The following is a 55,617-nucleotide window of genomic DNA, read 5'->3' as shown; positions in this document are numbered from 1 at the left end:
GCGCGGGGCGGCGTGCAGAAACTCGGCGAAGCGCCCCTGCGGCAGCACCACGCACTGGGTGAAGAAGCGATATTCGAGCCCGGTCACGCGTTGCACCTCGGCGGTGACGTTCTCGCCCTCGGCGAGCGGCTTGACCACGGCCTCCCACGCCTCGCCCAGCGGCACCCCGGCGGCCAGCTCGTCGATACGGGCCTCTTTGGTGCGGACCGTGCCCTTGCCGTCGCGGACCAGCGCGCGGACCACCCCGTAGCGGCGGCCGTCGCTCTCGAACAGCAGCGCCACCTTCCCCGCCGCCACCGACGGGGCCAGCGCGTGGGCGATGACGTTCTCCCTGCCCCAGCGCGGAACGGTGCCGTAGAGCGCGAAGCAGATCGCGTCGATGATCGTGCTCTTGCCGGCCCCGGTCGGCCCGGTCAGCGCGAAGTAGTCGACGTCGGAGAAGTCGACCTCGACCGGGTCGCGGAAGCTGCCGAAGTGGTCGAGTCGCAGCAGCAGCGGGCGCATCAGCCGGTCACCTCGTCGTAGAGCCGGTCGAACAGCGTGGCCACCTGCTCGTCGGCGCGGCCGGTCGCGGTCAGGTATTCGCGGAACAGCTCGCGCGGGCTGCGGGCGGGCGAGCGCGACTCCCGTACGGCGGAGACGGGACGGAAGCGTTCGTCCAGCGACACGTCGATCGCGCCGGGAAGCAGCTCGCGCACCTGGTCGGCGAGGCCGACGCGGGGTTTCTCCTCGACGACCACCCGGAGCCAGTCGTCGCCCTGCAGCTGGGACTCCAGCTGCTCCAGGGTGCCGCGCACGGTGCGCAGCCGGCGCGGCGAGCGGAACACGACCTCCTCCACCGCGGCCGGGCGGCCGGGCGCGACGTCCACCAGCAGCGCGCCGGGCAGGTTGCCCTCCTCGCCGAAGTCGACGGCGATGGGCGACCCGCTGTACCAGATCGGGCACGGGCCGGGCAGCTGCTGGCGGCGGTGCAGGTGACCGAGCGCGGCGTACTGGGTGGACGGCGGGAAGGCGGTGGGCTCGAAGTAGTAGGAGAAGATCGACTGGGCCTCGCGCTCGCCGCCGCCGAACCGGCCGCCGGGGAGGGTGCCGTGGGTGGTGATCAGGTTGACCGTGTCGTTCGCGAACCCCGCGGTGAGCGCGCCGATCAGCTCGGCGATGCGGGCGGCGTAGTCGCGGTTGTGCTCCGCGGCGGTGCCGGTCAGCACCTCCGCGGCGCGCACCACGTACCGGTGTGACAGGAAGGGCAGCACGGCGAGCCGGACGGGCTCGCCGGTGCGGGCGGTGAAGGCGAGCGTGCCGCCCTGGTCGGGGCGCCGGAACGAGCCCACCACGTGCAGGCCGAGCTTGCCGAGGAGCGGCCGGTAGACCTCGAAGAGCTGGGGGTTGTCGTGGTTGCCCGCCAGCACGACCACGTCGCGGCCGCCCTCGCGCAGCGCCATCAGCGCGGGCAGCACGAGCTGCTGCGCCTCGGGGGTGGGCGCCGAGGTGTCGAACAGGTCGCCGGCCACGATCACCAGGTCGACGTCCCGCTCGCGGGCGGTGGCCACCAGCTCGCGCAGCACCGCGCGGTGCTCGTCGAGGCGGGAGCGCCCTTTGAGCACCTTGCCCACGTGCCAGTCGGCGGTGTGCAGGATCTTCACGAGTCGACCTCTCAGAAGGGCGGGATGTCGTCTTCGACGCCGGGCAGCCCCTGGAACGGATCGGCCGACGCCTCGGCCGGCGCGAGCGCCTCCGACGGGCGGGTGGCCCAGGCGGGGAACGGGAAGGCGACGGCCAGCGGCACCGGGATCTCGGGCTGGGCCACGAACATCGTGCCGGGCCTGGCGATGGTGGCCCGGTCGCGGACGGCTGGGGGCAGCCAGCCGTACTCGGACCTGGCGGCCTCGGCCGTGTCGAGCCGGCCCGCGACGCGCACGGCGCTGTTGGCGACGATGCGGCGCTCGACCTCGGACGCGGTCTGCTGGGCGCCGATCAGGATCACGCCGAGGCTGCGGCCGCGCTCGGCCACGTCGAGCAGGATCTCCTTGATCGGCGAGTCGCCCTCGCGCGGCGCGTATTTGTTGAGCTCGTCGAGCACCACGAACAGCAGCGGCTTGGCGGTGCCGGAGGACTCCTTGCGGTGGAACTCGCCGCGCAGCACCACGCCGACCACGAACCGCTGCGCCCGCTCGGGCAGGTTGTGCAGGTCGACGATCGTCACCTGGGCGCTGGAGGTGCTGACCGAGTGGTTGCGGTAGAACGGCAGGTCGCCGCGGATGATCGGCGACAGCGCGCGGACCGCGCTCCTGAGCCGGCGCAGGAAGGCGTTGACGGTGCCGAGCGGGGTCTGCGCGCCGGTCCACTGCGGGCGGCTGCCCTCGTCCTGGAGCTGGTCGGACAGCAGCTCGACCAGGTCGGAGAAGGTGCGGCAGGACGTGCCCTGGATCATCACCGCGCCGCCGTCGCCGACCGGCTCGGCCCACGCCTTGAGCCGGGCCGCCACCTGGCCGACCAGCAGCGAGTAGCCGGCCCGCTCGTCGTCGGCGTCGGCGAACGCGAAGCGCAGCAGCTCGTCCTGGCAGAACTCGACGAGGGTCCAGTAGAAAGAGCTGACGCCGTGGGTGCGGGCCGAGACGTGCGGGACGCCGTTGGGGTCGCCGGGCCGGGGCGGGGCGAACACGTGGACGCTGCCGAACGGCCTGGCCGGCAGCCCGAGCCGGGCGTAGACGCCCTTGGCCGCCTCGTCGACGCGGACGTTTTCCTGGTCGAGGAAGAGGAGGTCCTCGCCCTTGACCGAGAAGATCAGCGCCTTGGTGTTGGCCGCCTCGCCGCCCAGCACCCCCGAGTTGAAGATCGAGTAGAGCAGGAAGGTGGCGAACGAGGTCTTGGTGGCCACGCCGGACACGCCGGAGATCGACACGTGGGCGCCGCGGGTGCCGTCGAGGAAGTCGAAGTTGACGTAGAGCGGCTGGCCGTCGCGGCCCACCCCGAGCGGCACCCGGCGCTCCATCACGTCGAAGTAGAGGGCCTGGTCGCGGTCGCCGGCGTGGGCGAGGTAGACCCTGGCCCCCGGCAGCGGCGGCACGAACACCTCGGGCTCGACCCGGGTGACCCGCACCTCGGCCACCTCGACCACGGCCGCGGGCAGCGCGCCCTCGGCGATCAGGAACACGTCGGAATCGTAGGCGGCGCCCTCGTGACGGGCCTCCACGGTCGTCACGACCCCGGCCACCACCAGCGGCCCGTGGCCGGGCACCTCGCGCCTGGTCACCACCACGTCGTCGAGCTGCACCACCTTGCCCGGCTCCAGCCCGATCCAGAACGACAGCGGCGAGGCGGCCTGGGTGCCCAGCACCCGGCCGACCGCCTCGGCGGCCACGGAGGTCACATCGACGCTCGTCATCCCGTTGACCGTCACGAAGCCCTCCACCCCCATCAACGCCTCCAAGCAGGGTAATGGGCCGCGGTGACAGAAGTCCCCCGGTCGGACCGGCTCGCCCGCCCGCGCCGGGGCACACTGGGCGGGTGACGTCGATCGATCATCAGCCGGTCACGCCGTTCGAGGAGCGGCTGTGGGCGGCTCATCACGACGGCCGGACGGACGTGTGCCTGAGCCTGCTCCGCGACGCCGACCTGGCGCTGCCGATCACCGCGGGCGCGGCGGCCGGGACCGAGGCCCCCGCCTGGGCGACCGCGGCCGACGCCGAGCGGACGTGGGTGCTCGCGTACACCTCCGTGGCGGCCATGACGGCGGCCACCGGCGGCGTCGCGGCGCACTGCCGGGTGGTGTCGCCGGTCGAGCTGGCGGCCGGCTGGCCGGACCCGCGCTGGGGCCTGGCGATCAACCCAGGGCTGCCCGCCGCGTTCCTGCTGGAGTCGGGCACGCTCGCCCGGCTGGCGGTGCCCACGCTGGCCCAGGACCTGCTGCTCGCCCCCGGGTCGGGCGTCCCCGCGGTGCAGAAGCTGCTCTCCCCCGAGACCGTCCACGAGCTGCTCACCGGGGCCGAGCCGCGGATCTCCGGCTACTGCCATCACGCGCTGGACGTCTCGCACATCGCGACGCCCGCCGTGCTCGCCGACGCCCTGGGTCAGCCGGACATGCTGACCGACGACGGCTCGCTCAACATCCTGCGCTGGCGTCCGGCCGGCCTCGGCCTCTATCGCACCCCGTACGGCGGGACCGACGAGGAACGCAGGGCGGCGGTGGCCGGGTGGGTGGTCGAGGAGCCGCCGTTCGTCGGGCTGGGCATGGTGCCCAACGTGGACCATGTCATCCGCGAGTACAAGGTGTACGGGGTGGTCCTGCCGCACGGCGCGGAGATCTGGGAGCTCACGCCGGGCGGCACGGAGCACCGGCGCGCGCTGTACCACGGCGACCTGCGCCGGTGGCTGCTGATCGGGACGCGGACATGACGGGCCGGGCGTACTACCGGGCCCGCTGGCGGGGCGCCGACTACGTCGCGAGCCCCGAGCCGCACCCCCTGGAGCTGTGGGTGCGGCTGCGCTCCGCCGGGCCCGCGGACGGTTTCGAGGAGGTGGAGCCGGGCTGCCACGTGCGCGCGGTGCCCGCGGCGGAGTGCGAGGCCCTGCATTTCGTGACGGTGGTGTGCCGCTGGCGGGGCGAGCCGTGCCACGTGCACGACGAGCGCGACGGGCTGGTGCTGCTCGAATATCTGGGCGGATCCGCGCTCACCGCGCGCGAGCTGGGGATGGAGCGGATCGAACGAGGCGTGTACCGCCTCTGGGTGCCCCGCGCCGAAGTGGACGACCTGCGGGAACACGCGGCGCCACTGGATGAGGTGAATCATCCGCTTTGATGCTGCTCTTGCCTTCTGATGTTCATGTGACGGAAACTGATCCGTAATGCGGTAGTGGAACCGGATTCCAGTGAGGCATAGGGGGGTTGTCGGTGGAGTCCCTCGGTCCTCCTGACGCGGCGGCGATGCGGGCGTACGCCGACGAGCTGCGCGACATGTTCCGCCGGATCCAGGACGACGGGATGGAGCTGCACGCCCGGGCGCGCGAGGTCCAGGTCACCGAGAAGTCGCGTGACGGCCTGGTCTCGGTGACGGTCGGGGCGCGCGGGGAGCTCGTCAGGCTCGATCTCGACCCGCGCATCTACCGGCGTCCCGACGCGCGCCACCTGGCCGACTCGATCACCGAGACGACGCGGCGCGCGACGGCCCGGGCGCGGGAGCGGGTCACGGAGATCTTCGAGCCGGTGATCCCCAGGGCCGAGTTCGAGGCGCACCTCGACGGCGACGTCGAGGCCGCCATGGCGCGGCTCGCCGACCGGATGGAGGGCAGGGCGTGAGGCTCTGGGACGGTACGGAGATCACGAAACCGGTCGTGGACCGCGGCCTGTCCCAGTGGGACACGATGGCCGGCGATCTGGAGGAGAAGCTCGCGGACCGGGTCGCCAAGGTCAAGGCGGCCCTGGCCACCTCCCCGTGGGGCTCCGGCGTCGAGGGCCTGGCGTTCTGGAAGGCCCACTTCCGCGGCAACGGTCCGAACCTCCTGCTCGACCAGTGCGCCCTGCTGACCGAGGAGATCTCCGGCGAGCCCGGCCGGGTCCGCGCCGCCGTCGACAACACCCTGCGGGTCGACACCGCGATGAAGGAGGACCTGGCCGCGGGAATGACGTGGCGGGTCTGAGGCCGACGACGTGACCGGCTACAACGGCAGCCCGAACCCCACCAGCTCGGCCGGCGGTGGGCAGCCGACCACGTCCGCCCTGGTCGGCATCGACACCGACGTCCAGCCGGTGTGGGAGACCGAGGCGCTGCCCGACTGGGTGGTCCACTGGCTGATCCCCATGCTGTCGGCCGGGCAGAAATGGCCGGAGGCCAGCGAGAGCGGGCTGTCGAAGCTGGCCCACGCGTACGCCGGCCTGGGAGACGTGGCCGTCGGCTCCACCTCCGACGCGGGCACGGCCGCCCGCACCGTCGTGGCCGGCTGGGCCGCGCCCTCCACGGCGGAGTTCGTCTCCAGGGCCAAGGTCCTGTACGGCCACGAGGGCGGTCTCGCCGGGGCGTCGAGGAACGCGCACGCCTACGCCCAGCAGTCCAACGACTTCGCCGTCGAGACCCAGTACTCCAAGATCTCCATCAACGTGGCGTTCTGGGTGACGGTCGTCGCCATCGCCATCGCGCTGGTCGTCGCGTTCTTCAGCGCCGGGGCCAGCACCGCGATCATCGGCCCGTACGCGGCCGCGGCCCGCGCGGCCATCAGCCGGATCATCGTCAGGCTGGCGACCATCGGCGGCAGGTCGCTGACCGCCGCCCGGCTGGCCAGGGTCACCTCGCTCAGCGGCGCCACCGGTCAGGGCGCCATCGCCCGGTTGCTCGCCTCGTCCCTGGGCCGGGAGCTCGTCGAGGAGATCGGCGAGGAGTTCTTCATCGACGCGGCCGCCCAGTACCAGCAGATCCGGATGGGCACCCGGAAGGAGTGGGACTGGAAGAAGTCCCAGGCGGCGATCCTCGGCGCGGGCACGGGCGCGGTGGTCGGCACGCGGCTGTCCGGGCCGATGTCCCGGGTCACCAGCTCGGTGCCGGGCTTCGCCGGACGGGCGCTGACCACCGGCGCGACCAACATGATCGCCTCCCCGGTGGGCAGCTTCGTCGCCAACGGCGCCGTCTACGGCCAGTGGCAGAACCCGTTCACGGCCGACTCCCTCATGGGCGGTTTCCTCGGCGGCGCCGGGCGCACCGGGACGATCAGCCCGTTCAACCCCGACGTGTTCACCGCGGTGAGCAACCCGATCTCGACGCTCGCGTCCGCCTACGACGCCGCCGCGCGCGCCGACGCCGCGCGCATGGGAGGCGACCCGTCCGGCGGCCCGGCGGGCGGCAACCCGTCGACGGGCGGCCCCTCCTCCTCCGACGACGGACCTTCTCCCACCCGTACGAGCGAGCCCGCCCCGGCGCGGGCCGGCGCCCCGGCGGCGAGCGGCGCGAGGTCCACCACCGGCCCGGACGTGAGCGGCGCGCGCACCACCGCCGCGCCGGACACCGATTCCGCCCCGGCCAGGCGCGCCCCTGACCAGGCGAACCCGGACGACCAGAACCGGCCGGACGCGCGCACCGACCGGTCCGGCAGGACCACCGCCGCCCCGGAACCCACCGGCGAGTCGGCGCCGCAGGCCGAGCCAGATCTGGACACCTCCGAGTCCACGAGCACCCCGGACCACCGGAGCACCCCGGAGAACACCGGCACACCGGACACCGCCACGCCGGACACCGCCGCACAGAACACCGCCGCGCCGGACACCACGGGGCCCGAGACCGCCGTACAGAACACCACCGCGCCGGACACCACCGCGCCCGACACCACGGGGCCCGACACCGCCGCGCCCGACACCACCGGCCAGCCGGCCACGGACCCCGACAGCGACGCCGAGACCACCACCACCACGACGACCGCGCAGGCCCCCGTCGCCGCCGACCCCGCGCCTCCCGGCCCGTCGGCCCAGCCCGCCGCCGCCCAGGATCCCGGCCAGGCCGGCGCGTACACCAGCAGGCCGGGGACGGTCACGTCGCGACCCGTCCCAGGCACCCGGTACGTGACCGATGGCCGCCAAGGCCCCGACCTGACCCTCGACGAGGTGCGGGCCGCGACCGGCGAGCTGCTCACCGACTACTTCCTCGACGGCACCGTGACCGGCGTCACCTGGTCGGACGACGGCACGACGCTGGTGGTGCGGACCAAGGACGACGGCATCCAGTACTTCCGCCCGAAGATCGGCCTGAGCGACCCCGGCCTGATGGCCAGGACCGATGTCAGGAGGAACAGCACCGACAGGAGGCCGCACCAGGTCCGCTTCAACCCGCGCGTCGCCGCCGACCAGCTGGCCAGGGTCTGGCTGCACGAGATCACCGACACGCTCCAGGAGCTGCGCGCGGGCGGCGGCAGGGGCATTCTGCGTCGCCGCCGCCAGGGCGAGAACACGCGGGACGACTGCGTAGTCGCCCGGCTCAACGAGCTGGAGATGCTGGCGGACAAGTGGCGGCAGGCCCCGACGATGCCGGAGAAACGGCTCCTCGCCATCGACATCGACGGGGTGGCCCGCCGGCTGCGCGCGGCCGGCCATCCCACGCCGCAGCCGCCCTGGGCGCCCACGCAGGCCACCCGCCCGCAGCAGGCGCCGCCCTTACCGTCCGCCCAGGCGCCCGAGTCGGAGGTGCGGGCCCTCGTCGAGGCGCTCACCCGGGCGGAAGAGGCGATCGGGCGCCAGATCAAGGCGAAGACCGACAGCGCGGAGGCAGCCCGCAAGGAGGCCGTGCAGGCCGCCCGGCGGGCGCGCAAGGCGCGCAAGCAGCACGACCAGGGCCGGTTCGAACGGGCCAGGAAGGCGCGTCAGGAGAGCCGGACGCACCGGGCCACCCACGCCAGGCACCTCAGGATCGCCCAGGCGTACGGCCCGGCGCTGGCGCACGTCACCGAGGCCAGGAAGGCGTACGAGCAGTTCCTGGCCGCGGCGCGGCAGGCCGGGCGGACGCCCCAGCCGGGCGAGGTCAGCATGGCCGACATCGCCCGGTCGCTGGCGACCAGGGCCACCCGGCACCACCAGGCCTACCTGGAGGCGCTGGCCGCGGCGCTGCCGCAGGAGGCCGCGTACGCCACGGCCATGCCGACGGGCGGGCTCGCCCACCTGTCGGCCCTCACCACCGTCGTCAACGACCTCCTGGAACGGAACGGCGCCGTCCACCGGTTCACCACCGACGGGCTGGAGCGAGCCCTGCGGGCCGACTTCCACAAGCTCGTCACCCCCGGCGGCGTCGTGCTGCGGGTGGGCCGCGGCCGCACGGCGGCGGAGGTGCGGGTCGAGCTCACCCTCTCCGACCTGGCCGAGGTGATCGACGCGGGGGTGAAGGCGTCGGAGATGATGGTCGGCCTCTTCTTCCAGGCCGCCAGGACCGTCTCCGCCTCCGAGACCAGCAGCGGCAGCGTGCCCGTGGGCTTCAACACCGCGGTCCTGGCCCAGATGCTGCCCGAGGGCGAGTGGCCCAGGGCGGTGGCCGAGCTGCTGGGGGTCGGCATCGGCGTCTCCGCCGGGCGCAACCGTTCGGCGACGGGCGGGGCCGGCATGTACGCCCAGGGCGGCTCGGTCGCCGACAACCGGAGCGAGTCGCTGCTGTTCGACGCGGCGGCGAAGTGGACCGTGGAGATCCGCACCGGGAAGGCGTCCGGCTGGCGTGACACCACCGTGGTCGACTCGGGCGCGCCCGGCGACCCGGGCGCGCAGCGCCTGTGGTTCTCGCACTCCTACACCGACCAGCCGCCGAGCCGTCCGGTCCCGGTCACCCCGGACCGGCGCGGCGACACGATGCCCAACGTCGTGATCGCCTCGATGACCGAGCTGGACACGGCGTTCGACCGGGTCGCGGCCGAGCTCGGCGGCGCGTACACCCGGGTCGGCACCGTCGCCCGCGAGCAGTTGCACGCGTTCATCGCCGACGAGCTGCCCCACCGGCTGCGGGACGCGGTCAACACCGGCGTCACCCGCGTCCTGTTCCAGGACGGCAAGCCGCACGCGAGCGTGCGCGCCGAGTCCTGGATCGTGCTGGAGGAGAGCGAACTGATCGGCGGTCCGACGGCCGAGGAGTGGGAGGAAGAGGTCCTCGTCGACTTCGTCGCCGCGCCGGGCGGGGCGTCGTCCGGCGGATCGCTGGAGGGGAACGTCTCGGCCGGGTTCAAACATCCCGGGCTGGCGAGCGTCGACGGCCCCGGCGACTACAGCCCCACCATCGGGCCCCAGGTCAGGGGTTCCAGGTCGAAGTCACGGTCCTACTCGGCCACCGCCAACAAGCAGGCGATCCACCCCAGCGTGCACCGGAAGACCAGCCGCAAGCAGGCGTACAAGGTCACGGTGAAGACCCGGTTCGTCGTGGAGGTGTTCGGCAAGGCGCCCGTCGAGCTGAAGCCCATCACCAGCACGGCGGTCATGAGCATGCGCGAGTCGGCCGCCCGCGACTACGGCCTGCCCTTCGACCGCGCCGCGCTGGTCTACGAGAACGGCGTGCCGGTCATGAACGCGGACGGCAAGCACGCGCTGCGCGGCGATCCCCGGCCGGGGCCGCCGCCCGGCCGCAAGGCAGAGCTCCCCGAGTGGCTCGGCGAGGGCCAGGGGCGGATGCGCGGCGCCGGCCCCGCCCTGGTCCAGGAGATCGAGGGGCTGGACGCGCTCCGGCAGCGGGTCATGGACCAGCTCGCGGACCAGGGCCTCATCCCGAAGATCGTCGACGGCAGGCCGCGGTACGCCGGCAACGAGCTCGCCCGCGCGGCCCAGATCCTCAACCTCCAGGAGGTCACCGAGCAGCTCTCGGAGCACCGCATCCGCAGCGCGTACGACTCGTTGGCGCAGGACGGCATCCTCGTCGACCTCGTCCGGCACCGGCTCAACGGCGCGCCCCAGCACTTCGTGCTGCGCGTGTCGCTGAAGCAGGACTTCGCCGGCGAGCCCGGCTACGTCGGCTACTCCGACTCCGAGACGGTGGTCAACCTGGAGATCGGCTCCGACACCTCGGCCCGCGCGATCAGCCGGTCCAGGACGTACGGAGGCGGCGGGTCCGTCAGCGTGGGCGACGGCCCCGAGAAGGGGCACGACGGGCTGACGCACGAGGTGGGCGTCCAGGCCGGCGGCAACCGCACCCGCACGGTGGGCTCCAGCGTCGGCGGCACGGTGAACGTGGTGACGCTCCAGGAGAGCACCGGGCCGGTCGCGATCTTCAAGCTGTCCCACGAGCTCAGCGTCGAGCTCGTGCACGACGGAAAGCAGGTCCTGCGGGAGTCCGGCAGAGGGACGGCCAAGCTGCTCTTCGCCACCGATCTCCTCCCCCCGGACACCGCCGCGGCGCCCGCGCCGCTCGGCGACGTCTCCGACCAGCTGCGGTCCAAGCTGAAGCCGCTGCACATGGACGTGCCAGGCCTGCTGGCGGCGGCGCGCAAGGTGCTGCCGTACGGCATGCGCGAGGACTCGGTGGCGTTCCAGAAGATCATGGCGGCGCTCAACGTGCGCAACCTCGTCGCGCACGCCAAGCTGCTGACCCGGCCGCTGGTCACCGCCCTGGCGGTGCGCACCCGGGGCGTGCCCACGCAGTCGTCGCTGACGGTGGCGGGGAACATCCGCGACGCCGAGGTCGTGGCGGTCGTCGACCAGGTCAACGGCGACATCCTGTTCGGGCTGGGCAGCGCCGGCGTGTCCTGGGGCGGGTCGTCCGGCATCTCGACCGGTGGCTCCAGGAAGGGCGGCGACCTCGACGACGGCGGGACGACCAGCGACAGCGGCTCGTTCTCGGGTCCCACCCGTTCGGGAGGCACCGCCCACTCGACCTCGGTCCTCGACATCTGGGGTACGGAAGAGCTGACGATCGACTTCGGCCGGCAGTACATCGTGCGGGCCGCCGTGGACCTCACGCTCACCGGCTCGGAGAGCGCGGCGTCCGGAATGCCGACGGAGGGCCGCATCCCCCTGGGCGAGGTGAGGACCGCCACGGCGCAGGGCACCGGGCTGTTCACCGTCCCCGAGTTCGACGCGCTGCTCATGTACGCGCAGGGCCGGCTCAGCCTGCCGGGCGTCCTGGTCGGCGACGCGATCGAGCGGCTGCTCAACGGCGGCCTGACCCTCGACCAGAGCGTCGCCGTGCCGCTGGTCCAGCGGTACGTCATGGACGTGACCCGGGCGCGGGCGGCCGGCGAGGACGTGTCGTACGCCGACCGGCACACCCCGGCGGCACTGCTCACCAAACTGCACGAGCTGACCGGGCTCGGCGAGGCGGTGCCCAGGTCCAGGCGGGCGGGCGCGGAGCGGCGGCTGGCCGCCACGCTGAGCGAGGCGAACGACCTGATCGAGCGGTCCAGGGACGTCGTCGTGGCCCCGGCGTACGACAGAGGACCGGGTGTGGGCTCGGTGAACTCGATCACGCTGGTGGACGACCGGAACAATCCGGTCGACATCCTGGACGCGGTGCAGAACGCGGTGCGGGCCGCGGCCCCGCAGGCGGTGACCGGCGCCCCGAACCTGATGGAGGAGCTGAGCGTCGACTTCTCCGGAGACGCCGCGCGGATCCACGTCGTCGACATGATGGGGCGCCTCGGCTACGAGAAGAGCTACCACGTGCAGGCCGGCCCGCAGGTCGCGCAGGCCGAGGAGCTGACGGTCACGGCCCGCCTGGTCTACGCCGATCCGGCGGACGCCCGCAGGGCCAGGTTCGTCGCGCACACCTCGCAGTCCGGCACCATTCTCCAGCACTACCGCTACCTCGACCGGTCGCACTCCGAGTCGTACAACGGCTCACACGCCGTCGGGCTGGAGTACAGCGCCGACGAGGACGGCGACGGCCACGGGGCCGGGCTGTCGACGGACCGGGGCCGCTCGTACACCGGCGGCATCAACCAGCAGGAAACCCGGCTCCAGCGGCAGAGCCGCTTCAACGGGCGCAACCTGGTCACGCAGGTCGCCATGCTGGAGATCGTGGTCACGCGGACCCCGATGGGGGTCAACGGGCTGCGGGGCAAGCCGACGGTCAGCGAACCCGTCAAGTACACCGCCACCATCGAGCGGGGCATCCCGACCGGCATGATCCGGCCGGCCGACCAGGACCCGGGGCCGGTGACCACGGTGCCCGACCCCCGGCGGGCCGAGCTGCGCCCCGGTTTCTTCACCGAGACGCTGTGGGAGGACCCGGACAGGCCGAGCATCTTCGAGGTCGCCTACGCCAAGCTGACCCAGATGCTGGGCGCCCGGGCGCTCCAGGTCCACCGGTCGGAGCTGGTCAAGCGGCTGCAGCCGTCGGCCGTGCTGACCGCGTTCGAGCGGATGACGTCACCCGACGGCCATGTCGAGCGGGTGCCCGGCCTGCGGTTCAAGCACCAGGGAGCCCAGGTCAGGATCCGGGCCCGTACCTCTGACCTGACCATCGTCGCCGGGCCGTTCGACGGGGAGAAGGGGCAGGTCAACAGGCAGGCCGACGCCCAGAACGTCACGGTCTCGCGCAGCCGCGTGCTGCCCGTCGGCGAGAGCCTCAGCGGGAGCGACGCCGACTCCGGGGTCAGCGTCGGCGGCCGGGCCGGCGAACAGGCGTCGGAGAGCGTGTCCGACCATCACGGCGCGCGCCGCGAGCGCAGCGGCTTCGAGAAGGGCAAGCTCTACACCGTCCGGTTCCGGGTGGACTACGACCTCACCTTCGAGCACGTCGCGCGGCTGCGGAACCGCGAGGAGACCGTCGTCGGCGACCCCGTGCACCTGCCGAGCGCCGTGGTCGGCGAGGTGGACGTGACGCTCCTGGAGGAGGAGCTCGCGGAGCTCATCGCCCGGATGGAGGCGGGCGTCAGGCTGGCGCCCCCCGCCGAGCCCTCGGCGCGCACCTTCGCCTTCGTCCCCGGCCCCGGCCGTCACGGGCTGATCCAGGTGCTCGGGGACGCGCGCCTGGCGGCCCGCGAGCGTGGCATGGCGGCCCGGGTCGCGGTCCGCGAGGGCCGCGTGGTCCACCGCTACGTGGCGGAGACCGACGGCACGGTACGCAGCGAGCAGCCGGACGGCGCGTTCGCCGAGGCGTTCACCACCCTGTCACCCCCGGTGCTGAACGCGGCGAGCCGGGCCGGCGTCGACCTGCGCGACGTGTTCCTGAACTCCGAGGTCTCCGGCACGTTCACCCAGCAGGTCATGGCCGAGCTGCGGCGGCGCGGCGTCCTCGCGCTTGACCCGAGCAAGCCGGCCTGGCCCGCCGACCACAAGAAGTCGCACGCGCCGGTGGGCGGGAGCGTCGCCCAGGGCTGGACCGGCACCGGCGGCGCGCCCGCCCCCGCGCTGGAGAACACGATCTTCGACCGGCAGGGCAGGCCGGACAGCGACCCGGACCTGACCCTGGCGGAGGTGCGGGCGCAGGGCCTGTTCGCGGGCGATCTGGACGGCGCGCGCCTGTCGTGGGCGCCCGGCGGGCGGCTGACCGTCCAGGCTCCGGGCATGCCCGCCCAGCACGTTCTGGTGCTGGTCGAGGATCCGGGTCCGGGCCTCAACGGCGCCGTCGAGACGCACGCGGGCACGGCGGACGACCCGCACGTGATGCGCCTCTGGCAGCGGATCCACCCGCAGGTGGTGTCGTCGGTCCTGGTGCACGAGCTCTCGCACGTCGCCCAGGCCGCCGCGGCGGCCGCGGCCGGCGCTCCGCAGGGCGTGCTCCGGCCGTCGGCGGCGCGGCGCGAGGGTGACGACCTGTGCCTGACCCCCCGCCTGAACGAGCATGCCCACCTGTCGCGCAAGTGGCGGGCCGCCTCCGACCCCGCCGTCCGCGCCGACCTGGGCAGGGCGATCGACGCCGTCGCGGCCGACCTCGAACGCCGCGGCCACACCCCGCCCGCGCCGCCCTGGGCTCCCGGCGCACGGGCCGCCGCCGCGCCGCCGAGCAGGATCGCCCAGCTCATCAACGGTCCCGCCGCCGTGCCGCCCGGTGGCCGCCCGGCCCTGCCGGAGGCGGCCGCGGCCGACGCCGTCAGGCGCGCCGCGGCGTTCATGGGCGCCGAGGTCCGCTCGCACGGGCCGGGCGCGCTGGACATCCTGACACCCGGACGCCCGCCGATCCGCGTCGAGATCCACCCGCCCGGTGGCCGCGCGACCACGCCGGGCGCGCTGGCGTACCAGGTGGACGCGGGCCGCACGATCGGGGCGAACGAGCGCGCCGCCGCCGCGACGGTCGCGGAGGCGATCGCCAGGGCCAGGGGCCAGGCGGCGGCCGACCACGCGGCGCTGGCGGAGTTGCGCGAGGCGGTCCGGCAGGTGCGAGCGGCCACCGCCGCGCAGCGGCCCGGCCGGTTGGGCGTGCTGCACGACCTGGTCACCGCCACCCGCCCGGAGGTGTGGCGGCTCGTGCCTGAACCGGTGGCGGCCCAGCTCGCCACGCTCGCGGACGGCCCGCGCCCGCGCGACTGGGCAGCCCACTTCCAGCGGCTGCGCGCGCTCGCCGACACCACCGGCTGGTACCCCCCGGAACAGGAGTGCCGCTGCCCGGAGGGCGAGCCGTGCACCTGCGGCCGCGGCGCGGGCGCGCCGCCGCCCCGGGAACCGGCGGTCTCCGGGACGGTCCGGGTGTGACCCGGTTCCGGCATGATGGGAACCCCGAGCGAGAGGACGGCGATGGCGTTCGCGGTGGCGAGGACGAGGGACGAGGCGCATCTCTATCTCGATCTGCACCCGTGTGCCTGCGGATCGGCGGACACCACCTGGCGCGGCGGGCTGGTCAGCGTGGCGGGTGAAATGGTCAACCGCTACTCCGGCGACTGCGAGGAGTGCGCGGCCCCCCGCGAGTACCTGTTCGGGCTGCCGGCACGCCCGGTGATGCCGACCGGCTATCCGACGTTCGGCGGGCCGGAGCCGTCGGAGCTGCTCGACGCGGGCGAGTGGCTGTGGGTGGCCGACCTGTCGGCGGGCAACGTGCCGGTCGACGACCCGGCCGAGGCCGAGCGGGCGTTGAAGGTGGCGACGGCGGCCGTGGCGGAGGTGGTCAAGTTCGTGCCGCCCGGCGCGGACGCGGTGCCCGACGACGGGTTCTGGTCCGAGCGCGGGCTGGGGATGCGCGCGGCGGAGCCCGGCCGGTTCGATCTCGACCGGCTGCTGGTCGTCAGGGACACCTACCAGGGCCTGGTGAGCCGGCATGCCTGAGCAGGGTCTCGCGCGCACGCTCGTGGAGGCGTACGTCTATCTCGACCTGGTCGGCGAGGAGCCCGGCGCGTCGCGCGGGGCGGCCACCGAGGAGGTGACCGACGGCTGGCTGATCCGGCTCGGCGACGCGGAGCTGCTGGTGCCGCGCGAGTCGGAGTCGTGGGCCAGGCAGCAGGGGCTGACCTTCGGCGCCGGTCTCTCCGAGCTGATCGATCCGGGCCAGTGGGCGCTCATCGCCACCACGTACGCGAGCAGGGCGCTGGAAGGCGCGCTCTTCTTCGCCGCCGACCCGTCGGACGCGCGTAAGTTCGACGAGGTGGCGGCCGGCTGGCGGTTCGCCGCCGACGCCGTGGCGGAGGCGCTGAAGTTCTTCCCCGGCGGAGCGGAGGAGCTGGAGCCCGAGGACTTCTGGACCGAGACGGGCCGGTCGCTGCGCGAGTCGGATCCCGGCCTGCTCACCAGGAGCAAGCTGGAGCGCGACCTCGCGTTCTACCGGCAGAGCCTGGACGACTTCCGCCGCCTGCACGCCCGCTGAGAGCCCCGCTCCGGAAAACCGAAAGGCACCCGCGACCTGATCGCGAGTGCCTTCGTGCAGGTACGCCGCCAGGGACTCGAACCCCGGACCCGCTGATTAAGAGTCAGCTGCTCTGACCAACTGAGCTAGCGGCGCTTGCGGAGATGAATATACCGGCGATTCGCATGCTGGTCGAATCGGTTGGACGGGGACGTGTCCGGCTAGAATAAAGTTCGGCCAGCAGACAGGAGCATCGATGTTCGCATCCCCCGCCGACGTGACCGAGCGGCTCGCCGCCGTCGACTACCTCTCCGACGACGCCATCTCCACCTCGGTGTTCCTGGCCGCCGCACTCGGCAAGCCGCTGCTCGTGGAGGGTCCCGCGGGCGTCGGCAAGACCCAGCTGGCCAAGGCCGTCGCCCAGGCCACCGGGTCCGCCCTGGTGCGGCTGCAGTGCTACGAGGGCCTGGACGAGGCCCGCGCGCTGTACGAGTGGAACTACAAGAAGCAGCTGTTGCGCATCCAGGCCACCAGCGCCGACGACGACATCTTCACCGAGGAGTTCCTGCTGGAACGGCCGCTGCTGAAGGCCATCAGGGCCGAGGAGCCGACCGTGCTGCTCATCGACGAGATGGACAAGGCCGACGTCGAGGTCGAGGGCCTGCTGCTGGAGCTGCTCTCCGACTTCCAGGTGACGATCCCGGAGCTGGGCACGATCGTCGCCAGGCGCAGGCCGTACGTGGTGCTGACCTCGAACGCCACCCGCGAGCTGTCGGAGGCGCTCAAGCGGCGCTGCCTCTACCTGCACATCGGCTACCCGACGCCGGAGCGGGAGCGCGACATCGTGCTCGCGCAGGTGCCGGAGTTCCCCGCCGGCCTGGCCGAGCAGCTCGCCCGCACGGTGGCGACGCTGCGGGCGCTGGAGCTGAAGAAGGCGCCGTCGGTGGCCGAGACCGTCGACTGGGCCTGCACGCTGCTGGCGCTCGGGCGCGACGACCTGGACGAGGAGACGGTGGCGGGCACGCTCGGCGTGGTGCTCAAGCACAACTCCGACCACGAGCGCGCCGTCAAGGAACTCGGGCTGGCCTGATGTCGCTCGTCGACAGGCACGTCGGGTTCGTGCACGCGCTGCGGGACGCGGGGCTGCCCGTCTCGCTCGCCGAAGGGCTGGACGCGGCGCGCGCGCTGGGGGTCATCGACCTGGTCGAGCGGGAGTCGCTGCGCGAGGCGTACGCGGCGACGCTGGTCAAGAAGCCGGCCTACCGGCCCGGGTTCGACGTGCTGTTCGACCTGTGGTTCCCGCCGACGACGAGCGGCCTGCGCCCGCGCGGTGACGTCGACCTGGAGCAGGCTCCGGTGCCCGACCTGCGCGCGCACCTGGCCGACCTGCTGGTGGACGGCACGGAGATCGAGCTGCGCGCGTTCGCGCGGGCCATGGTGCGCCGGTTCGGCAGGCAGGAGGCGCAGCCGGGCCGGCAGAACTGGTTCTCCTACAGCGTGCTGCGCGCCCTGTCGCCGGAGACGCTCATGGCCGGCATCCTGCGCGAGGTGCTGGCCGGGCAGGAGCGCGGCGGGCTGGCCGAGAAGACCACGCGGCAGCGGGTGAACTCGGGCATCAGGCGGTTCGAGGAGGCGGTCTCCGCCGACGTGCGCCGCCGCATCGCCGAGGACTCCGGCATCGAGAAGATCTCCCGGTCGGCGGTGCGCCCGCCGCTCGACCAGATCGACTTCCTGCGCGTCACCAAGGCCGACCTGGCCAGGCTGCGCCGCGAGGTCCATCCGCTGGCCCGCAGGCTGGCCGCGCGGCTGACGATCAAGCACAGGAAGGGCCGGCGCGGGCGGCTCGACTTCCGCCGCACCGTGCGGGCCTCGCTGCAGAGCGGCGGCGTGCCGATGGACACCCACTTCAAGCCGCCCCGGCCGCACAAGCCGGAGCTGGTCATCCTCTGCGACACCAGCGACTCGGTGTCGTCGTTCGCGCACTTCACGCTGCTGCTCACGTACGCCTTGCGTGAGCAGTTCACCAAGGTGCGGGCGTTCGGGTTCGTCGACACGGTGGACGAGATCACCCGGTTCTTCCAGCCGGGCGCCGACGTGGTGGACGCGATGGCCCGGCTGGCCGCCGAGGCCGACATGGTGCGCTTCGGCCGCACCAACTACGGCCACGCGCTGGAGACGTTCGCCGAACGCTACGGCGACGCGATCGGGCCGAAGACCTCGCTGCTCATCCTCGGCGACGCGCGGTCGAACTACCAGCCGCCGGCCCTGGAGCTGCTGAAGTCGCTGGCGGGCAAGGCCCGGCACGCCTACTGGCTGAACCCGGAGCCGCGCCGGCAGTGGGACACCGGCGACTCGATCGCCACCGAGTACGGCTCGGTGGTGCCCATGCACGAGTGCAGGAACGTGGCCCAGCTGGCCGCCTTCATCGAGGACATCGCCTGAACGCGGGTGGACGCGCCTGAACGCGCCTGAGCTCCGTCGGGCTCCGTCGGCCGAGCGGGCTCAGGCGCGTTGCAGCTCGCGGGCCGCGGTGCGGGCCAGCAGCTCGATCTGCGCGGCGTCGAGCTCGGCCGTCCGGTTGGCCTTGATGTGCTTGGCCACCAGGCGCGGCTTGAGGAAGGTGACGCCCTCGGCCGTGAGCGAGCCGCCGCGCGGCAGCATGCCGCAGTGGACGGCCATCAGCGGCCTGATGGTGACCGCCATGCCGGCCTCGCGGCTGAGCAGCTCGGCGAACGCCTCCGCGGCCGCGACCAGCGGCTTGGCGGTTTTGGTGCCGTACTTCTCGCCGAAGAACAGCCGGCCGCCGTACGAGGCGATCTCGGTATCGGGGCTCCAGGACTCGTTGTCGACGATCCACACGCCGCCGGGACCGATCACCAGGTGGTCGATGGACGCCTGGTCCCTGATGGCGCGGCCGTCGAGCACGCGGTAGCCCTGCCGGCCGAGCGAGCGCCGCAGCAGCCGGCCGGTGATGACCTCGCCGCGCCGGCCGCCCCGCCAGACGGCGGTGGCCCGGAACGAGCGCCAGTCGAGCCACCAGTCGACGCCGGCGACCACGCCGCCGAGCGCCACGGCGTAGAGGATGGGCCCCGGGAGGCCGAAGCGGAGCGCGAGCGCGAATCCGGCGACCGCCCCCACCGCCGCCTTGATCATGCGCGAGCGGCGCCTGCTCTGGGCTCCCTCCCGCCAGAACTTCTCGTACCACCACTGCGGTGACGACCCCGTGAACTTCTCGTCCTGCTGCACGTAGATAGAGCCACCGGGCACGGCAAACTCCCCGAATGAAGATGTCGTTCCATTACGGGATCTGCCACACCGAAGATCCCTCGCCGCTAAAAGAGATACCCCATGCTGAAGCAAGGCGAGCCTAAGGTGACGTAATTGGTACCTCCAGGACCACAATCAAGACGCTCGACCGACCAGTCGGTATGCTTACTCCGTGAGAGATGAACCGGTACGCCAGCGGCTCCTGGCCGAAGCCACCAGGCTCTTCGCCGAGCAGGGCTTCGAGAGCACCTCCGTGCAGGAGATCGTCGTCGCGGCGGGCGTCACCAAGGGCGCTATGTACCACTATTTCAACTCCAAGGATGACCTGCTGCACGAGATCTACGCCAGAGTCCTGCGCATGCAGATGGACCGTCTGACGCAGATCGCCGACAGCGGCGGCACCGTGGTCGAGCGGTTGCACCGGGCGGCGGCCGACGTGGTGGAGACCACGACGGACAACCTCGACGACTCCAAGATCTTCTTCCGCTCGATGCACCTGCTCGCGCCCGAGACCCGCAAGACCGTGCGGGCCGAGCGCCGCCGCTACCACGAGCGCTTCCGCGCCCTGGTGCTGGAGGGCCAGCACCAGGGCGTGTTCAGCGACCGGGTGCCGGCCGAGCTGGTCGTCGACTACTTCTTCGGCTCGGTGCACCACCTGGGCACCTGGTTCCACGCGGACGGGCCGCTGACCGGCGCCCAGGTGGGCGAGCACTTCGCCGACCTGCTGCTCGCCTCACTCCGGGCCGGGCACCCCGGCGAGTGAGGCCAGCGCCTCCCGGTGGTCGCCGGGCGTGCCCAGCGCGACCTCGGCCGACTTGGCGCGCTTGAGATACAGGTGCAGCGGGTGCTCCCAGGTCATGCCGATGCCGCCGTGCAGCTGGAGCGCCTCCTCCGCGGCGCGCACGGCCACGCTCGCGTTCCACGCCTGGGCCACGGCTGCGGCGACCGGCGAGTCCTCGGCCGCGGCGTTGCGGGCCGCGGCGCGGGCGCGCACCACGTCCAGCCACAGGTCGGCCAGCCGGTGCTTGATCGACTGGAAGGAGCCGACCGGCCGGGCGAACTGGTGACGCTCCTTGACGTAGGCCAGCGTGGTGTCCAGGCACCACTGCGCGACTCCGTACTGCTCGGAGGCCAGCAGCCGGGCGCCGAACCGCAGCACGCCCGCCACGTCCACGTCGCCCAGGCGGGTGGCGGCAGCGCCGTCGAAGGTGACGGTGGAGACCGGGCGGGTGAGGTCGAACGAGGTCTCCGCCCGCAGCTCGGCCCCCTCCACCTGGTAGAGCCCGCCCTCGACCGGCACGAGCAGCATGTCGGCCACGTCCGCCCCGGCCACCCCGGTGACCGTGCCGGTCAGCCGCCCGTCCGCCACCCGCACCGACGCCCCGCGGTCGGGCCGGTACGGGGACGCGGCGAACGACACCGCGAGCGCGGCCGTCGAGCGCCCGTCGGCCAGCCGTTCGAGCAGCTCGCCCGCGCCCGCCTGGACGAGCGCGTACGTGGCCAGCACCGAGCTGGTGAAGAACGGCACCGGCGCGACGCCGCGGCCCAGCTCCTCCAGCACCACGGCGGCCTCGCTGGCGGACGCGCCCGCGCCGCCGTGCCGCTCGGGGATGAGCAGTCCCGCCACGCCGATCTCCCCGGCCAGCGTCTTCCACAGGTCCGGGTCGTACGGCCGCGACTCGGCGCGCTTGAGCACCGCCGACGGCGGGCAGCGGTCGGCGAGCAGGTCGCGCACGGCGGCCCGGAGCTCCTCCTCGACCTCGGAATACAGCAGGCTCATCGCGGCAGGTCCTTCCAGGGCACGTCCTTGTCGATGCGGGGCTCCGAGGGCAGGCCGAGCACCCGTTCGGAGATGATGTTGCGCAGGATCTCCGAGGTGCCGCCCTCGATCGAGTTGCCCTTGGCCCGCAGATAGCGGTAGCCGGGGCCGCGGCCGAAGAAGTCGACGGTCTCGGAGCGGCGGAAGGCGTAGTCGTCGTAGCCGAGGTCGCGCAGGAACTCCATCTCCAGGCCGGTCAACGCCTGGTTGAGCTTGGCGAACGACAGCTTCATGCCGGACCCTTCAGGCCCTGGCTGGCCGGCCGCGAGCTGCTCGCGCAGCCGCGCGCCCGACAGGCGGGTCACCTCGGCCTCCACCCAGAGCGACAGCAGCCGCTGGTGCAGGTCGTGGGTGCGCAGCTCGGGATGGTCGCGCCAGGAGCGCAGCACGCCCGCCACCAGGCCGCCGCCCCGGGCGCCCCCGCCGCCGCCGATGGCCACCCGCTCGTTCATCAGCGTGGTCTGCGCGACCCGCCAGCCGTCGCCGACCGCGCCCAGCCGCAGGTCGTCGGCGAGCCGCACGCCGGTCAGGAACACCTCGTTGAACTCGGCCTCGCCGGTGATCTGCCGCAGCGGCCGGACGTCGACCCCGGGCGCGTGCATGTCGCAGATGAAGTACGTCAGCCCGCAGTGCTTGGGCACGTCGGGGTCGGTGCGGGTGACCAGGATGGCCCAGCGGGCGTGGTGGGCGCCGGACGTCCACACCTTCTGCCCGTCGACCACCCACTCGTCGCCGTCCCGGACCGCCCGGGTGGCGAGCGTGGCCAGGTCGGATCCGGCGCCGGGCTCGCTGAAGAGCTGGCACCAGATCTCCTCACCGGTCCACAGCGGCCGCAGGAAGCGGCGTTTCTGCTCCTCGGTGCCGAAGGCGAGGATCGTGGGCGCGGCCATGCCGAGGCCGATGCCCTGCACCCCGCCGTCGATCTGCGGGGTGCCGGCCAGCTCGCGCTCCACGACCGCCTGCATGTCGCGGGAGAGCCCCAGGCCGCCGAGCCCCTCGGGGAACCAGACCCAGGCCAGGCCGGCGTCGAACCTGGCGCGCAGGAACTCCAGCCGGTCGCCTTCCGGGTCGTTCTCGCTCAGGAACGCGGCTACGCGCTCCTTGAGCCGTGCTTCGTCCACTCCAGCTCCTGTCGTCGAGAGGTCACATGTACTGCTTGAGCTCGCGGTAGGCCAGCGACCGCTTGTGGACCTCGTCCGGCCCGTCGGCCAGGCGCAGCGAGCGGGCTCCGGCCCAGAGCGCGGCCAGCGGGAAGTCCTGCGAGACGCCGCCCGCGCCGTGGGTCTGGATGGCCTTGTCCAGGATCCACTCCACGGTGATCGGGGTGGAGATCTTGATGGCCTGGATCTCGGTGTGGGCGCCCTGGTTGCCGACGGTGTCCATCAGCCAGGCGGTCTTCAGCACGAGCAGGCGCAGCTGCTCGATCTTGATGCGGGACTCGGCGATCCAGTCCTGCACCACGCCCTGCCGGGCGATCGGCTTGCCGAACGTCGTCCTGGCCAGCGCCCGGCGGCACATCAGCTCGACGGCCCGCTCGGCCATGCCGATCAGGCGCATGCAGTGGTGGATGCGTCCGGGGCCGAGCCGGGCCTGGGCGATGGCGAAGCCGCCGCCCTCCTCGCCGACGAGGTTCTCCGCCGGGACGCGGACGTCCTCGAAGACGACCTCGGCGTGCCCGCCGTGGTCGGCGTCGTCGTAGCCGAAGACGTGCATGCCGCGCTTGATGTGCAGGCCGGGGGTGTCGCGGGGAACCAGGACCATGCTCTGCTGGCGGTGCTTGGGCGCCTCCGGGTCGGTCTTGCCCATCACGATGAAGATCTTGCAGTTGGGGTTCATCGCGCCCGAGATGAACCACTTGCGACCGTTGATGACGTACTCGTTGCCGTCGCGGGTGATCGAGGTGGCGATGTTGGTGGCGTCGGAGGAGGCCACGTCGGGCTCGGTCATCGCGAACGCCGAGCGGATCTCGCCGTCGAGCAGCGGCCGCAGCCACTCCTCGCGCTGCCACGCGCTGCCGAACATGGAGAGCACTTCCATGTTGCCCGTGTCGGGCGCGGCGCAGTTCGTGGCCACCGGCGCCAGATGCGGGCTGCGGCCCATGATCTCCGCGAGCGGCGCGTACTGGAGGTTGGTGAGCCCCGCGCCGTGGTCACCGGGCAGGAACAGGTTCCACAGGCCGCGCTTCCTCGCCTCGTCCTTCAGGTCCTCGATGAGCGGCGGGACGCTCCAGCCGCTGGTCTTGACCTGCTCCTCGAAGGCGGGCTCGGCGGGGTGGACGCATTCGTCCATGAACTGCAGCAGGCGCTCACGCAAGTCCTCGGTGACGCTGTCGAAGGCGAAGTCCATGCCAGCGAGCCTACCGACCGGCCGGTATGGCTGTCGACAGTGGTCGCCGCCAAAACCACCCAGGTGGCTCTCTTCCGTACGGACCTACCCCCGTAAGGTCGGCGCCATGACCGCGAACCTCCCCGCACCCGTGGTGCTCGAGAACGACATAGTCCGGCTGGAACCGCTGACCCCCGGCCACGTGCCCGACCTGTTCGCCGCCGGCGGCGGGGACGACGAGGTGTGGCGGTGGCTGCCGATCGCCACCCCGCGCGCCGAGACCGACCTGGCGGCGACCGCGCGCTTCCTGATCGAGGACGACAAGCACGTGCCGCTGGCCGTCGTGCTCAAGGAGACCGGGCGGGCGATCGGCTGGACCACCTACTGCGACGTGCCCGGGTTCGACGAGAGCGTCGAGATCGGCTGGACCTGGTACGGCCGCGCCCACTGGCGCTCGGCCGTGAACACCTCCTGCAAGGTGCTGCTCCTCGACCACGCCTTCGACAAGCTCGGCTACAACCGGGTGCTGCTCAAGACCGACGCGCTCAACCTGCGCTCCCAGGCCGCCATCAAGCGGATCGGCGGCCTGCACGAGGGCACGCTCCGCCGCCACCGCCGCAGGCCCGACGGCACCTGGCGCGACACGGCCTGCTTCGGCATCCTCGACGACGAGTGGCCGGCCCACCGCGCCCGCCTCACCAGCTAGGCCCGCCCTGACGTTCGGGGTGCGGTCCGGGGCGCCCGCCTCACCAGCTAGGGCCGCCCCCTGCACCGGGGTCGCGGCCCAGCATGCCCGTCAGGAGCTCGCGGATCCCGGCGCGCAGGTCTTCCGGTGACGGCTCGGCGCCCGCCCCGGCGATCGCGTCGAACATGACGCCTTCGGCGAACGCCACGAGCTGGCGGCCGTGCCGTACCGGATCACCCGAGCCCGCGGCGGCGAGCAGGGCGACGGCGGGGTCGCGGAACCGGCGGCCCGCCCGGTCGTAGATCACCCGCAGTTCCGGCCGCCTGGTGGCCTCCAGCGCCAGCTCGTAGCGGGCCAGCGTGCGGCGGCGGTCGCGCAACTGGGCCGTCAGCATCCCGGCGAGCAGCTCGATCAGATCGGCGCCCGGCGGCGGCCCGTCGGCCCCCGCCCCGGCGAACACCCGCGCCTCCAGCTCGGTGAGCCGCGACAGCGTGAGCTCCAGCAGCGCCGCCCGGGTGCGGGCCACGTTGGACGTGGACCCCGGGGGCAGCCCGGCGGCCTCGTCGACGGCGCGGTGGGTGAGCCCGCGCATGCCACGCTCGGCGAGCAGGCTGATCGCCGCCTCCGCCACGGCCTCGGATCGCTTCACGGTCCCTGATACTACTGTTGTAGTCCCAACTACGGCCGTAGTACGCTGGCACTACAGAAGTAGTGAAGGGATGGCCATGAAAGCGATCATCATCGGCGGTGGCATCGGCGGGCTGACCGCGGGCGTCGCCCTGCGCGACCGGGGCTGGGACGTCACCGTCCTGGAGCGCGCGCCCAACCTGGAACCGGTCGGCTCCGGGCTGGCCATCGCGGTCAACGGGTTGCGCGCCCTCGACACGATCGGCCTGGGCGACCCGGTCCGGGCCCTGTCGCGGATGCAGGGGCAGATCGGCATCCGCAGGCCCGACGGCCGCTGGCTCACCCACACCAGCGGCGACGAGGCGGCCGAGCGCTACGGCGACCAGGCCGCCGTGGTGCTGCTCCGCTCCCGGTTGGTCGACCTGCTGGCCGAGGCTCTCGGACCGGACCGGCTACGCCTCGGCACCACCGTCACCGGCGTGGACGCGACCACCGGCGCGGTCCTGACGGACGCCGGCGAGTTCACCGGAGACCTGGTCGTGGCCGCCGACGGCATCCACTCCCCCAGCCGTCGGGCGATCTTCCCGGACCACCCGGGTCCGGTCCACTCGGGGGTGACGGCCTGGCGCGGGCTGGTGCCCAGGCCCGCCGAGCCGCTGCGCAGCAGCGAGAGCTGGGGCCGCGGCCTGGTGTTCGGCGCGCACCCGCTGGACGAGGAGACGGTCTACTTCTACGCCACCGACCTCGCCCCGGCCGGAGAGAGCGCCGGCGACGAGCGGGCGGAGCTGATCCGCAGGTTCGGCGGCTGGCACGAGCCGATCCCCGCCCTGCTGCGCGACGCCGACCCGGCCAGGATCCTCCGCAACGACCTCTACTACCTGCGCGACCCGCTGCCCGCCATGCACGCGGGGCGGGTGGCGCTGCTCGGCGACGCCGCCCACCCTATGACGCCCAACCTGGGCCAGGGCGCCTGCCAGGCCATCGAGGACGCGGTCGTGCTCGCCCACGTCGCCGGCGGCGACCTGGCCGCCTACACCGAGGCCAGACTGGGCCGCACCGCCGAGGTGGTACGGCGGTCCATGAGCATCTGCCGGATGACCAAGCTGCGCAACCCGGCCGCCGTGGCCCTGCGCGACACCGCGATGTCGCTGGCCACCCGGCTCACGCCAGATCTGATGCTGCGGTCAATGGACGGGATTCTGCGGTGGCGGCCACCGGCGCCGGCTTCGAGTGATCCGGCGCCAGGCGCCCGAGCGTGATCGTGCCGGCGATGGTCAGCGCCGCCGCGAACAGGGCGGGGATCGCGGTGGCCGGGCTGGTCGGCAGCGGCTCGCCGAGCAGCAGCGCGCCGGCCATCACCGACGTGATCGGGTCGATCACCTGCACGCCCGCGTAGGCGATGCCGAAGTAGCCGACCGCGTAGGAGCGCTGCAGCAGCACCACCGCGAAGACCAGCAGCACCGGCACGGCCAGCGTGAACCAGTGGAGCAGCCGGCCGAGGTCGCCCTCCAGGCCGCCCCCCACCACCCGGACGAACGTCGAGACGCTGGCCGTGACCACGCCCGCGCCGACCGACAGCAGCATCGCCCTGGCCGGCCCGTGCACCCGCGAGGCGGCGACCTGGGTGGCCAGCGCGATCAGCGTGATCACGCCGATGAACCCGAGCGCGGCGCCGTCGCTCAACCGGGGCACCACGTCGTGGTGCGGCACCAGCATCATCAGCCAGAGCAGGCCCACCGCCACGGCGATCGAGCCGAAGATCTCCGCCTTGTACGGTTTGCGGCCGTACATGAAGGCGGCCAGCGGGACCGCGAACACCAGCGTCGCCACGCTGATCGGCTGCACCGCCACCAGCGGCGCGAAGCTCAGCGCGACCGCGTGGAGGCACGCGCCGGTGAACCCGATGGCGCCGCCGATCCACCAACGCGGGCGCCGCATCAACTTGAGCGAGGCGCCTTCGGACACCGCTTCGTACTGCTGCAGCGCCGCCCCCAGCGCGTATCCGAGAGCGCCCGCCAGCGCGATGAGCACGCCGATCCAGGTCATGGGCACCCGCGCAGGGGGAGAGGTCCTTCGAGCATTGCCCCAGCTTAGAGCGTACGGGCTACGGTCGAATCATCCTTTAGGACATTCTTCCGCGCATCACGGGCACAACCTGAGGCTTCGAAGGTCAGGACTTCTCGGGGCAGACGCAGAACGCGTGGCCCTCCGGATCCTGCATCACCACCCAGCGGACGCCCTCGTCGGTGACGCCCGGCTGGAACTCCGGCCTGGTGGCGCCCAGCCCGACATACTCCTCCACCGCCTTCTCCACGTCGGGGACCCTGAAGTCCAGGTGGAACTGCTTGGCGGGGCTGGGCCACGGCACCGGCTCGCGGTCGGGCACCCGGCCGAAGTAGATCGTGGTGGTGCCGTCGCTGACCGCGGCGTACTCGTCAGCGGCGTACTGGATGGGCAGGCCGGTGACCTGGTGGTAGAACTCGGCCAGCTTCTTGGGCTCCGCGCAGTCGATGGTCACGGCGAGGAGCTTGGCTTTCGTCGTCATGCCGTCAGCCTTCCAGCCGTACCTGCCATCTGCTGTCAGGTACGCGCGGAGCCGCCCTTGACCCGCTTGAGAATCCGGTCCCACTCGGTGCCGAACGGGTTGTCCTGCACCAGGTAGGTCCAGGTGGCCTCGGGCCGCTTCAGGTCGGGCTCCGGCTCCTCGAACGCCGCGAGCGAGCGCCGCTCGATCTCCGCCTGCAGCGCCTTGTATTCGGCCACCGCCTCCCGGTGGAACTCGTCGATCGGGCTCATCCGGCCCAGCGCCCGCAGGTGGATGCCCTCGCGCAGGTCGTGCAGGAACGCCAGGTGCTCGGTCCAGCAGGCGTCGATCGCGTGCAGCACGATCTGCCTGGCCGTCTCCTCGCGGGTGTCCTCCGGCAGCGCCGCCCACCGGTCCGGGTCGGCCTCGGCCAGCGCGCGGGCCGCCGAGTCGGTGTGGAGCACCTTGTCGCGCCACTCCAGGATGAGCTCGCGCTGCTGCTCCAGCAGGCGGGTGTAGCGCCAGGTGTTGCGGTGGATCTCCAGGTTGACGCCCTCGGCCACGCGCTGGGCGTGGCCCACGATGTAGGCGGCGCGGCGGTGGCGCACCTGGCCGTCGGGGTCGGCGGCGGGCGGGCGCTCCTCGGCCGCGAACTGGGTGACCAGCTCGTCGTCGAGGCCGACGAAGAACACCGAGCCGCCCGGGTCGCCCTGCCGGCCGGCCCGGCCGCGGAGCTGGTCGTCCAGGCGGCTGCTGGCGTGGCGGCCGGAGCCGATCACGTACAGGCCGCCCAGCTCGGCGACGCCCTCGCCGAGGCGGATGTCGGTGCCGCGGCCGGCCATCTGGGTGGACACGGTGATCGCGTCACGCTCGCCGGCCTTGGCGATGATCGCGGCCTCTTCCGCGTCGTTCTTGGCGTTGAGCACCACCGGGTCGAGGCCGCGGCGGCGCAGCAGGGTGGCGAGGCTCTCCGACTCGGCCACGTCGAGCGTGCCGATGAGGATCGGCCGGCCGGTCTCGTGCACCCGCTGGATCTCCTCGACCAGGGCGGTCTCCTTCTCCGGCCCCGTCGGGTAGATCCGGTCGGGCTCGTCCTCGCGCACGCACGGCCGGTTGGGCGGGATCACCGCGACCTTCAGCCCGTAGAACTCGCCGAGCTGCTCGCTCACCGCGACGGCCGTGCCGGTCATGCCGCACACCCGCGGGTAGCGCCTGATCAGGCCCTGGACGGTGATCGAGTCGAGGATCTCGCCCTTGTCGCTGGCGGGCAGCGCCTCCTTGGCCTCCACGGCCGCCTGCAGGCCGTTGGGCCAGCGCTGCAGCACCGCCACCCGGCCGCGCGAGGGGTTGATGAGCTGCACCTTGCCCTCGCGCACGATGTAGTCGACGTCGCGGGTGAGCAGCGCGTGGGCGTGCAGGGCCAGGTTGAGCTCGATCAGCGTGCCGGGTTCGTTCTCGTCGTAGAGCTCGACGTCCAGCCGCTTCTCGACCGTCTCGGCGCCCTTGGGCGTCAGGTAGACGTTGCGCGCCTGGTCGTCGATCTCGTAGTGGTAGCCGCGCACGAGGGTGCGGACCAGCAGCGCCATCTCCGGCACCGTGTCGCCCGCGTCGGACGAGCCCGCCATCACCAGCGGCACCTTGGCCTCGTCGACCAGGACCGAGTCGGCCTCGTCGACCAGCGCCACCTCCGGCTCCGGCACGATCAGCTCGCCCGGGTCGGTGCGCAGCCGGTCGCGCAGCACGTCGAAGCCGATCTCGCTGACCGGCCCGTAGGTGACGTCCTTGGCGTACGCCTCGCGCCGCTCGCCGGGCGTGGAGTTCTGGTCGAGCCAGCCGACGGTGACCCCCATCGCCTCGTAGAAGGGGGCCATCCACTCGGCGTCGCGCCGGGCGAGGTAGTCGTTGACGGAGATGACGTGCACCCGCTTGCCCTGCAGGGCGTAACCGGCGGCCGCCATGGCGCCGGACAACGTCTTGCCCTCGCCGGTGGCCATCTCCGCGACCTTGCCGTCGAGCAGCGCGAGCGTGCCGAGCAGCTGGACGTCGTACGGCCGGAGCCCGAGCGTGCGGTCGGCGGCCTCCCTGGCCACGGCGCAGAACTCGGCCAGGTCGTCCATGCCGGGCCGGGGAAGCTCGTCGAGCGCCTTGACGCGGTCGGCACGGTCGGCCGCGGCCTTCACGACTTTCCGGTAAGGGCTCAGGTTGACCCCACCGGGGCGGTCCAGAAGGTTCCTGACGATTCCTGTAATCGAGGCCACAGTTCCTCCAACGCGCGCTTCGCCGGCACCGTTCCCTCGCGCCATGCGGAGCGGCCCGCCGTACGGACCCTAACCCATCCGGCGGACCGCCCCCGCCCGCTAGTCCCGCTGCCCCCGCCAGACCGGGACGACCCCGGCCAGCAGCAACAACGCGCATCCCGCCCAGCTCGCGGGGCCGGGCCGCTCACCGAGCAGCGCCACCCCGACCAGGGCCGCGAAGGCGGCCTCGCCCAGCGACACGATGGCGACGGTGGTGGCGCTCAGCTTCGTGAGGGCGCGGAAGAACAGCCCGTAGGCCAGCGCGGTGGGCACCGCGCCGAGGAAGGCGAGCAGCGCCGCGCTCTCCCAGCTCACCCGCGGCAGCACGCCGCCGGCCAGCGCGAACGGCAGCACGCACGCGGCCCCCACGAGGAACCCGGCGGCGGCGGTGGCCAGCGGGTTGCCCGGCTCGGCCGCCGTCCCCCGCCGCCGTGACAGCAGTGTCACCCCGGCGTACCCGAAGGCCGACAGCATGGCGAACCCGGTCCCCGCGAGCATCCCGCCCCCGTCGCCGGTGGCGTCCGCCGGGGACCCGACCGTCAGGAGGACCAGGCCCGCGAGTGCGGCCAGGAGGGCGGCCAGGCCGGAGGCGCCGAGACGCTCGCGGAGGAAGAGCCGCCCGCCGAGTGCGGTGAAGACCGGCGTCGCGCCCATGGTGATCACGGTGGCCACCGCGACGCCGGACCGCGCGATGGCGGCGAAGTAGGCCGCCTGGTAGACGGCCATGCCCGCGCCGACCACCAGCACGTGGCGGTCGAGCCGCATCCGCGCGCCGCCGAGCAGGGGCAGGAGGAAGGCGGCGCCGAGGAGGAAGCGCCAGAAGGTGACGTCGAGGGCGTCGAGGCCGCCCGCGGCGAACAGCAGGGATCCCGCCGCGCCGCCGGTGCCCCACGCCGCCGCGGCCGTGACCACGTACCCGGTGGCACGCCGGATGGACAGTTGGGTCATGACAGATCTGCTCCGAAGGGAGTGGTGGAAGAGGGCCCGGATGCGGGCAGCAGCCACCCCCGGATCGGTCAGACCCGGAAAATCAGGAAATGCCGCCCGCTAGCGGGCGGGAGGAGGGGAGCAGATGATCTGTCGCGGCACCGGGCCACCCTAGCCCGAGCGACAGACGGGACGCACCCGGATAACCGCCGCGCGGGCCGCGTGATCGTCCGGCTGCGGGCACGAAAATGCCGCGCCGAAGCGACGCGGCCCGCGGCGGTGTCCGTGGCTCACGGCCAGGAGGTGTCTCCCGCGGGCTCGGTCGCCGACTCCAGCACGCCGAGCCGTTCCAGCAGCGTCAGGAAGGTCGCCGCGTACGGGGAAGGCGCCGTCACGGCGGCGACCCGGGACCAGTCGACCTGCTCACGCAGGGCCCGCACCTGGGGAAGCAGCGCGCCGTAGTCGCACGCGTGCTCCGACAGCGGCATCAGCCAGGAGATCACCAGGTCCGTCGCCTCCAGCACCGGCACGATCACCGCCGACGCCTTCATCGGCTCGGCCCGGTCCAGCAGTTCGTCGGTGACCGCCCGGTCCGACACCCTGAAGATCAGGTCCACCAGCTTGCCGTCGTCGTACGCCTTCACCAGCCAGTCCTCCGGCGGCTTGGCCGTCTGGAAACCGATGCCCCGCAGCGCCTCCAGGGCGGCGGGCACGTCATGCTCGGTGATCACGAAATCCACGTCGTGCAGGGAGGGCGCCGCGCCTCGGGCGTACGCCGCGCACCCTCCCGCGAGGGCGAATTTCACGTTCGCGTCCTTCAGCCCGGAGCTCGCCCGTTTGAGGGTGTCAAGGATGGCGTCAGTGACTTCATGACTGTGGCTGCTCATGTGAGCGGGCTACCCTCACGATCGCCGAATAGGCCTGCTCCGGCGCGTAGAGCGGTGGCCTGAGGGTAGCGCCACGCCCTATGACGGAGTTCCTGGAGAAGACCGAGCAGGAGTACGAGGGCGAGCACGACCGGCCCTTGGGTACCTACGTCCGCATCATCGGCGTCTACGGGACGGTCGTGGCGGCGGCGGCCGTCGTCGCGAAGCTGACCGGCAGGCGTCCGCCGGAGCGGATCAGCCTGCTGGACGTAGGCCTGATGGCGGCGTCCACCAACAAGCTGGCGCGCCTGCTGGCCAAGGACCCGGTCACCAGCCCGATCCGAGCGCCGTTCACCCGCTTCGAGGGGGTGAGCGGACCGTCGGAGCTGAAGGAAGAGCCGCGCAACACCCTCGGCGAACTGGTCAGCTGCCCGTTCTGCATCGCCCAGTGGGTCGCCACCGGCTACGCCATCGGCCTGGTCTTCGCCCCCCGCGCCACCCGGCTGGCGGGGGCGGCGCTCACGGCGGTGGCCGCCTCCGACTGGCTCCAGCTGGCCCACACCAAGATGGTGCAGTCCACCTAGCCCGTGCGGCACGCGAACTGGCCTGCCAGAACATCGCCACGAACCACTCCGTACGAGGTCGAAGTAGAAAAATGTTAAATACTCCGCGCGGAGGGCAGAGAGAGGCCCATGGCTACTTTGCTCTGGATCATCGCGGTAATTCTCGTCATCGCCGGCATCTATGTGATTCTGGCCCGTCGCGACCTCCTGTGGGGGATCGTACTGATCGTTCTCGGATTCCTGGTCGGCCCCGGCGGTGTCAGCATCTTCAATGTGTAGGGCGTGTCCTGACGCCCCACACGCTCGTTCGCGGGGCCGGCGGTTATCGCCGCCGGCCCGGTGAATTGCCCTCAATAAAAACGGAGTTGCACCGAACCGAAGAAGCCCTTCCCGGGCGACCCGGGAAGGGCTTCGTCATGGGCGGCTACTCGCCCGCGAGGCAGTAGACGGCGTACGCCCGGCCGAGCACCGGCAGGGCGACGTTGCGCACCCGGATGCCACCGGAGGTCATCCCCTTCTCGGTGCCCTTGTGCGCGTGGCCGTGCAGGATGAGGTCGGCGCCCACGGTGTCGACCGCCTCGGCGAGCAGGTAGCTGCCGAGGAACGGGTAGATCTCCAGCGGCTCGCCCTCCAGCGTTTCCTTGATCGGGGAGTAGTGCGACAGCACGACCTTGCGGTCGGCGTCCATCTCCTTGAGCGCCCGCTGCCACGACTCGGCGATCAGCCGGGTGTGACGCACGAAGTTCTTGGTCTCGCGCTCGCCGAACTCGCTGGCGCACTTGCCCGCGAACCCGCCGCCGAAGCCCTTGCCGCCGACCACGCCGAGCCGCGCGCCGGAGCACTCGATGACGACGCCGTCGTCGTGGAGGACGATGACGCCGGCGTCGCGCAGCTCACCGGCGATCTCGTGCTGCAGGTCGGAGTGGTAGTCGTGATTGCCGAGCACGGCCACCACCGGGATCGGCAGGTCGCGCAGTTCGTCGGCCACCACCCGGCCCTCCGCCAGCGTGCCGTGCCGGGTCAGGTCGCCGGCCACCATGAGCACGTCGGCGCGTTCCTCGATCCCGTCCAGGCTCTTGCGGTACTGGCCGCGCACATCCTCGCCCAGATGGATGTCTCCCACGGCCGCGATGCGCAGATCAGTCAAGACGCTCATCCTCCCCTGGCCTGGTGACCTCGACGACCTTGATCTCGTTGTGCACGTGCAGATCAGGAGCGATCTCCCGGGCCACCTGGCCGAGCCGGTCGCGTTGCTCGGCCCCGCTCACCTGGCCACGCAGGAAAAGCTGGTCGCCTCTGACGTCGACCCGGATGCCGAGCTCATGCGTACGGCCGTCCTCGGCCAGCGCCGCCTGGACGCGGGCCGCGACGTACTGCGGAGCTTCCATCGCTTTCCTCCTTACTCTTTGCCGCGCATGCCCGGCAAAGAACCGCTCAAACGGTACGAAGGAGGTTGATGACGGCTCCTTCCACCTCACCGTGGGTGGCCAGATTGCCGTCGTCCACGCCCGCGCCCAGCTCGGTGAGGGCATGGCCGATCGTCCTGCCCGCCTCGTACGCGCTGATCACCCGCGGATCCACGTAGGAGGACCGCGCCACGGCGGGGGTGTTGCCCAGATACTCGGAGACCTCCCGCATGACCCGGGCGACGGCCCGCTTCTTGGCGGTCGGGCTGTCGGCCATCCGCGAGACGGCCAGCCCGACGGAGGCCAGCACGGTGGCGTGCCAGGTGCGGAAGTCCTTGGCGGTGAACTCGCCGATGGTCTCGCGCAGGTAGTCGTTGATGTCCTCGCTGCGCACGTCCACCCAGCCGTTCTCGCCCCGGTAGCGCAGCAGCTCGCCGTCGGCCCGCAGCGCCTTGAGCGATCTGACCACCCGGCAGGCGGCGGGATCGGCCACGACGACCTCGCGGGGCACGTCGCCCTTGGCGGGGTACGCGCAGGTGATCGTGCCGCGTGCGCAGGTGACGTGCTCCATCCGGAGCGTGGCCAGGCCGTAGGTGTCGTAGTTCTCGCCGCCGACGCGGAAGAAGCCGATGTCGAGCAGCCGCGCCGCGGCCGCGAGCACCCGCTCCCTGGTCAGGCCGCGCCCCTTGAGCGCCTCGTCGACGCTCTTCCTGAACGCGGGCAGCCGCTCGGCCAGCTCCAGCACCCGGTCGAACTTGGCCTCGTCCTGCTGCTGCCGCCACAGGTCGTGGTAGCGGTACTGACGACGCCCCGCCGCGTCGGTGCCTACCGCCTGCAGATGCCCGTTGGGGGACGCGCAGATCCACACGTCGGTCCATGCCGGCGGGATCGTCAGCGCTCTGATCCTGGCCAGCGTCGCCTTGTTGCGGACGTTCTCGCCGTCCGGGCCGTGGTAGCTGAATCCCCGGCCCCGGCGACGCCGGGTGATCCCCGGCTCGTTCTGATCACTGGGATGCAGGTCGGGCACGCCGGACCGGCTACCCGCCGCGTTAGGGGGCAAACGACTCGGGCAGGTGACGGCCCATGAGTGAAGACAAGTATTGGTCCGAAAGCCAAGACAAAAAGGGCCATGCGATGGTCCCGGCGACACCCCGCGACGTGGTCCACATCAGAGCGGGCTCGTTCATCCTGGTGTTCCTGTTCGCTCTGGCGGTGCTCGGCATCATCTCGCAGGCGTGGGTGCTGACCGGGATCGCCGTCATCGCGGCGATCGTCACGGCCGTCGACATCTACCTCGCCGTCCGCCGGCAGAAGAACCGCGACGTCGGAGAGGCGGGCTGATCACCCCCATGGCTCCCCACATCCTCCAGGACCGGGTGGTCGTCGTCACGGGCGCGAGCGGCGGCGTGGGCCGCGCGGTGGTCCGTGAACTGGGCGCCAAGGGCGCCAAGGTGGCGCTCATCGCCCGCGGCACGACGGGTCTCGGCGCCGCCGCGGTGGACGTCGGCGCGGCCGGCGGCATCGGGCAGGTGTACGAGGCGGACGTGGCCGACTACGAGCAGGTCCGCAAGGCCGCCGAGCGGATCGAGGCCGAGCTGGGCCCCATCGACGTGTGGATCAACACGGCCTTCTCCTCCGTGTTCGCCCCCTTCTCCGACATCTCCCCCGAGGAGTTCGAGCGCACGACCGCGGTCACGTACCTCGGCTACGTCTGGGGCACCAAGGTGGCCCTCGGCCTGATGCGCCCGAGGAACCGGGGCACGATCGTGCAGACGGGCTCGGCGCTCGCGCACCGTTCCGTCCCCCTGCAGTCGGCCTACTGCGGCGCCAAGCACGCCATCCGGGGATTCACCGAGTCGCTCCGCACCGAGCTGCTGGCGGAGCGGAGCGGCATCCAGGTCACGACGGTCCAGCTCCCCGCGGTGAACACGCCGCAGTTCGACTGGGCGTTGTCCAAGCTGCGCCGGCACCCGCAGCCGGTTCCCCCGATCTACCAGCCGGAGGTGGCCGCCCGGGGCATCGTGCACGCGGCCGCGCACCCGGAACGCAAGGAGTACTGGGTCGGCGCCATGACCGCGGCCGGCATCATGGCCCAGCGCGTCGCCCCCGCCCTGCTGGACCGCTACCTGGCCAGGACCGGCGTCCAGTCGCAGCAGACCGACGAGAAAGCCCCGAACGGCACCGCGAACCTGTGGGAGCCGGCCGACGAGCACCACGACCACGGCGCCCATGGCGGCTTCGACGACCGCAGCCACGCGCGCAGCCCGCAGCTCTGGCTCTCCCAGCACCGCCGGCCGGTCCTGCTCACCCTGGCGGCCGCCACCGCGGCGGCAGGCGCGGCGGTCGTGGCCAGGAAGTCCTCCCGCTGAGCGAGCGGCGGGCTCCGATCCGCCGGATCCCCACGGGCAGGCGGCCGGAAACCATCGGAGGGAATCATGGCTGAACGAGATCTGCGGTTTCTCGGCGAGCTGGCCGCGCAACTCCGCGTCGACTCGGTGCGAGCCGCCGCCGAGGCGGGCTCCGGCCACCCCACGTCGTCGATGTCCGCCGCCGATCTGATGGCGGTGCTCCTCGCCCGCCACCTGCGTTACGACTTCGAGGACCCGGGGAACCCGGCGAGCGACCACCTCATCTTCTCCAAGGGACACGCCTCGCCCCTGCTGTACTCCCTGTTCAAGGCCGCGGGCGCGATCACCGACGAGGAGCTGCTGTCGTTCCGGAAGCGCGGCAGCCGGCTCGAAGGCCATCCGACGCCCCGGCTGCCCTGGGTGGACGTGGCCACCGGCTCACTCGGCCAGGGGCTGCCCGTCGGGGTGGGCGTCGCGATGGCCGGCCGGCTGGAGCGCGGGCCGTACCGGGTGTGGGTCCTGTGCGGCGACAGCGAGCTGGCCGAAGGATCCATCTGGGAGGCGGCCGAGCAGGCCGGCGACCTGGGCTTGGACAACCTGACCCTGATCGTGGACGTCAACCGCCTGGGCCAGCGCGGCCCCACCCGGCACGGCTGGGACACCGGGGCGTACGCGCGCAGGTTCGGCGCGTTCGGCTGGCACACGATCGAGATCGACGGGCACGACCCCGCCCGGATCGACGAGGCGTTCGAGGAGGCGCGCGGCACCCGCGGCCGGCCCGTCGCCGTCCTGGCCGTCACCCGCAAGGGCGCGGGCGCGCGGGCGGTCGAGGACAAGGAGGGCGCGCACGGCAAGCCGCTGAAGGAGCCGGAGGTCGCCGTCGAGGAGCTGGGCGGCCGGCGTGACCTGCGGGTCACCGTGCGGCGTCCGGAACGCGGGGCCGAGTCGCACCGGTTCGAAGGCGGCGACCTGGTCATGCCCGAGTACAAGGTGGGCGACCGGGTGGCGACCAGGACCGCGTACGGCGACGCGCTGGCCGCGCTGGGCGCCGCCCGCGGCGACGTGGTGGCGCTGGACGGCGAGGTGGCCGACTCGACCAAGGCCGAGGAGTTCGCCCGGACCTTCCCCGAGCGGTTCTTCCAGATCTACATCGCCGAGCAGCAGCTCGTCGCCGCCGCCATGGGGCTGGGGGTGCGCGGCTGGGTCCCGTACGCGGCCACCTTCGCCGCCTTCCTCACCCGGGCGTACGACTTCATCCGGATGGCCGGCGTGAGCCGGTCGTCGATCCGGCTCGTCGGCTCGCACGCCGGGGTGTCGATCGGCGAGGACGGCCCGTCCCAGATGGGACTGGAGGACCTGGCCATGATGCGGGCCGTGTACGGCAGCACCGTGCTCTACCCGTGCGACGCCAACCAGGCGGCGGCCCTGACCGTGGAGATGGCGGACCTGTCCGGGGTCTCGTACCTGCGGACCACCCGCGGCGAGACGCCGGTCATCCACCAGTCCGGCGAGCGCTTCCCCGTGGGCGGCTCGTGCGTGCTGCGCCGCTCCCCCTCGGACCGGGCCACGATCGTGGCCGCCGGGATCACCGTGCACGAGGCGCTGGCGGCCGCCGAGACGCTGGCCGCCGACGGCGTCCAGGTCGGCGTGCTGGACATGTACTCCGTCAAGCCGATCGACACGGCCGTGCTGGTCGAGGCGGCGACCACGACCGGCAACCTCATCACGGTGGAGGACCATCGGCCGGAGGGCGGTCTCGGCGACGCCGTGCTGGACGCGGTGTGCGAGCTGGGGCCGCGGGTGGTGAAGCTGGCCGTGCGCGGCATGCCCGGCTCGGCCACGCCGCGCGAGCAGCTCGCCGACGCGCGCATCGACCGCCACGCCATCGTCGCGGCGGTCAAGGGCCTGATCTGAGCCAAGGGCCTGATCTGAGCGGGGCCGACACGCGGAACGGGCGGACCGGAGACCGGCCCGCCCGTTTCGGCTTTCCACGGATCAGCGGCGGGACTTCGCGGTCGCCTTCCGGTTCGCCTTCTTGATGGCGTCCACGAGCTCCTGCTTGTTCATCTTCGAACGGCCGCTGATGCCCAGCTCGGCCGCCACCCGCTGCAGGTGTTCCTTGGTGGCGTTGGCGTCGACGCCCTCGGCCGTGCGGCCCGAGCGGTCCTTCGCGCCCTGGTCCGACGGGCCCTTCTTCGCCTTCGGCTCCCAGTGGTCGCCCACCTTCTCGAAGGAGTGTTTCAGCGCGGCGAAGGCCGTCATGTGGGCCCGTCTGCCCTCGCCGTACGTGTCGACGGCCGAGTCGTGCGCCTTCATCCACGTGTCCTGCGCCTTCTTGGGCGAGCGCCGGATGGTGGACGGGAGTTCCTCTCTGGCCGGCATGTGCGGCCCACCTCCTTAGAGCCTCCTTGAAGCCTTGTCAGAGCGGCGGCTCGTCGTAGTGACGACGCTCCTCGTACACGGTCGTCCTGCGAGCCTCGGGCTCCTCGTAGATCTCGTGCCTGTGGACCGGCTCCTCGATGGGGCCGACCGCCCTGCGGGTGACCTGGATCCGGTAGAGGGCGAACAGCAATCCGACAAGCCCACCGAGCATGATGATCACACCGACGACATTGATGTCCACACCGGCGAGATCGAATTCGACGGCCCACGTCAGGATCGCGCCGAGCATGATGAGGATGATGCTTCCGGCGATGGTCATTTGATTTACCTCCTTGACACGAGGAACCTCTATCCCCATGGGGAAAAACAAACCAATCGTGGTAATAGGGCTGATGGGAAGCGGTAAAAGCACGGCAGGGCGCCTCATCGCCGGCGCTCTCGGCCTTCCGTTCAGCGACAGCGACCCTTTCCTGAAGGGGAAATACGGGGGCAGCGCCGCCGAGATCGCCGCCCGTGAGGGAGCCGACGTGCTGCACGAGCGGGAGGCGGAGCACGTGATCAAGGAGCTCTCCGGGGAGCCGAAGGTGGTCGCCGCCGCGGCCAGCACGGTGGAGAACGCGGCGGCCCGCGAGGCGATGCGCGGGGCGCTGGTGATCTGGCTCGACGCGGACGACGCGGTGCTGGCCGAACGGATGCGCTCCGGCGACCACCGGCCCGACTTCTCCCCCGCGGCCATGCGCGCCCGGCGCGAGCCGCTCTTCCGTGGGGTGGCGGATCTGACGTACGACGTGGGGGTGCTGAAGCCCGAGGAGGTGCTGGCGGCCGTGTTGCGCGATATGGGTTTGCCCGCGACCGGCCAAGGCTGATAGCCAGGGGCGATGTTCTCCCAGAAACCCGTCCTGACCGGCGCGCGGGTGACGCTGCGCCCGGTCGGGCCCGAGCACGCCGACGGCCTGCTCGCCCTGGTCTCCGATCCTGAGGTGCGGCGGCTGACCGGCTCGCACGCCGTCCCGGATCCCGAGGCGTGCCGCCAGTGGTGCGCCACCAGGGCGGGCCAGCCCGACCGCCTCGACCTGGCCATCGAGGCGGGCGGCGAGTACGTCGGCGAGGTGGTGCTCAACGAGCTCGACCCGGCCAACCTGTCGTGCAACCTGCGCATCGCGCTGATCGGCGCGCGGGCCTTCGGCAAGGGCTACGGCACCGAGGCCATCGCGCTCGCTCTCGGCCACGCCTTCCGCACCACGCCGCTGCACCGGGTGCACCTGGAGGTGTTCGCGTTCAACGACCGGGCCCGGCACGTCTACAAGAAGCTCGGCTTCGTCGAGGAGGGCCTGCTCCGCGACGCCCTGCGCTGGGACGGCGAGTGGCACGACGCCGTCGTCATGTCCGTGCTGCGGCCCGACTGGCAAGCAAGATCCGAAACACTGCCATAATGATCACTACCCACGGGCTCCCCGAGGCGCGCGGGGGGCCTGTGGTGTCCGGGAGCCCTGCGCAACAATTTCGCGTTCGGCCGCGTCTAAGCCTTCTGATGATGCGCTCGGTGCCTGGAGATCCCGAGAGGCTCGGCGGCTACTGGCTGGCGGGCCGGCTCGGCGCGGGCCGCCACGGCGTGGTCTACGACGCCTACGACGACGCGGGCCGCCGGTTCGCGGTCCGGGTCCCGCGCGGCCCTCTCCCCCGCGTCCGGCCGCTGACCCACCCGCATCTGGCCGGCGTGCTCGAGGTCCGGCCTGGCGGTCCCGCCCCGCACGTGGTGAGCGAGTTCGCGTGCGGGACGTCCCTGCGCGAGGCTCTCTCCCTGCGCGGCCCGTACGCGGGAGAAGAGCTGATCGCGCTGGCCACGGCCGTGGCGTCGGCGCTCGCCTGCCTGCACCGGGCCGGGCTGACCCACGGCGACCTGCGTCCTGGCAAGGTGCTGCTCACCGGCGAAGGACCGAAGGTGATCTGCCCCGGCGTGCCCGGCGCGCTCGGCTGCGCCCGCACCTACCTCGCCCCCGAGGCCGTCACCGGGCAGCGGCCCGGCGCGGCGGGCGACGTGTTCGCCTGGGGCGGGCTGGTGCTGTTCGCGGCCACCGGCGAGGACCCGTTCCGTGGCGGCTCCCTGGGCGAGGTCATGCACCGGGTGCTGTCCTGCGACCCCGACGTGAGCGTGCTGCCGCCGCCGCTGCGCGACCTGGTGGCGCGCGCCCTGTCGAAGGATCCCGCGTCCCGCCCGTCGGCCGCCGACCTGCTCCTGCCGGTGACGGTCCAGGTGCCGCCGCTGCCGGGCCCGCCCTCCCTGGGCGAGGTGGCCGAGGAGCTGTACGCGTCCTTGCCGGCCGCCGCGCAGGGCCGGTTGCGTGACCTGCTGGTCGCGCTGGCCTCCGGCACGCCGCCCGGCACCGGCCTCGACGAGCCCGTGCTCGCCCGGCTCCTCGCGTCGGGGCTGCTGGTCCGGCCCAGCGTCGCCGTCCCGCCCGTCCGCACCGAGGCCGGCACGCTGGTGGCGGTGACCGGCGACCGCCTCGCCCCCGCCAGCGGCGCGCTCTTCCACGCCTGGCCCCGCCTGCGCGCCTGGCTCGACCAGCCGGCGGAGGACACCCGCTCCTGGGCCAGGGCCTGCCTGCCCCCCGCCCGGCCCCGGCTCGGGTGGCGCGGGTTCCGGTTCCGGTGGGCCACTCGAACGGTGCTCGCCGCGGTGACGCTGACCGGCGCCGGCGCCGTGATGGCCGAGTGGTTCCGGTTCTCCCCGCGCTCCCGTACGGCTCCTGACCTGGACCTTCACTGAGGCTCAGCGGCGCGCACAACGGCGGGCGACGGTTCATGGCGTTCATCGCCGTTCGAGGTCATACTCCCGTTGGAGCGTGAGGATCTCCGCGTGCAGACCGCAGTCCGGCGGTTCCGCCGGTGTCGCTGGGGCTGTCGCGGCCCGGGACCGGCCGCGACAGCCCCTACCGTTGGTGCCATGGACCCCCTTCTGTCACTCCGGGCCCTCAACAGGGCCACCCTCGACCGCCAGCTCCTGCTCGCCCGGGTGGACCGGCCGGTGCCCGACGTGGTCGAGCACGTCGGCGGCCTGCAGGCGCAGACCCCGCACACCTGGTACACCGGCCTGTGGAACCGGATCGCCGGGTTCCGCGCGGAGGACGCCTCGGCGCTGCTGGAGTCGCGCGCCCTGGTGCGGATCGCGCTCCAGCGCTCCACCATCCACCTGGTGACGGCCCGCGACGCGCTGGCCATGCGCCCGCTGCTGCAGGTGGTGACCGAACGGGGGACACGGTCCACGTTCGTCAGGAAGCTGCGCGGGGTGGATCTGGACGAGCTGGAGGCGGCGGGCCGGGCGCTGGTGGAGGCGGCGCCGATGACGTTCGCGGCGCTGGGCAAGGCGCTGGCCGAGCGCTGGCCCGGCAACGACGCGCACGCGCTCAGCCAGGTGGTGCGCTGGCTGGTGCCGCTGGTGCAGGTGCCGCCGCGCGGGCTGTGGGGCAGGAGCGGGCCGATCGCGCACACCAGCGCCGAGGCGTGGCTGGGCGTCGAGGCGCCGCCGATGACCCCGGAGGAGCTGGTGCGCCGCTATCTGGCCGCGTTCGGCCCGGCCTCGGTGATGGACGCGCAGACGTGGTCGGGGCTGACGCGGCTGGGCGAGGTGGTGGAGCCGATGGAGCTGCGCCGCTACCGCGACGAGCACGGGCGGACCCTGTACGACCTGCCGGAGCTGGAGCTGCCCGATCCCGGCGCCTCGGCTCCGGTCCGGCTCATGTACGACTTCGACAACCTGTTCCTGTCCCACGCCGACCGGTCGCGGGTGCTGGGCGAGAAGGCGGAGGCGGCGCTGAAGGGGTTCCCGGCCGCCAACGTGGCGCCGCGCCTCATCCTGGTCGACGGCTTCCCGGTGGGCGACTGGACCGTCGCCAAGGCCGGCCGCGTCACCACGCTGAACCTGCACCAGTGGGCGCCGATCGCCGAGCTGGACGCGGTGGCCGAGGAGGGCGCGCGGCTGCTCGACTTCCTCGCCCCGGGCGACGAGCACGCGATCACGGTTCTCGACGGCCCTTCCCGGCCCTGATTCCTGGCGTACGGGCGCGCGCCGAAATAGGTTTCTGACCGTGCCCGAACTCCATCCGACGACAGACCTGGTGACCTTCGGCGAGACCATGGCTCTGTTCGCGTCCCGCCGCACCGGCCCGCTGCGCTTCGCCCGAGACTTCGACCTGGGGCTCGGCGGCGCCGAGTCCAACGTGGCCATCGGCGTGACCCGGCTGGGCCGCACGGCCTGCTGGGCCGGCCGGGTGGGCGCGGACGAGTTCGGCGACCTGATCCGCTCGACCCTCGCCGGCGAGGGCCTGGACGTGCGGGCCATCCCCGACCTGGAGGCCCCGACCGGGCTGATGATCAAGGGCAGGCGCACGGCCGACCACGTCGACGTGCGCTACTACCGCGCCGGCAGCGCCGGTTCCCGCCTCCGGCCTGAGGACCTGGACCCGTCCCTGCTCAGGGGCGCCCGGGTGCTGCACGTCACGGCGATCACCCCGGCCCTGTCGGAGTCCGCCCGCGCGACCGTACGGTACGCCGTCGAGGAGGCGCGGGACGCGGGGGTGCCGGTGTCGCTGGACGTCAACTACCGCAAGGCCCTCTGGGGCCCGGACGCGGCGGCTGCGTGGCTGCGTGAGGCGGTGGGGCAGGCGGACATCCTGTTCGCGACCACGGAGGAGGCCCGCCTGATCGCCGCCGAGGTCCCGCCGGAGGACCCGGCGGCGGTGGCGCGGGCGCTGGCGGCGCTGGGGCCGCGGCACGTGCTGGTCAAGATGGGGTCGCGGGGTGCGGTCGAGTGGTCCGACGGGGTCGTCTCCCAGGCCCCGGCCTACCAGGTGACGGAGGTCGACCCGGTGGGCGCCGGTGACGCGTTCGCCGCCGGGTGGCTGGCCGACTGGCTGGAGGGCGCGGAGCCGGACCGGCGGCTGGCCACGGCCTGCGCGGCGGGCGCGTTCGCGGTCACCTCCCAGGGCGACTGGGAGAGCCTGCCCAGCCGGGCCGACCTGGCGCTCCTCGGGCGCTCCGCCGACGGGGTCAGCCGATAGCGCTCGTCCGCCCCTCTGGATACCGCAGGCCGCGCTACTAGGCTGGAGCGCATGGCTGAGATCGCGCTTGCCGACGGGGTGTGGACGTTCGACGGCGAGATGCTGAGGATCGTGCCGGGCAGCGGGCGCGAGGTCCACGAGGTGCGGCAGATGCTCGGCGCGCTGGTCATCCCGCTGGAGGCGGTCGCCGGGGTCACGTTCGAGCCTGCGCGCAAGGGCGGTCACCTGCGTCTGCGCCTGCGCAAGGGGGCTGACCCGCTGACCGACGCGGTGGCGGGCTCGCTCACCGCGCCCGCCGACCCGTACCGGCTGCAGATCCCGAAGGACCGCACCGGCGCGGCCGACTACTTCGCCGACGAGATCCGCGACAGCCTCACCGTCTGGCAGACGTCGCAGGGGCCGTGTGAGGACTATCTGCTGCCGGGCCCGCACGTGCCGATCACGGCGACGGCGGGCGACGGCACGGTGTCCTTCGACGGCGAGCGCGTCCGCATCGAGTGGACGGGCTTCGCCAGCACGGCCAAGGACGAGGCGGGCCCGCAGGAGTTCGCGGTGACCGACCTGACCGGCGTGGAGTGGAAGCCGCAGAGCGGCATGGGATACGGCGTGCTGCGCTTCCACCTCAAGGACGAGGGGCCGCTCAAGCCGCCGCAGAAGGACCCGCGGTGCGTGTCGTGGGGGATGCAGCGGTTCGGCGGGACGACCTGCCTGGTCGCGGCGGCCGTCCTGGCCCGCATCCCGCGCGGGCCCGCCGAGCTCCCCCCGCCGCCGAGCACGACGGCGGAGACGGAGACGATCCTGCGTCACCTGTCGGAGCTCGGCGACCTGCACCGCCAGGGCGTGCTGACGGACGAGGAGTTCACCGCGGCGAAGCAGGCCCTGCTCCGCCGCCTGGGGTGACTACCGCTCGGCGTGCGCGGCGCGCTCGTTCGGCACGCAGTGCGTCATCTGCAGGCCGTCCACGTCGCGCGGCCCGTTCCCGCCCAGGTTGGCCAGGCGCTCCTGCTCCTCCTTGGTCAGGTCCTGGCTCGCTAGCGGCGGCAGGTGCCGCACGTCGTCGGGCGTGATGCCCAGCCCCTCGCCGACGCGCAGGCCCAGCTCGTCGTCGACCATGAGGAAGTGCCACACCATGCGCTCGGCGATGCGCCGGTCGCACTGCTTGAGGTTGGTCACGAAGTTGAGGACCAGGTCGTCGCGCTCCCACTCCTCCAGGAGCCGGTAACGCTGCCCGGCCTGGGTGTAGTCGTTGGTCCTCGGGATGCGCTTGCGGGTGAGCCGACCGCTGATGACCGGGCCCTCCTCGTCCACGGTCGGGTACTCGGCCTCCCGCAGCCCGTCGAGCAGCGACGGCTCGTAGTTGATGTGCGGTGACTCGCCGGCCGTGTCGACGAAGTACGTCATCTGCCCGTCGCGCTGGTTGGTGTTGATCTGCGCGTTCTTCGCCTGGTTGACCGGGAGCTGCAGGTAGTTCGGGCCCACCCGGTAACGCTGCGTGTCGCTGTACGAGAACGTCCGGCCGACCAGCATCTTGTCGTCGGAGAAGTCCAAACCGTCGACCAGCACGCCGGTGCCGAACGAGATCTGCTCGTTCTCGGCGAAGTTGTTGTCCACGTTGCGGTTGAGCACCAGCCGCCCGACCGGACGGGCCGGGAACTCGTTCTCGGGCCACACCTTGGTGTCGTCGAGCGGGTCGAAGTCCAGCTCGGGGTGGTCGTCGTCGCTCATCATCTGGACGAGCAACTCCCACTCGGGGTAGTCGCCCCGGTCGATCGCCTCGTGCAGGTCGCGGGTCGCGTGGCCGAGGTCGTTCGCCTGCACGGCCGCCGCGTCCGCCTCGGTCATGCTGCGCACGCCCTGCTTGGGCATCCAGTGGTACTTGACCAGCACGGTGTCGCCCTGCTGGTTGACCCACTTGTAGGTGTTGACGCCGAACCCCTGCATGTGCCGGTAGTCGGCCGGGATCCCGCGCGGGCTGAACAGGTTGACCAGCATGTGCATGCACTCGGGCGTCTGCGACATGAAGTCGAAGATCCGGTTCGGGTCCTGCCGGAACGTCACCGGGTCGGGCTTCAGCGCGTGGATGACGTCGGGAAACTTGATCGCGTCCCGGATGAAGAACACGGCGAGGTTGTTGCCCACCAGGTCCCAGTTGCCGTCCTCGGTGTAGAACTTGATCGCGAACCCCCGGGGGTCGCGGGCCGTCTCGGCGGAGTCGCGCCCGCCGATGACGGTCGAGAACCGCAGCGCCACGTCGGTGCGCTTGCCCGCCTCCTGGAACAGCTTGGCGCGGGTGTAGCGGCTGACCGGCTCGTCGCCGATCTTCCCGTACGCCTCGAAGTAGCCGTACGCGGTCACGCCGCGGGCGTGCACCACCCGCTCGGGAATGCGCTCCCGGTCGAAGTGGCTGATCTTCTCCAGGAACTGGTAGTTCTCCAGCGTCGCGGGGCCGCGAGCGCCGACCGTGCGCTGGTTCTGGTTGTCGTATACAGGGTGTCCCTGCCGGTTCGTCAGGATCCGTCGCTGGTCACCGGCACCGGACCCCTGACCGGAAACATCAGTCATGTCACCGTTCCTCTCTCCGATGAGCCTCTTCCCCCCATGCCCTCAACGTTCGACAGCTCACGGGCAAAGACTCATTCGCGTCCGGCAACGGCCGGAAAGGCCTGCGTGACATGACGAAAAACCCCGGCTCGGCTGATGCCGAACCGGGGTTTTCAGGAAGGTGCGCCGCCAGGGACTCGAACCCCGGACCCGCTGATTAAGAGTCAGCTGCTCTGACCAACTGAGCTAGCGGCGCCCGCAACAGGTGTAACTGTATCAGCCGCCGCCCACTGCCCGCACCACGCGCGGATCAGCCCAGGCGCTCCGCCAGCCGCCGGTACGCGTCCAGCATCACGTCCCAGAACCGGCCGACGTCCAGGCGGGTGCCGACCAGCGCGTTCGGTGCGTGGCCGGCCACCCGGAAGTCCACGACGGTCATGCCGCGCGTGTACTCGCCCCGGGTCTCCACCTTCACCACGGCCGGCGTCATCGTCACCAGGCCGGGGTCCATCGCGTACGCCACCGCGCACGCGTCGTGGATGGCCGGCCCGCCCTCGGCGGTGACCATGCCGTAGCAGGTGGCGGCGGGGATCAGCAGGTCGGCCAGGCGGCCGAGCGGGCGCATGCGGTCGAGCACGCCGGCGGTGAGCACGGCGGTGAGGGTGACGTCCAGGCCGAGCATCTTCACCGTCCAGCCGGACTCGAAGACGATGGCGGCGGCCTCCGGGTCGGCGAGCATGTTGAACTCGGCGGCCGGGTTGTGGTTGCCGCGGGTGTACGAGCCGCCCATGATCACGAGGTCGCGGGCCCACTCCACGACGCGCGGCTCCTTGCGCACGGCGAGGGCGAGGTTGGTGAGCGGGCCGATCGCGATGAGGGTGATCTCGCCGGGGGCGGCGCGCAGGGTGTCGATGATGAGGTCCACCGCGTGCCCGTCCGCCGCGGCGCGCACCGGCTCGGGCAGCACGGCGTCGCCGAGGCCGGTGGGGCCGTGCACGTGGTCGGCCCGGACGACCGGGTGGAGGAGTGCGCCGGGGCTGCCGGGGGCGACCGGGATGTCGCCCAGGTCGAGGAACTCCCGCAGCGCCAGGGCGTTCCTGGTGGTCACGGCCAGGTCGGCGTTGCCGCCCACGGTGGTCACGGCGACCACTTCCAAGCCGGGGGCGCCGGCCGCGAGGGCCAGCGCCATGGCGTCGTCGATGCCGGGGTCGCAGTCAATGAGGACTTTCGTCACGGAACCGTACGATACGGCCATCCTCTACGCATGAGATCGGGGCCGGGCAGTTCGCTCTGCCCGGCCCCGATCCGGGGGTACGCATGAGATCGGGGCCGGGCAGTTCCCCCAAATCTGCCCGACCCCGATCCGGTGGGCGGTCCAGGCCGGGGCTTTCCCCCAAAAGCCCCGGCGGTCCCGCACTGCAGACCAGCGGTCCCCCTCCGCTGTCCGCTTTCGGTGTAGGTCTCTCGGTCAGTCGCAGTGCTTCCGACCTGTCTTCGACGCTACCGGGGGCTATGCAACGACCGCGTCATAACGCAGTCGAATATCCGTTTAATCGGGGCTACGGGATGTCCAACCGGACCTCCGTGCCCTCTTCCAGCGAACGGCCCACCGTGCAGTACTTCTCGTGCACCCGGTGCGCGACCGCCCTGAACACCTCGTCGGCCTCCTCCGAGGGCAGCTCGACGTCGTAGCGGACGGTGACGGGCCCGAGCCGGTTCGGCTCGGCCTTCTCCGCCGAGACCTCCATGGCCAGCCGCACCAGCCGCTGGCCGCGCTTGGCCGTCAGCGGCTCGACCGTGACGATGTGGCACCCGCCCAGCGCCGCCAGCAGCAGCTCGACGGGCGTGAACACGCCCTCCTCCGCCCCGCCCATCCGCACCTCGGCGCCCCTGGCGTTGGTCGCCACGAAGCCGCCGTCCTCAGTCCGCTCAACCCGCACGTTAGCCATGTTTCAAGACCTTACTCAGGTGGTTCTCATGTTCGACACGCATCGTTCAAGCATGGCCAGTGAGCGGAAATTCCTCGGTCCCCTGCTCTTCTGCCTCGGGGTGTGCGCGCCGCTGGCGGCGTACCGGCTCGGCTACGCCTCCCCGGTCACGGGTCTGGCACTCGCCGTGTACGGGGTGGCCGCCACGATGGCGGTACGGGTCCGCGCCCGGCACACGAAGGGCACCGTGCTGATCGCGACCGGGCTGGAGCCGGACGCGCTGCGGCGGCTGCTGGCCGGCAAGGGCGCGGACGCCGTCGCCGTCTACCGCACCGACCGGGTCACCGCCGAGCTGCTCGATCTGCAGGAGCGTTACGGCCTGGTGCTGGTGGTCGGCGCGGAGCACGACCCGCGGGCCAAGGAGCGGCTGAGCGCCTCCGGTCTGAGCAGGCAGGTGCCGGACATCGCCGAGCGCGAGGTGATCCTCGCCGGTCCGCGGCACTTCCAGCGGTACGTGCGCGGCGCGCTGTCCAGGCTGGCCGTCCCCGAGGCCCAGGTCCACACCGCCAGGAATCGGTAAAGGATGGGCAAACCAAAAGGAGAGGTTTAGCCCGGCATTACGGATGTTATGAGAGCGTTACTGGGGATAAGGAGGCGAAGGTGACGACTTTCCCTGGAACCGCCCGTGCCGGGCACTTCATGGGCGCGCAGGTCAGCGTCGACATCCGCACCGCCCTGCCGGCCCGAGAGCTCACCCCCGTGCTCGACCACGCGTTCAGGTGGCTGCGCTGGGTTGAGGAGACCTTCGACCCGGACGACGAGGACAGCCAGATCGTCCGCCTCAACCGCGGTCAGACCCTCCGGCAGGTGCCGGAGCTCGTCGAGGTGCTGCACCGGTGCGACGAGATGAGCGAGGCGACCGACGGCTGGTTCGACGCCCGGATCAACGGCAAGGTCGACCCGTCCGGCTACATCAAGGGCTGGGCGCTCGAACGGCTGTCCAGGGCGCTGACGCAGGCGGGCGCCGTGGACCACCTCATCGACGCGGGCGGCGACATCCGGGTGCGCGGCTCGGTGGCGCCGGGCAAGCGCTGGCGGATCGGCGTCCGCGACCCCCGGACCGGCGTGGTGCGCCGAATCCTGTTCGCGCACGACCTGGCCATCGCGACCTCCGGCCGCGCGAAGATCGTGAACCCCCGTACGGGCGAGATCCAGCAGGGCCTGTCGTCCGTCACCGTGCTCGGCCCCGACCTCGGCGTGGCGGACGCCTACGCCACCGCCATGTACGCGATGGGACCGGTGCTCGCCAGGCGCTTCGCCACCGAACTGGCCGCCGAGGGGCCGTACCAGAGCTTGATCGTGAACGTGGACGGGCAGGACTTCGGCACGCCGGGGCTCGCCGCCTACAGCGGGACGGGCAGGCTCCTGGCCGGCTAGGCGTCGGGGTGGCGGCGCAGGTAGTCGAGATAGATCGGGCGCAGCGCCTGCCCCAGGTTGCCCTCACCCGCCGTGATCGCGTCGCTCAGCAGCGCCGACACGCGGGTGAGGTCGGCCGTGCTCTCGCTCTGGTGGCCCGTGGCCGCCTCGGCGGCGGGGATCACCTTGAGCAGGTTCCACAGGAACCCGAGGTCCCCATGGCGGACGGCGTAACGTACGGCGCGCTCGTGCAGCTCGCTGTCCGACAGCGTTTCGAGTCCGGTGGCGTCCATCTCACTCCTCCCTGGTAACTCCCCCTTCCCCGGGTGCGCGGGGCGATAACGTGCCGAAACGGCCTCCGGCCTATCCCTGGGGCGCAGTCAGTGAGAGGATCAAGCAGCGTGAGATTCATCATCAGAACCCTCGCGGGCGCGGTCGCGCTCTGGGTCGCGGTCCAGTTCCTCGACGGCATCGACGTGACGGCGCCGGAGAACTCGGCGACCTACTGGGGCACGCTCCTGATCGTCGCGCTGATCTTCGGCATCATCAACGCCATCGTCAAACCCATCGTGAAAGCCCTGGGATGCGCGCTGATCGTGCTCACCCTGGGGTTGTTCCTCCTGGTCATCAACGCCGCCATGCTGCTGCTCACGAGTTGGGTGGCGGGGCAGCTGGACATCCCCTTCCACGTCGACACGTTCTGGCCCGACGCGTTCATCGGCGCGATCATCATCAGTGTGGTGACCTGGCTGCTCAGCTGGCTCATCCCCGACGGCGACTGAGGTCGGCCACCGACCCACGCTCGCGCAGGGTGGGGCGCTGGACGACGCGCCGGCGCTCACCCCGCCCGTCGGCCGCGTCGCTCATGAGCCGGACGGACGCGGTGACGATGCCGTCGATGTTCCAGTCGACGGTGGCCAGCCCCGGCGTGAGCAGCCCCGACATCGGGTGGTCGTCGTAGCCCATCACCGAGACGTCGTCGGGGACCGACAACCCGAGGTCGCGGGCGGCGGCGTAGACGCCGTAGGCGATGGAGTCGGCGAAGCAGAAGACGGCGCTCGGCCGGGGGCCGGTCAGCAGGTCGCGGGCGGCCCGCGTGGCGCCCGACGGGCCGTGCGCGGCGCTCGCCATCTCGATGTCGAGACCGAGCCGCTCGGCCTCGGCCATGACGTGCACGTCGGCCGGGCGGTCGGGGGTGCTGGGCCGGGTGGGGGTGAGCACGCCGACGCGGCGGTGGCCGCGCGCGAGCAGGTGCTCGAGCGCGAGCGTGACGCCGCGCCGGTTGTCGAAGACGACCTCGGCGGCGGTGCCGCGCAGCGAGTCGCCGATCGCGACCACCGGCAACGACGCGCACAGCTCCGGCCAGAACGACGCGGCCGGGTCGAGCGGCTGCACGATGAGGCCGTCGACCCGCTGGTCGCGCAGCTGCATGGCGAGATCCCGCTCGCGGGCGGGGTCGCCGACGGCGTCGAGGATGAGGGCGTAGCGGTCGTGCTCGCGCAGGCGCCGGCTGATGCCCACGGCGAGCGACTGCTGCCACAGGTCTTCGAGCGAGCCGCAGAGCAACCCGATCATGCCGGTGCGGCCGCTGGCCAGGGCGCGGGCGATCGGGTCGGCCTCGTAGCCCAGCTCGGCCGCGGCGGCGCGGACCCGCTCGACGGTCTGCGGCGAGACCTGGATGCCGCGCAGCGCGTAGGAGACCGCGGCGGGTGACAGGCCGGTCGCCCGCGCCACCTCGCGGATCGTCGCTCGCTTGCGGGCCATCCCGTCACGATAAACGGTGCCGCCGACAATCCGGTGACCGAGCGGTCACGCCACGGTCACACCGCGTCGGGTGTCCGCAGCACGCAACAGCTCGCGCACGGTTCGGCGTCCGGCAGCGTGATCCACAGGCAGCACGTCCGGCGGAAGAAGCCGTCGCCGGCCGGCTCGATCAGGCCGTCCACCGGCTCGCCGATCTGCCGGAGCAGCTCCATGTAGTCGCCGGGCACCAGCTGGGTCAGCGGGTGCGCGAACGCCTCGGCCGTCGAGCCCCACAGCGTCCGCTCGCCGACCCTGACCATCGAGCCGAGCGCCCGCACCAGGGGCCGCTGCGACTCCGCCAGCGCCGCGCCGATCGCGTCCGCGCCCTCCGCCCAGGTCACGCGGGTGGCCGCGACCGTCACCCCGGCGTCGGAGCGTTTGACGTAGGTGTCGGCCAGCTTCATGATCGGCACGCCCTCGCCGAGCGCCCAGCCGAGCGCCATCGGCAGCGTGTGCCAGTAGCCGTAGGTCTTCCAGAACAGCGCGGCGCCGACGTGGCGCGGCGCCTTCCAGCGCGCCGCCGTCTCGTCGACCAGCTCACCCAGCAGGAGGTACGGCTCCCGCACCAGATCGGCGACGGCCGTCCAGCTCTCGTCGGGCTCGATCACCAGGCCGGGCTCCACGCCCAGCACGCCACCGCGCTCGGCGGCGGCGCGTTCGAGCACCTCGGTCAGCACGCCGCACCCCTTCACCACTAGTGAGGCCTGCCCAAAGTAGCAGGGCGTCCGGCGAACCATCCACTGACCAGCTGCGCCCCCACCACGCCCAGCCCGGCCAGCAGCGGCACCGTCCAGCCGCCGGACACCTGGCCCAGATACCCGAACAGCAGCGGGCCGAGCGCCGCGATCGCGTACCCGACCGACTGCGCCACCGCCGACAGCGCCGTCACGGACTCCGGGTCGGCCGGGCGGAGCGCGATGATCAGCAGCGCCAGCGCGAAGGAAGCGCCCTGCCCGATGCCCAGCACGATCATCCACAGCCACGGCACGGTCGTCGGCGCGACCAGCACCGCCAGGTAGCCGGCCGCCGTCAGGCCGCCCGCCGCCATCACGTACGGAACCTGCGACGCCCGCCGCCCGGCCACCACCGGCACCCCCAGCGTCGCGCCCACCTGGACCAGCGTCGTCAGCCCGAGCAGGTAGCCTGCCTGGTCGGCGGGGATGCCGGCGTCCAGGAAGATCTTCGGCAGCCAGGCCAGCATGATGTAGAACGTCGCCGACTGCAGCCCCATCCAGGCCGTCACCTGCCAGGTGAGCGGGCTGCGCAGGATCGCCCTGATGGGCCGCGGACCCTGTTGCGGGGCCGCCTGCCGGCCGAACGCCTGCGGCAGCCAGAGCAGCGCGGCCGCCAGGGCCGGCACCGCCATCAGCGCCGACACCCCGCGCCAGTCGTGACCGGTGACCCGTTCCAAGGGGATGACCAGGGCGGAGGCGGCCGCCGCGCCGCCCACGATGGCCGAGGAGTAGACGCCGGTGAGCAGGTTGACCCGGTGCGGGAAGTGCTGCTTGACGATCGCGGGCATGATCACGTTCATCACGGCGATGGCCGTCGCCGCGACGGCCGAGCCCACGTACAGGATCGGGGCGCCGTCGAAGGTCCGCAGCAGCACCCCGAACGCGAGCACCAGCAGGCCGGCCAGCAGCGTGCGGTCCAGGCCGAGGCGGCGGGCGAGCACCGGCGCGAGCGGCCCGAACACGCCGAGGCAGATCACCATGACCGTGGCGATGGCGCCGCCGCCCGCGGGCGTGAGCCCGAGGTCCGTCATGATCTCGTCGAGGAGCGGTGAGACACCGGCGATGGCGGGCCGCAGGTTCAGCCCGGCCAGCACGAAACCGGCGACGAGCAGTGCGGATCTGAACGACATGGGTCCTCCTGTCGCACAGTGCGTTGACAACGTTGTCCGGCACTGCGAGGTGAGAAAGGATCCTAGACGTGAGACCGACGATGAAGGACGTCGCCTCGGCCGCGGGCGTCGCGCTCAAGACCGTGTCCCGCGTGGTCAACGGCGAGCCCGGCGTGCATCCGGCCACCGCCGACCGGGTGCGGGCCGCCATCGACCGGCTGGGCTACAGCCGCAACGAGAGCGCCCGCGTGCTGCGCCGGGGCCGCACCGCCACCGTCGGGCTGGTCATCGAGGACGTCGCCGACCCTTTCTATGCGGGGCTGAGCCGGGCCGTGGAGTCCGTGGCGGCGTCCCACGGGTGCCTGCTGCTGAGCGCCTCGTCCAACGAGGACCCGGCGCGGGAGCGTGAGCTGGTGCGGGCGTTCTGCGCGCGGCGGGTGGACGGGCTGATCGTGGTGCCCGCCGGTGACGACCACTCCTACCTCCGGCCCGAGCTGGACGCGGGCACGCCCGCCGTGTTCGTGGACCGGCCGCCGGGTCCCGGACTCGACGTCGACACCGTGCTGACCGACAACGCCGGGGGCGCCGCCCTGGCCGTCCGCCACCTCGTCGCGCACGGGCACCGGCGGATCGCTTTCCTCGGCGACCAGCCGTCGATCTTCACGGCCGCGCGGCGGCTGCACGGCTACCGGACCGCGCTCGGCCGCCTGTACGACGAGCGGCTGGTGTTCATGCAGGCCCCCGCCCTGGCCCCGGTACGGGAGGCGGTCGATCGGATGCTGGCCCTGGACCGGCCGCCGACGGCGTTGTTCACCGGCAACGGGCGGCTCACGGTGACCGCCCTGCGCGCGCTCGCGGGGCGGCCGATGCCCCTGGTGGGGTTCGACGACTTCGAGCTGTCCGACCTGCTGCGGCCGGCCGTGACGGTGATCTCGCAGGACCCGGCGCGGATGGGGCGGGTGGCGGCCGAGCTGCTCTTCCGCCGCCTCTCGGGCGACACCGGGCCCGCCGAGCACCCGGTGCTCCCGGTGTCTCTCGTCCCCCGCGGCTCAGGCGAGCTGCCTCCCTGACCCGTACGGCCATCTCCCGATCGGGCTCGATGGTCGCCGGACCCCCGTCCCTCTCAACCCACCTCGTCCTTGGCCTCACTGGGCATCGTGGTCGCCGTTACCGGGGGTTCCGGGCGGAGGGGGCGGGTCAGGGCGAGGGCGGCGAGGATGCCCGCGGCACCAGCCACGACGATCCCGAGGCGCGGCGAGAGCAGCTCCCCGGCGACGCCGATGAGGGCCGCGCCCACCGCCTGGCCGGTCATGAGGCCCGTGGACAGCAGGCCGAATGCCTGCCCGCGCACCTCCTCGGGCACCGCGTCGACGAACCGCCGCTGCAGCCCGAGCTGGTAGGCGAGACCGCCCGCCGCGAAGGCGGCGAGCACGGCGGCCCACCCGACGCCCGGGGCGGCCAGGAACCCCAGCCACGGCACGCCCATCAGCACCGCCAGCGGCAGCGAGAGCCGCTCGCGCAGCGCCGGGGCGGCGAACCGGCCGACGGCGAACTCCCCCACCGCCATCCCGGCGGCGGCCGCCGCCAGCACCACCCCGGCCTGGCCTTGACCGCCCAGGTAGGGCACGATCATCGCCTCGCCGCCGGCCAGCCAGAGCGGCGGCAGCCACGACGCCAGCAGCAGCCCGCGCACCCGCCGGTCGGAGAGCAGCTCCCGGTTGACCCGCCACGTGGTGCGGACGGCTCCCCGCCGCACCCCCACGGCCTGGCGGGGCTGACTCTTCGGCAGTCCGAAGCGCAGGAACACCGCGCCGACCAGGGACAGCGCGGCGGTGGCTGCGAGGGCGCCCTGCGGGCCGACGAGGGCCAGGAAGGCGCCGCCCGCCGCCAGCCCGGCGATCTGGGCGCCGGCCGAGGTGACGCCCAGCAGGGACCTGCCGAGGACGAACGCGTCGCCGGGCAGCACGTCCGGCAGCATGGCGCTGCGCGCCGCGCCGAAGAGCGGCGTGAACACCCCGCTGGCCAGCACCAGCGCCAGCATCGCCCAGACCGGCAGTCCCGCGTACGCCAGCAGCAGGCACACCACGACCCGGACCAGCTCGCCCGCCACCATGAGCGCCCGCGCCGGCAGCCGGTCGGCCAGCGACAGCAGGAACATGCCACCGGCGATGTGCGGCAGCCAGCCCGCCATGTAGGCGGCCGCGGCCAGTCCGGGCGACCCGCTCTCCGCGTACACCAGCACCGAGAGCGCCAGCATCTTGATCGAGTCTCCGGACACCAGCAGCGCGAAGCTGCCGAACAGCACCCGGAACTCGCGGACGGCGAACACCTCGCCGTAGGTGGCCCCGCGTTCGGTGGACACGTGTGTCTCCTCGATATCGGGCGGCCCCGGAGGGAGGGTCGGAGCCGCCACGTCTGCCCTACCGATGGTGGCGACGGGCCCGCGCCCCGGCGAAGCTTTCGGATATAACCGAAACATGGTGGTGAAGATGGAGGTCACTCCCCAGGACGTGGCCGCCAGCCGGTTCGCGATCTCGCCGCTGATCGAGACCATGCACGCGCAGTGGCTGCTCGACGGGCGCGGACCGGCCGGCGTGCACCGGGAGTGGGTGGACCGGTGGCAGCCGGTGTACCGGGAGCTGGCGCGCCGTCATCGGGCGCTGCAGGCGGTGGCCGTCGTCTCCGGCAACCGGGGCGACGCCAACGTGGACTTCATCGCGCCCCCGCCCACCGGCGTGCGGGTGCCGTTCGAGGCGGAGCTGGCCGCCATGCGGGAGACCCCGATCGAGCAGGCCCACGCCGAGATCGCCGCGGTGCTGGCCCGCCGTCCGCCCGCGCT

General features: G+C 72.5%; 54 protein-coding genes and 2 tRNA genes (2 of these 56 only partly in view). 28 read left to right on the top strand and 28 right to left on the bottom strand.

Going from position 1 to position 55,617, the window contains the following annotated elements:
- The 3 genes in view from ACGFI7_RS19900 to ACGFI7_RS19890 are tightly spaced (at most 11 nt apart) and all read right to left on the bottom strand, a layout consistent with a single transcriptional unit that may run on beyond the window.
- A protein-coding gene (locus tag ACGFI7_RS19900) for an AAA family ATPase (RefSeq protein WP_393406280.1) crosses the window boundary here: on the bottom strand, window positions 1-504 show its 5' end (the start). Its footprint begins 1,944 nt before the window's first position; the window shows 504 of its 2,448 coding nt (coding positions 1-504); its start codon is at window positions 502-504; the stop codon falls past the left edge of the window.
- Complete coding sequence (locus ACGFI7_RS19895; RefSeq protein ID WP_393406277.1) at window positions 504-1,643, bottom strand: exonuclease SbcCD subunit D; 1,140 nt, start codon at window positions 1,641-1,643, stop codon at window positions 504-506. The genes ACGFI7_RS19900 and ACGFI7_RS19895 overlap by 1 nt, the downstream gene beginning before the upstream one ends.
- A gap of 11 nt (window positions 1,644-1,654) precedes the next feature.
- Window positions 1,655-3,385 carry an ATP-binding protein gene (locus ACGFI7_RS19890; RefSeq protein ID WP_393406275.1) on the bottom strand — a complete coding sequence of 577 codons (1,731 nt, stop codon included), beginning with the start codon at window positions 3,383-3,385 and terminating at the stop codon, window positions 1,655-1,657.
- A 122-nt stretch (window positions 3,386-3,507) separates the two neighbouring features.
- Here ACGFI7_RS19890 and ACGFI7_RS19885 point away from each other — a divergent pair, with 122 nt between their 5' ends.
- The 7 genes from ACGFI7_RS19885 (at window position 3,508) to ACGFI7_RS19855 (ending at window position 16,172) form a co-directional block, all read left to right on the top strand.
- Window positions 3,508-4,395 carry an SseB family protein gene (locus ACGFI7_RS19885; protein WP_393406272.1) on the top strand — a complete coding sequence of 296 codons (888 nt, stop codon included), beginning with the start codon at window positions 3,508-3,510 and terminating at the stop codon, window positions 4,393-4,395.
- Window positions 4,392-4,799, top strand: a complete 408-nt coding sequence (locus ACGFI7_RS19880; protein ID WP_393406270.1) for a hypothetical protein — start codon at window positions 4,392-4,394, stop codon at window positions 4,797-4,799. Before ACGFI7_RS19885 ends, ACGFI7_RS19880 begins: the two co-directional genes overlap by 4 nt.
- Window positions 4,800-4,891: 92 nt before the next feature.
- Window positions 4,892-5,296 (top strand): YbaB/EbfC family nucleoid-associated protein, encoded by a 405-nt coding sequence (locus tag ACGFI7_RS19875; protein WP_393406268.1) that lies wholly within the window; start codon window positions 4,892-4,894, stop codon window positions 5,294-5,296.
- Complete coding sequence (locus ACGFI7_RS19870) at window positions 5,293-5,637, top strand: hypothetical protein (RefSeq protein WP_393406266.1); 345 nt, start codon at window positions 5,293-5,295, stop codon at window positions 5,635-5,637. Before ACGFI7_RS19875 ends, ACGFI7_RS19870 begins: the two co-directional genes overlap by 4 nt.
- Before the next feature lie 10 nt (window positions 5,638-5,647).
- Complete coding sequence (locus ACGFI7_RS19865; protein ID WP_393406264.1) at window positions 5,648-15,070, top strand: hypothetical protein; 9,423 nt, start codon at window positions 5,648-5,650, stop codon at window positions 15,068-15,070.
- 12 nt (window positions 15,071-15,082) lie between these two features.
- Window positions 15,083-15,637: a hypothetical protein gene (locus ACGFI7_RS19860; protein ID WP_393406262.1), complete on the top strand. Its 555-nt coding sequence runs from the start codon at window positions 15,083-15,085 to the stop codon at window positions 15,635-15,637.
- Window positions 15,630-16,172 (top strand): hypothetical protein, encoded by a 543-nt coding sequence (locus ACGFI7_RS19855; protein ID WP_393406260.1) that lies wholly within the window; start codon window positions 15,630-15,632, stop codon window positions 16,170-16,172. The genes ACGFI7_RS19860 and ACGFI7_RS19855 overlap by 8 nt, the downstream gene beginning before the upstream one ends.
- 61 nt (window positions 16,173-16,233) lie before the next feature.
- Here ACGFI7_RS19855 and ACGFI7_RS19850 read toward each other — a convergent pair.
- A tRNA-Lys gene (locus ACGFI7_RS19850) sits at window positions 16,234-16,307 on the bottom strand.
- A 100-nt stretch (window positions 16,308-16,407) separates the two neighbouring features.
- Between ACGFI7_RS19850 and ACGFI7_RS19845 the strand changes: the two genes are divergently transcribed.
- Complete coding sequence (locus tag ACGFI7_RS19845; RefSeq protein WP_393406258.1) at window positions 16,408-17,241, top strand: AAA family ATPase; 834 nt, start codon at window positions 16,408-16,410, stop codon at window positions 17,239-17,241.
- A complete protein-coding gene (locus ACGFI7_RS19840; RefSeq protein ID WP_393406256.1) occupies window positions 17,241-18,593 on the top strand; it encodes a VWA domain-containing protein in 1,353 nt (450 codons plus the stop codon). The genes ACGFI7_RS19845 and ACGFI7_RS19840 overlap by 1 nt, the downstream gene beginning before the upstream one ends.
- A gap of 60 nt (window positions 18,594-18,653) precedes the next feature.
- Here ACGFI7_RS19840 and ACGFI7_RS19835 read toward each other — a convergent pair whose 3' ends face one another.
- Window positions 18,654-19,418, bottom strand: coding sequence for a nuclease-related domain-containing protein (locus ACGFI7_RS19835; protein ID WP_393406254.1), 765 nt, complete (start codon window positions 19,416-19,418; stop codon window positions 18,654-18,656).
- Between the two features lie 172 nt (window positions 19,419-19,590).
- Here ACGFI7_RS19835 and ACGFI7_RS19830 point away from each other — a divergent pair, with 172 nt between their 5' ends.
- Window positions 19,591-20,181 carry a TetR/AcrR family transcriptional regulator gene (locus ACGFI7_RS19830; RefSeq protein ID WP_393406252.1) on the top strand — a complete coding sequence of 197 codons (591 nt, stop codon included), beginning with the start codon at window positions 19,591-19,593 and terminating at the stop codon, window positions 20,179-20,181.
- On the opposite strand, the gene ACGFI7_RS19825 is transcribed toward ACGFI7_RS19830, so the two are convergent.
- From ACGFI7_RS19825 to ACGFI7_RS19815, 3 genes are read right to left on the bottom strand one after another with little or no spacing between them, the layout of a single operon-like run.
- Window positions 20,152-21,198, bottom strand: a complete 1,047-nt coding sequence (locus ACGFI7_RS19825) for an acyl-CoA dehydrogenase family protein (RefSeq protein ID WP_393406250.1) — start codon at window positions 21,196-21,198, stop codon at window positions 20,152-20,154. The two genes, ACGFI7_RS19830 and ACGFI7_RS19825, sit on opposite strands and share 30 nt — an antisense overlap.
- Entirely contained in the window at window positions 21,195-22,358 is a 1,164-nt protein-coding gene (locus ACGFI7_RS19820; RefSeq protein ID WP_393406249.1) for an acyl-CoA dehydrogenase family protein, read from the bottom strand. The genes ACGFI7_RS19825 and ACGFI7_RS19820 overlap by 4 nt, the downstream gene beginning before the upstream one ends.
- A gap of 22 nt (window positions 22,359-22,380) precedes the next feature.
- Window positions 22,381-23,583, bottom strand: a complete 1,203-nt coding sequence (locus ACGFI7_RS19815; protein WP_393406247.1) for an acyl-CoA dehydrogenase family protein — start codon at window positions 23,581-23,583, stop codon at window positions 22,381-22,383.
- Between the two features lie 106 nt (window positions 23,584-23,689).
- On the opposite strand from ACGFI7_RS19815, the gene ACGFI7_RS19810 reads away from it, so the two are divergent.
- Window positions 23,690-24,268 (top strand): GNAT family N-acetyltransferase, encoded by a 579-nt coding sequence (locus tag ACGFI7_RS19810; RefSeq protein WP_393406245.1) that lies wholly within the window; start codon window positions 23,690-23,692, stop codon window positions 24,266-24,268.
- Window positions 24,269-24,308: 40 nt separating this feature from the next.
- Here the strand turns inward: ACGFI7_RS19810 and ACGFI7_RS19805 are convergent, their stop codons facing one another.
- Entirely contained in the window at window positions 24,309-24,896 is a 588-nt protein-coding gene (locus ACGFI7_RS19805; RefSeq protein WP_393406243.1) for a TetR/AcrR family transcriptional regulator, read from the bottom strand.
- Window positions 24,897-24,972: 76 nt separating this feature from the next.
- Between ACGFI7_RS19805 and ACGFI7_RS19800 the strand changes: the two genes are divergently transcribed.
- Window positions 24,973-26,133, top strand: coding sequence for an FAD-dependent monooxygenase (locus ACGFI7_RS19800; protein ID WP_393406241.1), 1,161 nt, complete (start codon window positions 24,973-24,975; stop codon window positions 26,131-26,133).
- On the opposite strand, the gene ACGFI7_RS19795 is transcribed toward ACGFI7_RS19800, so the two are convergent.
- The 5 genes from ACGFI7_RS19795 to ACGFI7_RS19775 all read right to left on the bottom strand — a co-directional run bounded on the left by ACGFI7_RS19795 (window position 26,036) and on the right by ACGFI7_RS19775 (window position 31,509).
- Window positions 26,036-26,920 carry a DMT family transporter gene (locus ACGFI7_RS19795; RefSeq protein ID WP_393406240.1) on the bottom strand — a complete coding sequence of 295 codons (885 nt, stop codon included), beginning with the start codon at window positions 26,918-26,920 and terminating at the stop codon, window positions 26,036-26,038. The genes ACGFI7_RS19800 and ACGFI7_RS19795 overlap by 98 nt on opposite strands.
- Window positions 26,921-27,044: 124 nt before the next feature.
- The gene (locus ACGFI7_RS19790) at window positions 27,045-27,419 is read right to left on the bottom strand and encodes a VOC family protein (protein ID WP_393406238.1); all 375 of its coding nucleotides are present in this window, start codon (window positions 27,417-27,419) and stop codon (window positions 27,045-27,047) included.
- 35 nt (window positions 27,420-27,454) lie between these two features.
- Window positions 27,455-29,701, bottom strand: coding sequence for an accessory Sec system translocase SecA2 (gene secA2 / locus ACGFI7_RS19785; RefSeq protein WP_393406236.1), 2,247 nt, complete (start codon window positions 29,699-29,701; stop codon window positions 27,455-27,457).
- Between the two features lie 54 nt (window positions 29,702-29,755).
- On the bottom strand, window positions 29,756-30,643 hold the full coding sequence (locus ACGFI7_RS19780) for a DMT family transporter (RefSeq protein ID WP_393406234.1): 888 nt from the start codon (window positions 30,641-30,643) through the stop codon (window positions 29,756-29,758).
- Window positions 30,644-30,912: 269 nt separating this feature from the next.
- Window positions 30,913-31,509 (bottom strand): nucleotidyltransferase, encoded by a 597-nt coding sequence (locus ACGFI7_RS19775; RefSeq protein ID WP_393406232.1) that lies wholly within the window; start codon window positions 31,507-31,509, stop codon window positions 30,913-30,915.
- 80 nt (window positions 31,510-31,589) lie between these two features.
- On the opposite strand from ACGFI7_RS19775, the gene ACGFI7_RS19770 reads away from it, so the two are divergent.
- A complete protein-coding gene (locus tag ACGFI7_RS19770; protein ID WP_393406230.1) occupies window positions 31,590-32,072 on the top strand; it encodes a DUF1360 domain-containing protein in 483 nt (160 codons plus the stop codon).
- 108 nt (window positions 32,073-32,180) lie between these two features.
- Window positions 32,181-32,330, top strand: coding sequence for a GPGG-motif small membrane protein (locus ACGFI7_RS19765; RefSeq protein WP_020543887.1), 150 nt, complete (start codon window positions 32,181-32,183; stop codon window positions 32,328-32,330).
- A gap of 145 nt (window positions 32,331-32,475) precedes the next feature.
- On the opposite strand, the gene ACGFI7_RS19760 is transcribed toward ACGFI7_RS19765, so the two are convergent.
- Genes ACGFI7_RS19760 through ACGFI7_RS19750 form a run of 3 tightly spaced genes read right to left on the bottom strand, consistent with a single transcriptional unit; the run spans window position 32,476 to window position 34,484 of the window.
- Window positions 32,476-33,198, bottom strand: a complete 723-nt coding sequence (locus ACGFI7_RS19760) for a metallophosphoesterase (RefSeq protein WP_393406228.1) — start codon at window positions 33,196-33,198, stop codon at window positions 32,476-32,478.
- Complete coding sequence (locus ACGFI7_RS19755) at window positions 33,191-33,439, bottom strand: BON domain-containing protein (RefSeq protein ID WP_393406226.1); 249 nt, start codon at window positions 33,437-33,439, stop codon at window positions 33,191-33,193. Before ACGFI7_RS19755 ends, ACGFI7_RS19760 begins: the two co-directional genes overlap by 8 nt.
- Before the next feature lie 46 nt (window positions 33,440-33,485).
- The gene (locus ACGFI7_RS19750; protein WP_393406224.1) at window positions 33,486-34,484 is read right to left on the bottom strand and encodes a DNA topoisomerase IB; all 999 of its coding nucleotides are present in this window, start codon (window positions 34,482-34,484) and stop codon (window positions 33,486-33,488) included.
- A 107-nt stretch (window positions 34,485-34,591) separates the two neighbouring features.
- On the opposite strand from ACGFI7_RS19750, the gene ACGFI7_RS19745 reads away from it, so the two are divergent.
- From ACGFI7_RS19745 to ACGFI7_RS19735, 3 genes are all read left to right on the top strand, one after another.
- On the top strand, window positions 34,592-34,798 hold the full coding sequence (locus ACGFI7_RS19745; protein WP_393406222.1) for a hypothetical protein: 207 nt from the start codon (window positions 34,592-34,594) through the stop codon (window positions 34,796-34,798).
- An 8-nt stretch (window positions 34,799-34,806) separates the two neighbouring features.
- A complete protein-coding gene (locus ACGFI7_RS19740) occupies window positions 34,807-35,826 on the top strand; it encodes an SDR family oxidoreductase (protein ID WP_393406220.1) in 1,020 nt (339 codons plus the stop codon).
- Window positions 35,827-35,892: 66 nt separating this feature from the next.
- Window positions 35,893-37,719 (top strand): transketolase, encoded by a 1,827-nt coding sequence (locus ACGFI7_RS19735; protein ID WP_393406218.1) that lies wholly within the window; start codon window positions 35,893-35,895, stop codon window positions 37,717-37,719.
- 81 nt (window positions 37,720-37,800) lie between these two features.
- On the opposite strand, the gene ACGFI7_RS19730 is transcribed toward ACGFI7_RS19735, so the two are convergent.
- Entirely contained in the window at window positions 37,801-38,187 is a 387-nt protein-coding gene (locus tag ACGFI7_RS19730) for a ChaB family protein (protein ID WP_393406217.1), read from the bottom strand.
- A 37-nt stretch (window positions 38,188-38,224) separates the two neighbouring features.
- Window positions 38,225-38,506, bottom strand: a complete 282-nt coding sequence (locus ACGFI7_RS19725; protein WP_393406216.1) for a hypothetical protein — start codon at window positions 38,504-38,506, stop codon at window positions 38,225-38,227.
- Between the two features lie 37 nt (window positions 38,507-38,543).
- Between ACGFI7_RS19725 and ACGFI7_RS19720 the strand changes: the two genes are divergently transcribed.
- The 6 genes from ACGFI7_RS19720 (at window position 38,544) to ACGFI7_RS19695 (ending at window position 44,147) form a co-directional block, all read left to right on the top strand.
- On the top strand, window positions 38,544-39,053 hold the full coding sequence (locus ACGFI7_RS19720; protein WP_393406214.1) for a shikimate kinase: 510 nt from the start codon (window positions 38,544-38,546) through the stop codon (window positions 39,051-39,053).
- Window positions 39,054-39,065: 12 nt separating this feature from the next.
- Entirely contained in the window at window positions 39,066-39,620 is a 555-nt protein-coding gene (locus ACGFI7_RS19715) for a GNAT family N-acetyltransferase (RefSeq protein WP_393406212.1), read from the top strand.
- Window positions 39,621-39,730: 110 nt separating this feature from the next.
- On the top strand, window positions 39,731-40,957 hold the full coding sequence (locus tag ACGFI7_RS19710) for a serine/threonine-protein kinase (RefSeq protein ID WP_393406210.1): 1,227 nt from the start codon (window positions 39,731-39,733) through the stop codon (window positions 40,955-40,957).
- A 177-nt stretch (window positions 40,958-41,134) separates the two neighbouring features.
- Window positions 41,135-42,235, top strand: coding sequence for a winged helix DNA-binding domain-containing protein (locus tag ACGFI7_RS19705; protein ID WP_393406208.1), 1,101 nt, complete (start codon window positions 41,135-41,137; stop codon window positions 42,233-42,235).
- A gap of 40 nt (window positions 42,236-42,275) precedes the next feature.
- Window positions 42,276-43,247, top strand: coding sequence for a sugar kinase (locus tag ACGFI7_RS19700; protein WP_393406206.1), 972 nt, complete (start codon window positions 42,276-42,278; stop codon window positions 43,245-43,247).
- 51 nt (window positions 43,248-43,298) lie between these two features.
- Window positions 43,299-44,147, top strand: coding sequence for a DUF4429 domain-containing protein (locus tag ACGFI7_RS19695; RefSeq protein ID WP_393406204.1), 849 nt, complete (start codon window positions 43,299-43,301; stop codon window positions 44,145-44,147).
- On the opposite strand, the gene ACGFI7_RS19690 is transcribed toward ACGFI7_RS19695, so the two are convergent.
- The 4 genes from ACGFI7_RS19690 to ACGFI7_RS19675 all read right to left on the bottom strand — a co-directional run bounded on the left by ACGFI7_RS19690 (window position 44,148) and on the right by ACGFI7_RS19675 (window position 47,737).
- Window positions 44,148-45,809, bottom strand: a complete 1,662-nt coding sequence (locus ACGFI7_RS19690; RefSeq protein ID WP_393406202.1) for a catalase — start codon at window positions 45,807-45,809, stop codon at window positions 44,148-44,150.
- Window positions 45,810-45,970: 161 nt separating this feature from the next.
- Window positions 45,971-46,044 (bottom strand) — tRNA-Lys (locus tag ACGFI7_RS19685).
- Window positions 46,045-46,098: 54 nt separating this feature from the next.
- A complete protein-coding gene (locus ACGFI7_RS19680; RefSeq protein WP_393406200.1) occupies window positions 46,099-47,022 on the bottom strand; it encodes a nucleoside hydrolase in 924 nt (307 codons plus the stop codon).
- 325 nt (window positions 47,023-47,347) lie between these two features.
- Window positions 47,348-47,737: an OsmC family protein gene (locus tag ACGFI7_RS19675; protein WP_393406198.1), complete on the bottom strand. Its 390-nt coding sequence runs from the start codon at window positions 47,735-47,737 to the stop codon at window positions 47,348-47,350.
- 52 nt (window positions 47,738-47,789) lie between these two features.
- Between ACGFI7_RS19675 and ACGFI7_RS19670 the strand changes: the two genes are divergently transcribed.
- Together ACGFI7_RS19670 and ACGFI7_RS19665 are read left to right on the top strand one after the other, a co-directional pair.
- Window positions 47,790-48,296 carry a hypothetical protein gene (locus ACGFI7_RS19670; protein WP_393406196.1) on the top strand — a complete coding sequence of 169 codons (507 nt, stop codon included), beginning with the start codon at window positions 47,790-47,792 and terminating at the stop codon, window positions 48,294-48,296.
- Window positions 48,297-48,376: 80 nt separating this feature from the next.
- The gene (locus tag ACGFI7_RS19665) at window positions 48,377-49,153 is read left to right on the top strand and encodes an FAD:protein FMN transferase (RefSeq protein WP_393406194.1); all 777 of its coding nucleotides are present in this window, start codon (window positions 48,377-48,379) and stop codon (window positions 49,151-49,153) included.
- Here the strand turns inward: ACGFI7_RS19665 and ACGFI7_RS19660 are convergent.
- Window positions 49,150-49,425: a hypothetical protein gene (locus ACGFI7_RS19660; protein ID WP_393406192.1), complete on the bottom strand. Its 276-nt coding sequence runs from the start codon at window positions 49,423-49,425 to the stop codon at window positions 49,150-49,152. The genes ACGFI7_RS19665 and ACGFI7_RS19660 overlap by 4 nt on opposite strands.
- Before the next feature lie 108 nt (window positions 49,426-49,533).
- Between ACGFI7_RS19660 and ACGFI7_RS19655 the strand changes: the two genes are divergently transcribed.
- On the top strand, window positions 49,534-49,914 hold the full coding sequence (locus tag ACGFI7_RS19655) for a phage holin family protein (protein WP_393406190.1): 381 nt from the start codon (window positions 49,534-49,536) through the stop codon (window positions 49,912-49,914).
- On the opposite strand, the gene ACGFI7_RS19650 is transcribed toward ACGFI7_RS19655, so the two are convergent.
- From ACGFI7_RS19650 to ACGFI7_RS19640, 3 genes are read right to left on the bottom strand one after another with little or no spacing between them, the layout of a single operon-like run.
- The gene (locus ACGFI7_RS19650; RefSeq protein WP_393406188.1) at window positions 49,895-50,896 is read right to left on the bottom strand and encodes a LacI family DNA-binding transcriptional regulator; all 1,002 of its coding nucleotides are present in this window, start codon (window positions 50,894-50,896) and stop codon (window positions 49,895-49,897) included. The two genes, ACGFI7_RS19655 and ACGFI7_RS19650, sit on opposite strands and share 20 nt — an antisense overlap.
- Before the next feature lie 56 nt (window positions 50,897-50,952).
- On the bottom strand, window positions 50,953-51,612 hold the full coding sequence (locus ACGFI7_RS19645; protein ID WP_393406186.1) for a hypothetical protein: 660 nt from the start codon (window positions 51,610-51,612) through the stop codon (window positions 50,953-50,955).
- A 17-nt stretch (window positions 51,613-51,629) separates the two neighbouring features.
- Window positions 51,630-52,799: a CynX/NimT family MFS transporter gene (locus ACGFI7_RS19640; RefSeq protein WP_393406184.1), complete on the bottom strand. Its 1,170-nt coding sequence runs from the start codon at window positions 52,797-52,799 to the stop codon at window positions 51,630-51,632.
- 68 nt (window positions 52,800-52,867) lie between these two features.
- Between ACGFI7_RS19640 and ACGFI7_RS19635 the strand changes: the two genes are divergently transcribed.
- The gene (locus ACGFI7_RS19635; protein ID WP_393406182.1) at window positions 52,868-53,848 is read left to right on the top strand and encodes a LacI family DNA-binding transcriptional regulator; all 981 of its coding nucleotides are present in this window, start codon (window positions 52,868-52,870) and stop codon (window positions 53,846-53,848) included.
- Window positions 53,849-53,901: 53 nt separating this feature from the next.
- Here ACGFI7_RS19635 and ACGFI7_RS19630 read toward each other — a convergent pair whose 3' ends face one another.
- Window positions 53,902-55,140: an MFS transporter gene (locus tag ACGFI7_RS19630; RefSeq protein WP_393406181.1), complete on the bottom strand. Its 1,239-nt coding sequence runs from the start codon at window positions 55,138-55,140 to the stop codon at window positions 53,902-53,904.
- 115 nt (window positions 55,141-55,255) lie between these two features.
- Here ACGFI7_RS19630 and ACGFI7_RS19625 point away from each other — a divergent pair, with 115 nt between their 5' ends.
- Window positions 55,256-55,617, top strand: partial view of an ArsR/SmtB family transcription factor gene (locus ACGFI7_RS19625; protein WP_393406179.1) — the start only. 625 nt of this gene lie beyond the right edge of the window; only the first 362 of its 987 coding nucleotides appear in the window; its start codon is at window positions 55,256-55,258; its stop codon lies off the right edge, out of view.

Source organism: Nonomuraea sp. NPDC048826, assembly GCF_043198225.1.
Classification (GTDB): Bacteria; Actinomycetota; Actinomycetes; order Streptosporangiales; family Streptosporangiaceae; genus Nonomuraea.
This window is presented reverse-complemented; position numbering and strand designations above follow the sequence as displayed.

Coding starts and splice junctions, on each gene's coding strand:
- ACGFI7_RS19890 (WP_393406275.1), bottom strand. CDS start 3,385: ATGACGAGCGTCGATGTGACCTCCGTGGCCGCCGAGGCGGTCGGCCGG.
- ACGFI7_RS19880 (WP_393406270.1), top strand. CDS start 4,392: ATGACGGGCCGGGCGTACTACCGGGCCCGCTGGCGGGGCGCCGACTAC.
- ACGFI7_RS19860 (WP_393406262.1), top strand. CDS start 15,083: ATGATGGGAACCCCGAGCGAGAGGACGGCGATGGCGTTCGCGGTGGCG.
- ACGFI7_RS19855 (WP_393406260.1), top strand. CDS start 15,630: ATGCCTGAGCAGGGTCTCGCGCGCACGCTCGTGGAGGCGTACGTCTAT.
- ACGFI7_RS19845 (WP_393406258.1), top strand. CDS start 16,408: ATGTTCGCATCCCCCGCCGACGTGACCGAGCGGCTCGCCGCCGTCGAC.
- ACGFI7_RS19840 (WP_393406256.1), top strand. CDS start 17,241: ATGTCGCTCGTCGACAGGCACGTCGGGTTCGTGCACGCGCTGCGGGAC.
- ACGFI7_RS19825 (WP_393406250.1), bottom strand. CDS start 21,198: ATGAGCCTGCTGTATTCCGAGGTCGAGGAGGAGCTCCGGGCCGCCGTG.
- ACGFI7_RS19815 (WP_393406247.1), bottom strand. CDS start 23,583: ATGGACTTCGCCTTCGACAGCGTCACCGAGGACTTGCGTGAGCGCCTG.
- ACGFI7_RS19810 (WP_393406245.1), top strand. CDS start 23,690: ATGACCGCGAACCTCCCCGCACCCGTGGTGCTCGAGAACGACATAGTC.
- ACGFI7_RS19800 (WP_393406241.1), top strand. CDS start 24,973: ATGAAAGCGATCATCATCGGCGGTGGCATCGGCGGGCTGACCGCGGGC.
- ACGFI7_RS19795 (WP_393406240.1), bottom strand. CDS start 26,920: ATGACCTGGATCGGCGTGCTCATCGCGCTGGCGGGCGCTCTCGGATAC.
- ACGFI7_RS19790 (WP_393406238.1), bottom strand. CDS start 27,419: ATGACGACGAAAGCCAAGCTCCTCGCCGTGACCATCGACTGCGCGGAG.
- secA2 (WP_393406236.1), bottom strand. CDS start 29,701: ATGGCGCGAGGGAACGGTGCCGGCGAAGCGCGCGTTGGAGGAACTGTG.
- ACGFI7_RS19780 (WP_393406234.1), bottom strand. CDS start 30,643: ATGACCCAACTGTCCATCCGGCGTGCCACCGGGTACGTGGTCACGGCC.
- ACGFI7_RS19775 (WP_393406232.1), bottom strand. CDS start 31,509: ATGAGCAGCCACAGTCATGAAGTCACTGACGCCATCCTTGACACCCTC.
- ACGFI7_RS19770 (WP_393406230.1), top strand. CDS start 31,590: ATGACGGAGTTCCTGGAGAAGACCGAGCAGGAGTACGAGGGCGAGCAC.
- ACGFI7_RS19765 (WP_020543887.1), top strand. CDS start 32,181: ATGGCTACTTTGCTCTGGATCATCGCGGTAATTCTCGTCATCGCCGGC.
- ACGFI7_RS19755 (WP_393406226.1), bottom strand. CDS start 33,439: ATGGAAGCTCCGCAGTACGTCGCGGCCCGCGTCCAGGCGGCGCTGGCC.
- ACGFI7_RS19745 (WP_393406222.1), top strand. CDS start 34,592: ATGGTCCCGGCGACACCCCGCGACGTGGTCCACATCAGAGCGGGCTCG.
- ACGFI7_RS19740 (WP_393406220.1), top strand. CDS start 34,807: ATGGCTCCCCACATCCTCCAGGACCGGGTGGTCGTCGTCACGGGCGCG.
- ACGFI7_RS19735 (WP_393406218.1), top strand. CDS start 35,893: ATGGCTGAACGAGATCTGCGGTTTCTCGGCGAGCTGGCCGCGCAACTC.
- ACGFI7_RS19730 (WP_393406217.1), bottom strand. CDS start 38,187: ATGCCGGCCAGAGAGGAACTCCCGTCCACCATCCGGCGCTCGCCCAAG.
- ACGFI7_RS19725 (WP_393406216.1), bottom strand. CDS start 38,506: ATGACCATCGCCGGAAGCATCATCCTCATCATGCTCGGCGCGATCCTG.
- ACGFI7_RS19720 (WP_393406214.1), top strand. CDS start 38,544: ATGGGGAAAAACAAACCAATCGTGGTAATAGGGCTGATGGGAAGCGGT.
- ACGFI7_RS19715 (WP_393406212.1), top strand. CDS start 39,066: ATGTTCTCCCAGAAACCCGTCCTGACCGGCGCGCGGGTGACGCTGCGC.
- ACGFI7_RS19705 (WP_393406208.1), top strand. CDS start 41,135: ATGGACCCCCTTCTGTCACTCCGGGCCCTCAACAGGGCCACCCTCGAC.
- ACGFI7_RS19695 (WP_393406204.1), top strand. CDS start 43,299: ATGGCTGAGATCGCGCTTGCCGACGGGGTGTGGACGTTCGACGGCGAG.
- ACGFI7_RS19690 (WP_393406202.1), bottom strand. CDS start 45,809: ATGACTGATGTTTCCGGTCAGGGGTCCGGTGCCGGTGACCAGCGACGG.
- ACGFI7_RS19675 (WP_393406198.1), bottom strand. CDS start 47,737: ATGGCTAACGTGCGGGTTGAGCGGACTGAGGACGGCGGCTTCGTGGCG.
- ACGFI7_RS19670 (WP_393406196.1), top strand. CDS start 47,790: ATGGCCAGTGAGCGGAAATTCCTCGGTCCCCTGCTCTTCTGCCTCGGG.
- ACGFI7_RS19660 (WP_393406192.1), bottom strand. CDS start 49,425: ATGGACGCCACCGGACTCGAAACGCTGTCGGACAGCGAGCTGCACGAG.
- ACGFI7_RS19650 (WP_393406188.1), bottom strand. CDS start 50,896: ATGGCCCGCAAGCGAGCGACGATCCGCGAGGTGGCGCGGGCGACCGGC.
- ACGFI7_RS19640 (WP_393406184.1), bottom strand. CDS start 52,799: ATGTCGTTCAGATCCGCACTGCTCGTCGCCGGTTTCGTGCTGGCCGGG.